The sequence below is a fragment of the Streptomyces sp. CA-106110 genome (assembly GCF_050936285.1).
Taxonomy (GTDB): Bacteria; Actinomycetota; Actinomycetes; order Streptomycetales; family Streptomycetaceae; genus Streptomyces.
The window spans coordinates 624577-682247 of the sequence record NZ_JBNJNB010000001.1 but is presented as its reverse complement, the minus strand read 5'-3'; the positions used below and the strand labels follow the sequence as shown (position 1 = coordinate 682247).

Sequence of the window (57671 nt, the reverse complement as noted above, 5' to 3'; positions counted from 1 at the left end):
GACCGAGGTCGAGCACCTCGTCGACCAGCTCGGCGACGAACCGTGCCAGGTGGTCCTCGGGCAGCCACTCGTCCAGCGACGGCGGCAGCAGCAGGACCTGGTGCGGATCGAACGCCCGGAACGTCTTGTCCACCGCCGCCGGACGGCCCTGCGGCCGCTTCTTCTCGACCGGATCAACCTCGAACAGCCCATCGCCACCACCCATACCAACATCACGAACGGCAGGCGGGTTGCCGGTTACTGAGCCCGGATCCACCGGCTTGATTTCGGTGTGATCGTTTCGGGGTCGTGCAGGCCGTGTCGGGGTTGAGTTGCGGATTCGGGCGTGAGGTGGCCGCTGGTCTGTCCAGCTCTTCCACTTTTCCGCAGGTCTCGGGCTCTTTCGGGCAGGTCGGTCAGGGAGTGTCAGGGGCTGGTGGCGCGTGCACGATGTTGAAGAGCTGGGTGAAGTTGGTGCTCCAGGGCCAGCGTTCGGGCAGGTGCAGGGTGAGGCGGCGGGCCGAGCGGGCCAGGCGGGCGGGCACGTTGATCAGGTGGTCACGGATGGTGGCGGTGGTCGCTCTGGCATGGAACGTGCCGGCCAGTGCGCCGGCGGCGCGGGCCAGGTTGTGTGCCAGGGCTGCCAGGGCGAGCCAGGCGGCATTGGCCTGGAAATGCCCGGAGGGCGCGTGGGCGAAGGCGCTGTTCTTGACATCCGCGATCACCTGCTCGACGACAGCGTGCCGTCGATGGTCACGCTCGGCATCGTTCAAGGAGAGCGGGGAGTCGGTGAACGCGGCGTGGTAGCGCCAGGTGTCAAACAGCGTGCCCTGTCCGGCGGGGACGGCTTGCGCTCAGGCGTTTGACGCGGCGCACGATCAGACGGGCGGTGACCTGCTGCTTCTTCGGCTTGGAAGTGAAGGCGGTGTAGGTGGTCTCGGCTATCTCGGCGTCGGAGATCCAGCACTGGCCCTCCTCGTCCCAGACCGCCTCGGGGTACTTGATCGGCGTCCAGGCGTCCTCATCGATGCGGGCGATGGCGGTCTTGACGGAAGCGTTCATCCGCACGGTGATGGAGAACCGCGCGCCCAGCGCCCGGCAGGAGTTGACGACATCGGCGCCGTAGAACGCCGAGTCCGCGCGCATCACCAGCAGGCCGCTGGCGCCGCAGGCGCGGGCGGTGTGGATGGTCTCGGCGACGAACGCCGCCGCTCCGCGCGCGGAGTTCGAGGGTCCCTTGCGTAGCCTGGTGGCGGCGATGACCGGGGCGGCCAGGGGTGTGGAGACGATGCCGAGCAGCGCGTTCAGGCCCTTGACCTTGCTGTATCCGTAACCGGCGCCCTGCTTGGCGTAGCCGTAGGTGCGGCGGATGGTGTCATCGATGTCCACGTAGGCGACCTGGTCCGCGCCGGGCAGCAGCGGGGCGTGACGGGCCAGTTCGGGAAGGAACCGGCGGGCCACAGCGTGCAGTTGCTTCACATGCCCGTGCGTGAAGGAACGCAGGAACGACCCCAGCGTGGACGGGGCCCGCGCACCGGAGAACAGGCGGCCCATCGCGCCGTGCCGCACCCGGTGCATGTCGTCGATGCTGTCGGCGCCCGCGACCATGCCACCCACCAGCGACATCACCTTCGCCGCGGGGAAGGCACCGGTGCCGTCCTTCGAGGCCGGCAGACGGATGTACTCCCCGACCAGTGCGGGCAGACCGCACCGCTCGGCCAACCGCACCACCGGCTCCAGGCCGCCGTACGCGATCAGGTTCGGGTCGTCGAACGCGGATGAGACCGCCGCCGCGGCATGGGAAGATTGCATCTCGGAAGTGCCTTGCTGATCGTGCCTGATGTGGTCCTAGAGAAACCCCATCATCGCAGGTCACAAGGCACTTCTTCGTTCCCCGAGAAACCGTCCACAGGCATCAAGCCGGTGGATCCGGGCTGAGACACGCTCCTAGTGATCAGCGAGAACCTTCCACAGCACCACTGACCAGTCCCCGACTGTACGGACGGATACGGCGTACGAGGAAGACGGCGAGCGCCGGTCCATCAGATCGAGCGACGAGGAGGCAGATCCGTCGCGGGAACGATCTATCCGCAGGTCGCTATCCGCGCAGGCCAAGGCATTCCGTCGGTAGCCCTTCCCGTCGGGCGCGTGGTTATGGGTTCGCCGGCCCGGGCAGGGAGGCGCGGGTCCGTCAGGCGGGCCGGACCGTGCGGCGGGGCGGGTTTCTCCCGTCCTGAAGACCGTGGTGGCAGATTGTGTCCCACCCCAGGGGATTAGCCCGTTATGCCCCGCTTCGCCTCTGGTGGTGGGGGGTTGGTTTTGCTGAGATCTGCTCTGTCCGACCGACATGTCTCGACTCTTCAGGAGTTCTCGATGATCGCTTCCGTCCGCTCCGTCCGTTCGGTCCGCTCCGTGCGCCAGTCCGTGCGCTGCGTGCGGTAACAGCAGCGGCTCTCCAGTGCCCGCCCGGGCCTATAGGCCCGGGCGGGCACTGCCGTTTACGGCTGGACCGTGGGGCGGAGTCCGGGCGCAGCTTTCCTCCCGCCGGGCGGGAAGGCCGCGTGGGTGGCCTGCCGTGGGAGGTGGGCGCGCGGCAGCGTGGAAGGCACCGCATGCCCGGGCGGCGTACCGCCCTCGAGGAGGGGGAGACCGCGCGTGGACACCGACCGCCTGTACATCCTGTCCAGCACCTACACCGACTACCGGCTGGACGGTGAGCCGGGACCCTCGCTGCTGATCAATGATCCGGTCCTGGCGATGCGCTGGTACTTCTCCCATGAACGGGAGGAGGGCATGGCGGTCGCCGGGCAGGTCAGCGACGACGGCGGGGTCAGCTGGCGGCCGTTGCCCGTCGGTGAGCTGTTCGCGGATGCCGAGCGTGCCGCGCCGGCCTCCGTGCACGCGGATCTGCTGCAGGTCGCGCTGGCCGATGAGGCCGCCGACTGGCTGGATACGCGGATCCGGTTCGTCGCGCCCGACGATCCCGCCCAGTGGAGGCCTGCTGCCTCGGATCTCGATGCCTGGCGGCGCGGCGGACAGGTCTGGGCGCTTGTGATGAACGCGGTCCCCGACGAGGCGGTGCTCACCCATCTGACCGCCCTGTACACCAGCCCCGAGGACACCCACCCGGCGAAGGACGGGGAAGCGGAAGGGGGAGAAGGGGAGGCTGCCGATACGGCTGCCGCGGTGGAGGATCCCGGCCTTCAGGAGGGCCCCGAGGTGGCGCGCGAGGCCGCCCGCCGCATGCTTGCTACCCTCGCCCTGGCCCAGGCCCCGCAGCCGCGTCGGTGCCGGAGCTGTTCGAGGCCTTCCGGCTGGTGGAGGAGCTTTCCTTCGTCTCTGCGATCGGCCAGTTCCGTGACCGCGTCGAGCAGGCTCAGGACCGGCTGCTGGACCACGTGGCCTCCCGCATGCCGGAGACCGCCGACGCGGTGGCCGCGCATCCCCTCCCCGGGCATCCCGTGCACCGGGCCGCCCGCACCCTGCTGGGGTGGCTGGCCCACTACGCCGACGGCTCGGGCCCCGGGCAGGAGCTGGTGGCCCGCGCCCGCCGGGACTTTGCCGACGCGGCCGCCGTCCCGGACGCGACCGTGGCTGGCGGTGAGGAGGCGGCCGCCGCGGCCGAGTCGCTCGCGCTGCCGGGCTTTCCCCGGCAGATCACGGATCTTGAGGCCGCTGCGGCATGGCGTGCGATGTCCCCGCTCGCTCGCCAGGAGGCCGAGACGGCCATGGATGACCTGGCGCGGGCGGAGGGCTGGCTTGTCAAAGCCGCCGTCGAGGCAGCCAGTTGGGTCGAGGGCCGGCCGCGCGATGCGGAGCGCGCGACGGCCTTCGGCACGCTCACCCCCGCTCAGCAGCGGCAGGAAGCCAGGCACGCCCGGAACGCCGAAACGGATGCGCGCGACAACGTCAGCTACTTCCGGCAGCGCCTGGAGGAGCTGAACTGCCGGCACGCGGTGCTGATGCACGCATCGATCCTGGCCGACGCCGAGGCGGCCGCCACCACAGCCAAACGCCAGGCCGTCATCGCCGCCTCCGACGCCTTTGAGACCACCGGGGAGACTGCGCCCCAGCCCCGCACGGCGGGCGAGCGGATCGCGCTGGAGGAGGGGTTCATGGCGCGGGTGACCGCGGCGGAGGAGGGCATCGACCAGGTGCTCGACGTCCAGCGGCAGTGGACCAGCGACGCGCGGCACCGCCTGTACCCCCAGACCGCCGGCACCTGGACCATGCGCAACCTGCGCACCCTCCTGGTCGACAACGGGCCGATCGGCGAGAGGGGCACCGAGGAGGCCTACCAGGCCGCACGGAGGGCGGAGCGCACCCTCAGGGATCGGGAGGAACGGCTGAACAGCGGGTACGTCGACTTCGGCTCCCCGGCGGTGACCAAAGAGCAGGTCGACCAGGCCCGCAAGGAGCTTCAGCGCACCCAGCAGTACCTCCAGGACATCATGTCCAGCAGCCCCCTCACCCTGCGGGCGCTCAAGGCCCTGGATTCGGTTGCCGGCCTGCGCCCGTCCCAGAGCGCCAATGGCATCGCCGGTGTCGCCGAGCGCGCCGCCCAGGTCGCGGCCGACTCCCGGTCGCGCACCCGGTCCGCGGACGCAGAGCCGCGCAGTGCCGGGGCCGCCACCCAGCAACTGCAACATGCCCTGTACGCGCCGCAGCAGCCGGGCTCCGGGATCCGGCGCGCCTGACCGTGGGCCGCCTCGTCTGCCGTACAGCCTGTCAGGCGGGCACCGCTGCCTTCTCGGCTTCCTCGGCGCCAGCGCCCGCCTTGTCGTCTGCGGAAGCGGCAGGCTTGGCCAGCGTGTACATCACCGATCCCTGCTGGGTGGCCCGCTCGACGCGGCCCTTTGCGACGCCGGCCTCGAGGGCGTTGCGCACCAACTGAGGGGAGGGGGACCGGTCGGGGTGGGCCGCTATCAGCTCCTCGCGGACCTCGCTGACCATGCGGGGCTCACCGGTGTGGTGACGCAGGATGTCTTCGACGAGCTCGCGCAGCGGGGGCTCGTTGTTCTTGGCCGTGGTTCTCTTGGCCGTGGTCTTCTTCGCGGCGGCCTTCTTCGCCGCGGGCTGCGCCTGCTCGCTCGGCGCGTCGCCGGTCTCTTCCTGCCGTGGTTGCGGGACAGGGGCCTCCCCTTCGGCCGCATCAGGCGTGTCGGCTGCTTGGTGAGGCGTGGGCAGCGACTTCTGCATGCGAAGAAGCCACTCCTCGTCCCTCTTGAGTTGCTCCAGTCGCTTCTGTTGGGACGCGATGAGCGTGATGGTCTCTTCCTGCGCCGCGCGGTTTGTCTCGAGGTCGGCGGCAAACTGCCGCGCGTAGAGGGTTTCGATGCGGGGGCTGTCTGGGTTTGCGGCCACGGCCGTGCACACTCCTTTGCCCCGGGTGAGTTGCTGCCGGATGCTACCTGTTGGCGCAGCTGGGACGGGGTGCGTTCGGCCAGGCCGAACCCGCAATAGGGCCTCACGCGCACTGGGCTGGGCCATGCGGGAGGAGTTGGTGATGGGTACCGGCCCAGGCGTTTGCTAGTGGTGCCGGCTGCGGGCCGGGCGCCCGCGCGGGCGGGTCACATGGTGTGGAGGCCTTCGCTCTCCCAGGCGCGGAGGGTGGTGTAGTCCTGCTCGATGTCCTGGTGGTGGTGGGCGGCGAGGTAGGTGTAGCCGGGGGAGTTGAGCAGGTCGGATGTCGGTTCGAGGAGTGTGCCGGGGTCGGTGGCGTAGGCGACGTGCACGACGGTGGGCAGTGACGCGACCTTGGTGAGGGCGTCTGCGCTGGCCGGGCCGCGGAAGGGGTTGATGAACTCGACGTTGCGCAGGGCGCCCACGTGCCGGTCGTGGGTGTCGTTGAAGCCCGTCAGGGATGCGGGATCGATGAGTGCGGCGGCGGCCAGCGACGTCTGCGAGGTGCCGCAGTATTTCTCCACGATGCCGGGTGCGGTGGCTCCGCCCAGGCGGGCGCCGGTCTCGATGAGGACGGGCCCGTCGGCCGTGAGCATGACCTCGGTGTGGGCCGGTGTCTCGGTGATACCGAGAGCGTTAAGGACACTGACGGTGAAGGACCGCAGGATCTGTCCCACCGTGCTGGAGACGGACACCGGTTCCTCGTAATCGTAGATCGGCGTGGAGGCGGGGCCCCGCCGCTTGGTGTAGCGCCAGATCTCGGCGACCCGGTGCACGCCGCGGGCGGAGACCGTGTTGATGTAGTACTCGGTGCCCTCAAGGCGCTGCTGCACCAGGACCGTGGTGTTCGGCTCGCCGAAGATGTTGCGATCGCCGAGGACGCGTGCGGCGGCCTTGGCCACCTCCTCGGGCGTGCTGCAGAACCGCACGTGGTCGCTGCCCCCGCTGGCGCGCGGTTTGACGACCGCGTCTGGCAGTCCGGAGGCCGCGAACCACTCCGCAGCCTCGGCGGCGGAGCGGGCGGTGGTTGCGTACGGCGTCGCCAGGCCCGCTGCCCGCACCACCTTGGCCATCAGGGCCTTGTCCCGGCGTGCGGCGGGCTGGGCGGGGGAGTTGGTGGGCAGGCCCAGCGCCATGGACACGGACTCCGCCAGCATGACCCCGGACTCGGTGCCGGCGATGACGCGGGAGACCCGGGCGTTGTTCAGCCACGCGACCAACGCCCCGGTGTCGGGGGCGTAACCGAGGTCGCGGGTGTAGTCGCCGGGCCGGTACGACCGCAGCAGGTATGGGGTGAAGTCGCCGGCCGGGCGGCTTTGGACGTGTAGGCACTCGATACCTGCCGCGTGCAGGCGCTGGGCCAGGGCGGCTCCGGTGGAGTATCCGTCCACGACGGCGATTCTCATGGCGATGTCCTTCCACACAGCAGGGGTGGTCAGGGGCGAGACGGGGTGTCACCGACCGGCACGGCGGTGATGGGGCGGGGCCGGGTGCGCAGGATGCGGGCCAGCGGCACACAGGCCCAGGCCGCCAGCACGGCAGTGCCCATCAGCAGGGCGGCCACCAGCAGTCGTCCGCCCGCGTTCAGAGCGAGGGCGATGCCGAGCGGGGTCAGGGAGGCCAGGGCCGAGGCGCCGCTGAGGACCGCCTGGTAGCGGCCGATGGCACCGGCGGGGGCGGCCGTGGCGAGGAAACCGCCAAGGGCCACGCTGAAACACACCTCACCCGGGACCATCAGCACGGCCGCGACCGCATAGCCGAGGACGGTGTGCTGCAGCGCCGCGAGTCCCATCGAGGCCCCCAGGATCAGGCTGCCTGCCGCCAGGATCGGCGCGAGGGGGTAGCGGATGCTCTCGTTGCGGCCGACCAGGAGCCGGGTGAGTGGCGGGCTGAGGACGAGGACCGCCACCGTGTTCGCGATCATCGCGGTGCCCAGGGCGGTCGGCGGCAGGCCGTCGGCACTCATGACCAGTGGCAGGACGCTGACCAGACCGTAGGCGCTGATCATCGCCCCGACCGCGGCGACCGCGATCCATCGCAGCGCCGGATCGGACAGGACCTGCCGGTAGGCAACCGACGCCGCACCGGAGGACATGTGAGTGGGGCGGGGGGACAGGACCCGGCGGGCGATCACCGCGGCGGCCAGGCAGGCCACGCCGTTGAGGAGGAACAGGATCCGGTAGCCGTGCTCGTGCGCCACATAGCCGCCCACGGCGCCGGACAGGGCCACACCGACGTTCGCCATCCAGTACATCCAGCTCTGGACGCGGGTGCGGCCGGCCTCGCTGGTGATCCTCTCGTTGATCTCGGCGGACACCGCCGGGCGCTGGACTTCCATGGTGCAGCCGAGGCAGAAGGCGATCGCGATGACGGCGGGCAGCACATTCACCACGGCCAGGCTGACGCACGCCGCGGCCGATGCCACCAGCCACAGGGGCAGGACGGTGCGCTGGCCCATGCGGTCGGTCATCGCCCCGCAGACGGCCTGCCCGATGCACCAGCCGATCCCGAAAGCGGTCAGGCAGATGCCCGCCGCCGTGGTGCCGTGCGCCGTGCCGACGTAGTAGCCGAGGTAGTCGAAGGCGAACCCGGCGCCCTTGAGGACGAGTGTGGTGCCCAGGAGCGTCGCGATGACGGTGCGGGACGACGGCGCAGGACGCGCGTGGCGGGGGAGTGCAACCGGCGGAGTGGTGACGGTCATGTCAGAGTGCCTGCCTGGTCAAGGAGTACGGGGGGCGTCATCGCCCCGCCCGCGGTACCGGAGTTACGCCGCCCGCGCCTGACACCGACCTGCGAGCGGAGACAACCGGGCCCGTGACGGGACTACTCGGCGACACGACCATCGCTGGCCCGTCGACGCGCCGGCCCGGCTCCGCGCCTGGCTCCCACACCCTGAGGCGGCGATCCCGGCCGCCGATCCGCACCACGGGATCGGCCCCCACCATCCCCACGGCGTGGCCCGGGCCTGGTGAGACGGCCCCTCCCGCCCCCCGGGACGGCGGACGACTTCACCGACTCGGCAGGTGGGAGCGGCACGCCCGGGCACGGCTGGCCCCCCAAGGCGCCCTGAAGGATCAGTCGCGGCCGACCCGATCCCTCCACACTCCGTCGAAAGGTCCCCGTTATGCGCCGTGTTGCGCTCCGTTCGGTTGCTCCCGCCGTCCTGGCGATGGCGGCCGCCGCCGCTCTGACTCTCACCACCGCCCCGGCCGCGCACGCCGTCGGCGAGAACTCCCGCTGCACCATCAACTGGAGCCCCAACTTCGGCGCCACGGTGGGCAAGAACGGCTGGAACTTCCGCACGGGCCCGTCGACGGGCTACGCGAGCCGCGGGCTGCTGTACCGGGGCGACCGGCTCACCGTCCTGTGCAGCCGCGGGAGTTGGGATTACGGCCAGCTCTCCCAGCGGTCGCGGTCGGGGATGGCCAAGGGCCTCCGCGGCTGGGTACGGGAGGACGGCCTCGTGAGCCTGGCGGGCTGAGCACCCCCGACCGCGCCCTGCCTGCAGGCCAGGGCGCACGGCCGGAGCGCCGCACGCGATGCCCGGGGCGACTGATGGTGACCGGGCAGGCGCCCGCTCCGACATGAGACCGGGCGCCTGCACCCTGGCGTGCGGGGCTGACACCGCCGTGCGCGGGCGATCCGAGGCGGCAGCACCGCACAGCGGCGGCCCCCACCTGACAGGGGGCCGCCGCTCTCTCATGCCCGGCTCACCGCGCGCCGCGTTCCGCCCGTGCAGGCCCATGAGACCAGGACACACACGCGCGACTCGCGGCCCCATGTGGCGGTCTGGGCGTACGGGTTGGGGCGCCAGACGCTGGGATGCACGGCGCCGGCGGTCCGCGTGCGGGGATCCGCCGTTGCCGCCCGGCCGCCGCCTGGGCTGAACTTCCACCCGAGTGGCCAACCCCTCGGCCGCTGCCGCCGCCCGTACGGCATCATGCCCGCCAGGCCCCGTGTGCGGGCGGCGGCCACCCGATACGACGCTCTCCAACCTCGGCTGCTCCCAGCGCGGCCCGCCGCCATAGCAGCCGCAGGCCTCTAAGAACCCGCCCGCCCCACGACCGCGCCGGGAATGGAGCGGCCCACGAATCCGCCTTCCGGCGCTTGAGGCGGCGGCCGACAGGTTCGTACGCGCTCTACGGCGCCTGGCGCAGGTTTCTCCGCTGCTGCTCGTGAGCGGCCTGATGGTGCTGCTGATCGTGGACGAGGGGGCGGGAGGGCGCTGGTTTGCGGCTGCGTTCGGCGATGGCCGCAGTGAGGCTCCGTGCGAAGGAGGCGACGGCACTGGCCGCCACCTTCATGCTCGTAGGGGGGATCGTCGCGGCGGCGACCTGTGATGGTCTGCGTGTGATTGTCAGTTGCTGATAGTCACCGTGATGTCAGTGGAGGACTCGGCTTGACCAGGGACAAGTCGCTGACCTCCTCCGCCGGTTACTTGTGACACGAGTGGCGAAAGCCGATGTCAACGTCGTGCAGACCGGCACCGTCTGGGACCGTATCACCGGCTGCATCGCCCTGCCCGCCGCGACCTGACCGAGGACCGTCACCCGGCCCCACTACGACCTGACACATCCTCAACCAACCACCAGCCAAACAACTTGACAGCGCCCTCGTGCACGGCGTCCTCCCGAGTCTGCTCGATTTCGTGCGCTGCCCCTGCGGTGTGCCTGGCACGACGCTGTGCCGTTCGGCCGTGTCCGGCATGTGGGCTGGGCCAGGCGAGCGGCGAGCAGGCCGAGCGGGCATCGTGTAGATAGCCCGCTCGGCAAGGTTGACGGCCGGGGCTGTCAGGCGACTGGAGCCGCCGTGGGGTCCGGGGTGTGCGGCCCGGTCGGGACGTCGGGGCTGCGGAACCAGGAGCCCTGGGCCACGCGCTGGATCGCCATCAGCAGCAGCCCCAGGAGGAGCGAGGCGATGCCGATCACGGTGACGCCGCCGACCCGGCCGAGTCCCGGGAGGCTGATCGCGGTGTAGCCGTATCCGGGGTCGGCGTAGACGTCGAAGGCGGCGTAGCAGAAGAAGTAGAGAAGCATCACGCTGCCCAGGCCTGGCAGGACGCCCTTCAGCCACAGATCGCGGGCGCTGCGGCCGAGCACCTTGCGGAAGTACCAGGCGCAGGCCAGGCCGGTGAGCCCGTAGTAGAAGGCGATGGCCAGGCCGACCGAGGAGATCGAGTCGGTGAGCACGTTGGTGCTGATCCGGGTCAGCAGCACGTAGAAGGCGATGGAGGCCAGCCCCATGCCGACGGTGGCCCAGGTAGGAGTCTGGAAGCGCTTGTGGACCCGGCCGAAGTGGGACGGGATGGCCTTGTGGGCGGCCATGGAGAAGGCGGTGCGGGCGGTCGGCAGGATGGTGGTCTGGGTGGAGGCGGCCGCCGAGGTGAGCACGGTGAGGATGAAGAGCTTGGCCAGCAGCCAGCCGATGCCGCTGGTGCCGAAGACGGCGCCGCCCAGAACGGAGAGCACATCTGCGGAGTTGCCCGGGTTGGCGAGCCCGTTGCCCTTGTCGCCCACGCCGGCGAAGGCCTGGGCCGAGGTGGAGACCAGCGCGTAGATCAGCAGCAGCAGGCCGGTGGAGATGACGGCTGCGCGGCCGGGGGTGCGGGTCTTGTCGGCGGTCTCCTCGTTGACGGAGACGGCGGTGTCCCAGCCCCAGTAGATGAAGATCGCCGACAGGATCCCGGCGGTGAACGCGGAGGCGGAGGCCACGTCGAAGGGGTTGAACCAGGACAGCGACAGGTGGATCGAACCCTTGGCATCGGTGTAGGCGCGCACGAGCGCGGTCCCCGAGAAGAGCACCAGCATGACCACTTCGCCGACGAGCATCACCCGCTGCAGCGCGGCGGAGACCTCGATGCCGATGTAGCAGATCAGCGTCATCAGAGCGATCCAGACCACGCCTGCCACCGTGGTCCACAGCGTGCTGGCGGCCAGGCTGTCCAGGCCGAGGAGCTGGAAGGTGTAGCCGCCGGCGATCTGGGCCAGGTTCGCCATGACGATCACGTCGGCGACGATGATGCCCCAGCCGCCCATCCATCCGGTGCGCGGCCCGAAGGCGCGGGCAGCCCAGGTGAAGGTGGTGCCGCAGTCGGGATCGACCGCGTTCATCTCCTTGTAGGCGTAGGCGATGAGCAGCATCGGGATGAACGCCAGGATCGTGATGATCGGCGCCTGGAGCCCGACGCCGGCCACGATCAGGCCCAGCGTCGCCGCGAGGCTGTAGGCGGGTGCGGCGGAGGCGAGGCCGATGGACACCGAGGAGAAGAGGCCGAGCGCGCCGATGCGAAGACCCTTCTCGCCGGAACCACTGCCGTGGCCCTCGAGGGCAGGACGATCCGGCGCATCGGATCTGGTGGCGGGAGTACTCATGGTGGTTCCCCATCGCGGAATGAACAACACTGGTGGGGGTCCGTTATAGAAGCGCTAAGAAACAGTGTCAATATTATTGCTTGAGCAATTTTGATGGCTGTAGATTGCTGATCCAGCATCCGGAGCCGCAGCTACCGCCCATGGTGTGACGCCAGCGGCGGCCGGGCGAACCAAGCCCCCGGATGCGAACACCGCCGCGCCGACCGCAGCGCGGTGACGGGCGAGAGAACCGGAGAGCGACCATGGCCACCGCCCACCAGCTGGACGAGCTCGACCGGCGGATCATCGCCATCCTGCAGGCGGACGGCAGACGCCCCTACAGCCAGATGGCAGAGGCGTTGAACCTCCCGGCGTCCTCGGTGCGCTTCCGCGTCCAGCGGCTGGAGGAGAGCGGCATCCTGCAGATCGTCGGCATCGCCGACCCGCTCACCATCGGGTTCGACCACTTCGTCATGATCGGCATCAAGGTGCGCGCCGGGGAGGCGCAGAACGTCTGCCGGGCCCTGAGCGAGCTGCCGGAGACCTCCTACGTGATCCTCACGGCGGGCCGCTTCGACGTGATGGCCGAGGTGATCTGCCGGGACACCGCGCACTTCACCGAAGTGGTCACCACCCGGGTGCAGCAGGTGGACGGAGTGCTGTCCACGGAGTCCTTCTTCATCCTCGAGATGCACAAGCTGGCCTACGGCTGGGGCGCGGGCGAGGTCGAGCCGGCACCTGCCTCGGAGGCCTGAGCGGGTCGTAGTGCCGCAGTCGGCCGGCACGTTCATCGCCCAGTCGGACGGGCGCGAGGGGCTCCGACGCCGTATGCCGGAGACTCGCGGGGCCCATGGCGCGCTCCGCTGCTGTGCCCATGTTCCCGGCCCCAACATCGAACCAGGAGCGACATGACGACATTGTGGATTGCCGGCCGGCCGGTGTCGGGAGCCGGAACCTCGGACCTCGTGATCAACCCGGCGACCGAGGAGACCGTGGCCAGCGTGGGTTCCGCGAGCCTGGAACAGGTCGACGGCGCGGTCCGCGCCGCTCGCGACGCTACGGACCGATGGCGGCGCACGCCGGCCGCGGAACGGGCAGACCTTCTCCACGGCATCGCGAACTGGCTGCGCGAGCACGCCGACAAGCTGGCCTGGCAGATGTCCGTCGAGGGCGGCAAGCCCTTGGTGGAGAACACCGACGAGGTCGGCTGGGCGGCGGCGTGTTTCGACTACTACGCCGAACTCGGCCGACATGAGCGCGGGCGCGTACTGCCGCCGGTGGAGGACCGGCAGTTGGCCCTCGTCATCAAGGAACCGCTCGGGGTCGTCGCCGCGATCGTGCCCTGGAACTACCCACTGCTGCTGCTCGCCTGGAAGCTCGCGCCCGCACTCGCGGCGGGGAACACGGTCGTGGCCAAGCCCTCCCCCTACACGCCACTATCGACACTGATGCTCGCCGAAGCCTTCACCCAACTTCCGCCCGGCGTCGTCAACCTGATCGCGGGCGGGGCCGCAGTCGGCGAGGCGCTGGTCGTCCACCCCGGTACCGACCTCGTCGCCTTCACCGGCTCCACCGCTGCCGGGCTGCGCATCGGCGAACTCTGCGCGCGCCAAGTCAAGCGCACCCACCTGGAGCTGGGCGGCAAGGACGCCTTCATCGTGTGCGAGGACGCCGACCTCTCGGTGGCCGCGGCCGGAGCCGCCTGGGCCGCGTATCTCAACGCCGGCCAGGTCTGCACCTCCGCCGAACGGTTCTACGTCGCGGACGCCGTCTACGACGAGTTCGTGGACCGCATGGTCGCCGAGGCGGCCGCGGTCCGGCTGGGTAGCCCGCTCGCGCCGGGAACGGACATGGGCCCCGTGATCGCTGAGGTCCAGCGGGCCGCCGTGGAACGGCAACTCGCCTCGGCCCGCGGAGCGGGGGCCCGCATCCTCGTCGGCGGCGACCACGGCGGTTTCGACCGGGGCTGGTACCTCTCCCCGTCGGTGGTCGTCGACGTCACCGACGACATGCCGCTCATGCGGGACGAGACGTTCGGCCCGGTCGCTCCGATCGCCCGGGTCTCCTCGCTCGACGAGGCCATCGCTCGGGCCAACGCGCTGCCTTACGGTCTGGGTGCCAACGTCTACACCAACCGCGCCGACTACGCGTACCGGTGTCTGGACGAGCTCAAGGCCGGCACCGTCTGGATCAACGACCCGCTGACCGACAACGACGCCGGCCCGTTCGGCGGCATGAAAGCCTCCGGCAACTCGCGCGAGCTCGGACCGGAGGGCCTGGAGTCGTTCCGGGAGACCAAGCACGTGCACTGGAGCATCTCCGCCGAGCGCAAGCCCTGGTGGTACCCCTACCAGTAGACCGAACTACCGTCCCAGGCGCGGACTGCCATCCCCTGCCGTCCGCGCGGAGGCCGGACCGCGTCCCGGGTCACCGCAGATCAGGCCAGCGCGTGCCGGTTTGCACAGCTGTTCTAACGCACTGGGCCACTTTGTCCGTTCCCGCACCTCACCGCCGCGGGACGACGTGCCCGCACCCCGTACTTCTCCAACCGCACGAAAGCAGGTCTGTTGTGGGCACGTCCGCCACCGCCAACGGCGGTGTCTCCTTCTGGTACTCCGCACTGGGGACACCCGCCCCGCGCCCCGCCCTCGACGGACCGCTCGATGTGGACGTCGCCATCGTCGGCGGCGGATACACCGGCCTGTGGGCCGCCTACTACCTCAAGGCCGCCGAGCCCTCGCTCCGCGTGGCTGTGCTGGAGCAGCGTTTCTGCGGCTACGGCGCGTCCGGGCGCAACGGCGGATGGCTCTACAACGGCTTCGCCGGGCGGGGGGCCTTCGCCAGGAAATACGGCAAGCCGGCCGCCCAGGCCATGCAACGGGCGATGAACGAGGCCGTCGACGAGGTGATCCAGGTCTGCGACACCGAGGGGATCGACGCAGACGTGGTCAAGGGCGGAGTGTTGGAGGTGGCCCGCACACCCGCTCAGTTGAAGCGGCTGGACGCCTTCGTCGCCGCGGAACACTCCTACGGCCTGACCGAAGTGGTACGCCTGGACGCAGAACAAGCCGCCGCACAGCGGGCCGTGGACGGCACACTCGGCGCCAGCTGGACACCGCACGGAGCCCGGATCCAACCCGCCAAGCTCGTGCTGGGGCTGGCGGAGGTCGTTGCCCGGATGGGTGTACAGATCTACGAGCAGACGCCGGTCACCGAGATCCTTCCCGCTGCCGGAACCGGGCGTGCGCGCGCCGTCACCGCGCACGGCACGGTCACCGCGCACCAGGTACTGCGGTGCACCGAAGGATTCACCGCCAACCTGCCCGGTGAGCAGCGGTCCTGGCTGCCCATGAACTCCTCGATGATCGTCACCGCCCCGCTGCCCGCGTCCTTCTGGGCTTCAGTGGGCTGGGAAGGCCACGCGACGCTGGGCGACTTCGCGCACGCGTACATGTACGCACAGCGGACCGCCGACGACCGGATCGCACTCGGCGGGCGCGGCGTGCCGTACCGCTTCGGTTCGCGCACCGACAACGACGGCTCGACCGCCCAGCGGACCGTCGACGAGCTGTACGCAATCCTGACCCGGTTCTTCCCGGCCGCGCGCGGCATCGGCGTGGACCACGCGTGGTCGGGCGTGCTGGGCGTACCGCGGGACTGGTGCTGCACGGTGGCCCTGGACCGCGCCTCTGGCCTGGGGTGGGCGGGCGGTTATGTCGGCAGCGGCGTCACCACCACCAACTTGGCAGGGCGCACCCTGCGGGACCTGGTACTTGAGCGGGACACCGAACTCACCGTCCTGCCCTGGGTGGGTCACAAGGTGCGCCGATGGGAGCCGGAGCCCCTGCGCTGGCTCGGCGTCCACGGCATGTACGCCGCGTACCACTGGGCCGATCGCCAAGAGAGGGACGGGCGAGCGACAACGTCCCCCGTCGCTCGGGTGGCCGACCTGGTCTCCAGACGCCACTGATCTTCACTCGCCAACCTGATGCCCCTGGGCGGGGCGGTCAGACGATCCACTGGTCAAGGGCTGCCGTGGTGGGTCGTCTCCTGCTCGGGGCACTGTCAAGTTGATTGGTGGGCCTCGGGGCTGGGATGATCGTCGGGTTTGTCGATCGTCGGGGAGGGGCCTGGTTGTGGAGACCGAGACGACAGTGTCGTACAAGGGCTTCCGGTTTCCGGCGGAGATCATCTCCGAGGCGGTGTGGCCTGGGCCTCCTCGGTGGTGGCGGCCCCGCCGGGACGACGGTCCGCAGGTTCGACGGTAGCGGGCAGTGGGCGGCTGGTGGAGCGGTCCTGATCACGCAGCACCTCGCGCGGGGGCCGGCTGCGACTTGGTGCGCAGCGGGACGGCGTGGCCGCCGGAACGGCGAGAGCGGTGACTCTCGCCGTTCCGGCGGGCGCAGGCGGCCTGGGCCATGGCTTGCTGGTCCTCGACCGCCGGGCGGTGGGCGCCTTCCGGCTCGCGGATCTTGTTGTAGTGCCGGCGCTGGACCCGCGGCGATCGGCCCGGCCCGAACCCGGAGCCCCCGCCCTGCCAGTGAGCTCGCCGAGCCTGGCGGCCAGGACGGTCCTACTGCCATTAGCTCGCCTTTTCGGTCTCGGCCTTGAGTAGCAGAATCTCCCCGCACAGGATGTAGGTGTTCAAAGCGCAGAGGTTGCCTGCTCGCAGTGCCATGGAGGCGTGCACGCCCTTGTTGGTGAGTTCGTCGACGCTCTCGAATCGCTCGTGGAGTCCCTTGCTCAGCGCAACGGTCATCTTGCCGACGCTCTTGCTGTCGTTAGCGCGCTTGATGAACTCGAATAGCCGGTTTCTGTAAGAGGGTTGGTCCAGCTTGTGGCCGCTGTCACTCGGCTGGTCTTGAGGGGGAAGCACGTGGTCAACCACGGCCTCAAGGATGCGTCGGCACGTGGTGATCGCCTGGGAGAGTTCCTCGCTGGCTGGCCTTTCCGGGTCAGCGGTCGCAGCCTCGTTGAGCCGTCGGTATACGGCGTTGAACTGCTCGATCAGGGTGGGAACTCCTTCGGCGAGAAGCTTGTCGACTATCGTCTTGTAATCGCCGAAGATCGACTCGTTGATGGAGGCGTAACCGAAGCGGCGCTCCCAGGCGCATAGGTAGCTGAACGTCCGGTAGCGTGTCCGGTCCTGGATCTCCCGGTGCTTGCGTGAGAAATCCAGCTCCTGGGGCGACCCATAGTCTGGGAGCTGCGGTGCACGCTCCGACCAGAACTGGATCATGTCCAGGGAATGCGTGTAGATCTGGGAAGTGTTCGGGTCGAGAGGCTTCTTGGGGTCGTCCGCCCGAGCCCGGTCGCGGAAGTATTCGCGCAGGGCGTCCTCAGCCGGCCCATCAGGGTTGCCCCAGGTCGAGGAGTCGGCCATTAGCTGTTTGAACGAAGACGCGTTCGCTTGGGGATCGCCACCTGAAGGCATCAACTCGTGCGCCAGGCGTACCGCCGCACGAGAGTCGCCGATCAGACCGGCGATCCTCACCGCACGGCGGACCGACACTTGCAGGGGGCGGTCGTCGAACTCGTCGAGTGCGGTACGGATCAGCGCCAGGATATCGTCGGTAAAGGCCACCGAAGGAATGTAGCCCGGGCGCTGACAGTCTCACTCCGCGCCCGTACGGGGGACGGCGCCCCGAGTGCAACACAAGGTGCAACGCGCTCGCTCGCAGCGTCTGCGTTGTGGCCCTGACCTGCGAAGACGTGCTGATTTTTGCATGCGTTGCACCTCGCGTTGCCGCGAAGAATCGCTCGCGTTCATCAGCACTCTGGGGACAGGGCCCCGGCGTTTGCCCGGCTCGTCCGACCTTGGGTCGGTTGACGTCGGCGGCGGGCCCCGGAAGCAGGCGAACACGGCCCCTGTGGATCATGGAGTTCTCTACGCTTCAAGATCCACGAAGGTGCCGTGTTCGTCCCACCATCATCCCCCATCCCTGCTCCTGTCTGCCCCGCACCCCGCCTGCCAGATCTGCGTGAGGGTGCCGCCCGGGATCAAGTCCGCAGCCTGGTCGCGGAGTTCGAGTCACTCACCGATCCGCGCGGAGCCAGCGGTGTGCGTTACCGGCTTTCCTCCCTGCTGGCCCTGGTGGTCTGCGCGATGACGCCCGCGGGCCACGACTCGATCACTGCGGCAGCGGAGTGGTGCCGGCGTGCGGCACCCGAGGAACTGGCCGCCTTCGGCCTGCCCTACCACCCGCTCCTGGGCCGTTACCGGGTGCCGAGCGAGAAGACCCTGCGCAGCGTGCTGGGGCGCCTTGATCCGGCCGAGCTCAGCGCGGCCGGGTTCGCCTACCTGACGTCCCTGCTCTCCGACGAGCGCGCGCATCCCGCGCTGCTGATGCCGGACGGCGGCCCGGAACGCGAGCAGCGCCGGGCCCACCAGGCTGCCGCCCAGACCGATCCGGGACCCTGTTGCCCATTCGGCTACGCGGCGAGGCTGAGTTCGAGTCGGGCGAGGTGGCTGGTGTGGCGGCGGTCGAGTGGCTTGCCGTTCCACCAGGCGTTCAGGCGGATGAGCCCCATTAGGTTGAGGGCGACGGCGCTGTGGACGTGTTCGAGGTGGGTCTTGGCCAGGCCGCGGTAGCGGGCCCGGCGACTGTCGGTGACGGTGAGGGCCTGGTGGATGGTTCCCTCGACGCCGGCGCGTAGGGCGTACGCGTCTTGCCAGTCCCGGTCGGCCTGCTCGGCACGGGCGGTGCGCAGGGCCTCGGTCAGCGGGCGCGGGTTCAAGGTGAGCTGGCGGAAGCCCCGGCGGCTGGTGGTGCACAACTCCCGGACCGGGCAGGGGCCGCAGGTCGGCTTGGTGAAAGCGACCACGATCATCGGATAGCCGTGTTGGGTGCACGGGCTCCAGGAGGAGCTGGCCCGGCCCTGGGGACAGGTGACCTGCTGGTACTTGAAGTCGATGGTGAACGCGTCGGCCTGGAAGCCCGCGTTCTCGCGGGCTTGGCGGGACTGGTCGAGCAGGACCGGGGTGATCAGTGCGATGCCGTAGGCCTGGCGGGACTTCACGATCAGGTCGGCGCTGGGGTAGCCGGAGTCGAGGTAGTGCTCGCCCGGGAGCAGGCCGCGGCGCTGCAACTGCTGGTGGATGCCGTCCAGGGCCTTGGTGTCGGGGACGGTGGAGGCAGTGGTGGCCACGTTCGTGATCAGGTTCGGGGCGGTGCGCTCCTTCTCGGGCGCGTCCGTGCAGCTCTCGCTCACGTGCAGCTTGAACCCGTTCCAGAAGGTGTCGCGCTTGGCGGACCAGCGGGTGTCGAGATCGTAGGGGGAAGCGATGCGCAGATGGCCGGGCGGCAGCCCGTCACCGCCCTCCTCGGTCCTGGCGCGGCGGGCCACGACCTCGCGTCCGCCCCGCGCTGTGGTACGGGTGTAGTTCTGCAGCAGCACAGTGCGCAGGGTCTGCACCGCGGGCAGCTCGCGCAGCCAGGGTTCGGAGCGCGGATCGTAGACGGCGCTGAGCAGGGCGAAGCCGTCGCGGGCGTAGGTCAGCGCGAGCTGGTCGCGCTTGGTGGCGGAGGAGGGCATGCGCCAGGTGTCGATGCGGGTGTCGTAGCGGCGCGACCAGCCGGGCACGTCCAGCACGTCGGCGACCCAGTGCGGCGCGGCCACTGTCAACGCCTCCACCGCCGCCCGCACGCTCTCCCCGGCCAGCTCCAGGCGGTTCAGACATCCCATGGCGTAGGGATGTCAAGCAGCTGCGGTGAGGGTTGCGTGGTGTGACCACGCGGTGGCCTCGTCGTAGAGGGTGCGGGTCTTGAGGCAACCGTGGAGGATGCCGACGAGCCGGTTGCCGAGCTGGCGCAGGGCGGGGTTGTAGCCGGCGTCGCGGGCGCGCTGCTTGTCGTAGTAGCGCCGCGCGCCGGGCGAGACGCTGATGGCGGAGAACGCTTGCTTGTGGAGGGCGTCGGCGAGGTGGTCGTTGCGCGCGTAGCGGGCCTGGACGCTGTGTGTCCTGCCGGAGGCGCGGGTGATCGGGCTGGTCCCGGCGTAGTTCTTGCGCGCCTTCGCGCTGGTGTAACGGGTGGGGTCGTCCCCGAACTCGGCCAACACCCGGGCACCGGTGACTTCGCCGATGCCGGGCATCGACAGGTAGATCTCAGCGTCCGGGTGCGCGAGAAAATGCGCACTCACCTGCTCTTCCAGCTCCGCTATCTGCTCGTTCATGGCGATCAGCAGTCTCGCGTGTGCGACCGCCGCCGCGGCGTAGGCGGAGACCACCAGTGCCGGGACGCCGAGCTGGGGCTCGCGCAGTGCGGCCCGGATCGCGGCGGCCTTCTGATCCCGGTGGTGTCGGCGTTGCCGGGCCAACACCGCCGTGATCTGCTGTTTCGTCAGCTTCGTCGCCCGCTCCGGGGTGGGCGCCTTGATCAGTAGCTCCAGCGCGTCGGTGCTGGTCAGCTCCAGCCCCGCGTAAGCGGCCAGCGCGCCGGGGAAGTACTCGCGCAGCGTGCTTCGCAACCGCTGGAAGGTGCGGGTGCGCTCCCAGATCAGGGTCTGGTGAGCACGGGCGACGACGCGGACGGCCTGGGCCTGCTCGCTGTCCCCAGCCACTGGCCGCAGCTGGGCGCCGTCAATGCGGACCATGTCCGCCAGAGCGTGCGCGTCGCCCTTGTCGCTCTTGGCCCCGGAAGTGCCGTACCGCTCCTTGAACCGGGCCGCCTGGCGGGGGTTTACCGCGTAGACCGTGTAGCCGGCTGCGATCAGCGCCTGGACCCACGGACCGCGCTCGGTCTCGATCCCGACCACCACCTGCCCCGGTTCCAGGTCATCGCCGCCATGCCGGGCGACCAGGGCGTGCAGCTTCGCGATGCCCGCAACGCCCTCCGGCAGCCGCGCTGAGGCCAGTCTGCGGCCCGTCGCATCCTGCAGCTCGACGTCGTGGTGGTCTTCGGCCCAGTCATCGCCGATGAACAGCACCAGCACCCAACCCTTCACTCTCGTACGGACCTTGCACAGCCGACGGAAGGCACGGCTCGCGCCCTAATGGATCAAGTGCTCACGCCCAACCACCCGGCGGGCACGCCATCCCATCAGCAGTCAGGCCTCCCGGCCGACCAGTAGGGGCACGGTCTGAACCCAGAGCTCCAAGGGCTCCGGTCCCGGTAGTGCTCACCTACTGGCGGCTACGGACCGTAGTCTCTCCTACCGCCCGACGAGCCCCATTAGGTCCCGCACCGCGGAGACGATGTAGGTGGAGTCGGTGCGCTGTTTGCCCCCGGCTGCGACCAGACCCTGCTCCGTCAGCCTCTTCAGCAGCAGGTCCAGGACCTTCTCCTCCAGATGGTGCTCGACCACCCGGGTACGGAACTGCGACAGCACGGTGAAGTCGAAGCCGGTGTCGGTCAGCTCCAACCCGAGCGCGTAGGCCCACGAGAGCCGGTCACGCACCGCCTCCGCAGCCTGGCGGTCCGTCAGGTTCTCCGCCATCTGGAACACCGTCACCAACGCCAGCCGACCCGGGGACCAGCCCGCCGGCCCCGTCGCGCCGAAAGCCTGCGCGAACTCCTCGTCCGGGAACAGTTCCCCCAGCCGGTCGCGCACCGCCACCGGCAGCGGCACCTGCCGCCCGTAGTTCTTCGCCCGCACCGCCCGCGCCACCACGGGATCCGGCTCCGGCCACGACTGCGGCTCCATCGACACGCCCATCCCACCCCACGACCGAGGATCAGAAAGGAACCGGCCGCACCACCAACCCTGCCAGCACCACCAAGCCACTGTCAGCTCTCAACTGCCAATGGGCAACAGGGTCGGCGCGGCGCCAAAGACGCCGGGCGATCGCGGTGGACGGCAAATGCCTGCGCGGTGCCAGGCGCCCTGACGGCAGCCGGGTCTTCGTGCTCTCCGCGGTCCGCCACGGCGACGGCATCACCCTGGCCTCCCGCGAGATCGGCGCGAAGACGAACGAAATCCCCGAGTTCGCACCCCTGCTCGACCAGATCGACGACGTGGACCTCGCCGGCGCGGTCATCACCGCCGACGCTCTCCACGCCCAGCACGCCCACGCCGCCTACCTGCACGAGCGCGGCGCCCATTACCTCCTCACGATCAAGAACAACCAGCGCGGTCAGGCCCGCCAACTCCACCGGTTGCCCTGGAAAGAGGTCCCCGTGATCCACCGTGACGACACCCGCGGCCACGGCCGCCACGAGCAGCGCCACGTACAGGTCGTCACCGTCGACGGCCTGCTCTTCCCCAACGCCCGTCAAGTCCTGCGCATCCAGCGCAGACGCCGCCTCTACGGGGCGAAGAAGTGGTCCAGCGAGACCGTCTACGCCATCACCGATCTGCCCGCTGAGCAGGCATCTGCCGCCGAGATCGCCGCCTGGGCTCGCGGGCACTGGACCGTGGAGAACACCGTCCACTGGGTGCGTGATGTCGTCTTCGGTGAGGACAAGTCCCAGGTCAGGACCCGCAATACGCCAGCCGTGCTCGCCGCCGTCCGCGACCTGATCCGCAGTGCACTCAAACTCGCCGGGTACGTCAACACCGCCGCCGGACGCCGAGCCCACACCGAACGCCACCGCGTCCTCGCCCTCTACGGCATCACATGACCAACCAGACATCCGAGGCAAACGCCGGGGCCCTGGGTTCCAGGGTGTGGACCCCGGCCTGATATGACGGGTTCGCTTCGACTCCCAGAGGGACACCGATGCCGGCACCTGCTGGGACGTAAGCACCGTCCACGGTGCGCATCAGAACACGGTCAAACTGCCGTACTTCCGCTCCCCGGCCGTCAGCGGTGCGGCAATCACGGTATGCGGAGGGCCCCCAAAAGCACCGAGACTCGGATGCATTTCGCCTATGTCGTAGGAGAGCCTGGTACACATCCGACCCGTGACATAGGCCCGCACCGACGGAAAGATCAGATCGTTGAGCGACATACGCTCGAGTGCAAGCCCCCCCAACGGTGACACGACGATCACCACAGCCGCGAGCACGGGCTCCCCAGGTACCCGCAGATACACCGCGACGGCCGACGCGTTCAGATCAAGCATGCAGCGACGCACCACGGACGTGCACAGATTGTCACGTTCCGCCATCCCAAATGCTTTGGACGGCCGCTGAGAGTGGAGTGCTGGAGACGGCATGTCACTCGCCCCAGTGCCTCAAAGATCACCTTTGTTCACCATACTGCGGGCACTACGCCTCGCGCACATCAACAGGGCGGGTTGATCGTGCGGCCAGGGTCATGATCCGGCTCGACAACGATGCGTCGACGCCCCGTGACGCCCCGCTGTGTACCCTGGCGTCCGTTGCCGTTGCCGTCAGACTGCCGGCAGGGGTGTCGGCCAAGGATGGTGTGGGGCACGGGCACCTTCTGAGCCGTAGCTCTATGTGGATCAGTCAGCTGCGGCCCTAGCGGTCGCGTCTAGGTCTCCAAGGGACGCTACGGGCCACGGGGCATTGCTGGGGCTGCTGGGTCACGTCCCGAAGTGGTGTATCGACGGCCACTCGGTGATCTTTTTTGTGGCTATGCGGTGAGTTCAGCGGGCAGGACGGTGTCGTCGGTTGCGGAGGACAGCAACCACGGCAGCCGGATCCGACCATCAATGGCTCTTGAGGACCTCACGATCAGTGGCCTGGACCGTAATGGCAATGCGATGTGCTCAGGGACGCCGCCGAGCGCACGCCGGCTTCACTCACCTCGTTCGACCTTCCGATGAAGACCGTGATGCGGATGAACCCCGGAATCGAGAAGGTGGCCGCGGGCCACGGTGGTGGGTCCGTCGTTATCTGGGAGACGCCCACCACTGCAACTATCGAGAGGAGTGGCGGCGATGGCCACTGAGCGCGTACTCGTCCGTCTCTTGCTGTTGTTCGGAGACCAGATCGAGGTGGTCGCGGTTGCGCCGCCAGGAGAGTGCGCCAACCTGGAGCGTTACCCGGCTTCTGAGATCGCCGATGCCCTCGGTGTCCGGGTGCATGATCTGTCGGGTGCCCGGCTGACCGCCGAGGTCGGCGAGGACAGTCGGCTGTCCGGCTGGCGGTTGGCCCGACCAGCTGACAAGCACATCACCCGAAACGGGGTCGGCGTAGCCGCACCTACCTTGCCAGGCGCGCCTTGCGTGCCACCGTGGGCGTCGTTGCTTGAACTCGACATCTGTCGGGTCCTTCAGGCGGCCCGCCTCGCCCGCACCCTCATCGGGCGGGGCGGGCCACGTGCCGCAGAAGGCCATCTCTGCAGGCGCGCCGGCGCGGGACTAGTGACGCTGATGGCATGGCCGAACGTCGCGTGATCGTGTCCCGCCCGACGAGACCGGCGGTCGGCATGTCCGGGTGGATGGCGAGACGCTCGGGAGGGCGTACGGAGTGCACAACCTGAGCGTGTTCTTGGAGCGGGTCGGCATGGAGGGCCTGGATGAGGTCGATGTGGCCGACTCGCCTCTGATCGAGTGGCACGGCGGAGGGCCCGAAGTCTGGCCGGCGATGCCGTGAGAACCGCCCGTCGCGGGGCGAGTCACCGTGGGCTGAGATCCCATCCCGACCGAGCAGTTGAACGGGCCCCTGAACACGCGCCACAGGCAGGGGCCGTCGCCCTGAGCGGTGGCCGCTTGGCACCGTGGTTTTCCGCAGGACCGGACACGGATGGGGCACGGACGCATTCTGATCCAAGACTCTCACAGCGACGACGTCGCCCTCCTCCTCCGTCCCATGCACTCCTTGGGCGGCCGTGATCGACGGTGGTAGAGGCCGCGCTGTGGCCAGGCTGACACCTTGCTGACACAGACGATGACGCCGCCTGAACGCCGGGTGTGCGAGTCTGACGGTGAGCACAGGCGCGAGCGGAGTCAGAAGAGGGCGGGGAGGCGCACGATGCGGGAGACGTATCACGGGGAGCTGGCCTCCATCGGGGATGGCCTGGTGGAGATGACACGACTGGCCGGCTCGGCGATGGGCCGGGCCACCAGCGCCCTGCTCGACGCCGACGTGCAACTGGCAGAGAACGTGATCTCGGCGGACGAGCGGGTTGATGACCTGCAACGAGATCTGGAGAACAAGGCGATCGCTCTGCTGGCGCGACAGCAGCCGGTCGCCACCGAATTGCGGATCGTCGTCACCTCGCTGCGAATGAGCGCGGATCTGGAGCGCGCCGGCGACCTGGCGCAGCACGTGGCCAAGCTGGCCCGGCGGCGCTCCCCTGATTGCGCGATACCTGGTGACCTGCACAGCACGATTCTCGAAATGGGTCAGCTGGCACAACGGCTGATGGCCAAGGTGGCCGACGTCATCGGCTCCAAGGATGTTGAGAAGGCCCTGCAATTGGAGCACGACGACGACCGTATGGATGAGCTGCATCGCACGCTTTATCAGCACCTGCTGGACCAGCGCTGGACGCACGGGGTCGAGACGGCAGTCGACGTGACCCTGGTGGGCCGCTACTACGAACGTTTCGCCGACCACGCGGTGTCAGTGGCCAGGCGTGTGGTCTACCTGGTCACCGGCGAATACACGGATGAGCTCACCCCGCCTCCCATCGTGGCCCCGGACGGCCTCGCATAACCTGCGCAAGCAGCGCACGCCCCTTCATCGCTGTGAGGCAAGAGCGGTCTGTATGAGGGGGCTCGGCAGTGGCCTGTCGTCTGTGTCCGTCGAGCGGTCAGATGCGCCAGGAGCGGATCCTGTTGGCGGCGCCGAACACGTTGTCCTTACCGGCGATGAGGTCCTTGCACAGTTCGACGAGTTCGCCGTAGGGGGCGTCGAGGCCCTCGCCGCCGGCGTGCATGTAGGCGAGGGTGACGGCGCACGCGTAGCGGACGTTGAGGGAGGGCAGCGGCCGCAGCAGGAGCAGGGTGTGCAGCAGCGCGGCCGCGCGCCAGGACGCGTCCGGGTCGACGCCGAGGCGGGGCGGGTCGACACGGTGGCGTGCCACGGCCGCGACGAGCGCCGAGAAGTCGCTGATGTGGGGCTGGTCGGGGAGGGCCACTTCATGCTGCTGCAGGAGCCAGCGGACATCGATGTGGATGGCGGGTGCCATTGCTCAGACAGCCCTGCCCGCCATGCCCGTATCCGGACCGTCGTCGATGCCCGCGGCGGCGATGGCATCGGCCAGCGCGGGGTCGGCGAAGACCCGCTGGAAGACTTCGGCGCCGTCCTTGAGGGCCCGGTGGTGGGCGATCGCATCGGCGGTGGACGCCCTCACGAACGTCTTCATCGGCACGCCCTGCTCCTTTGCGATCGCCCGGAGGTCCTCGAGCTCCGCATCGGAGAATTCCACGTTGAGTGCTGCCATGCGGGTAAGGCTACCGCTCGGGTACCCGGGATTCAATCACCGCAGGTCAGAGTGACCATCCTGGGTACCTGAGGGGTACGTCGCGGAGCCGGGTCCAGGAGATGGGGACCCCTTGAACGCGCTGGAGAGGCGGCGCCAGACACTTTCCGCGCCAACGCGACGAGCGGGAGCGATCACGTGGGCAGGCCCCCAACGTCCGCCCCGGGCTGGTTCCACAATGGTTCCGGGAAGGCTGGGACGTTCTGGATCTGCTCGCTGCCTGGATGGCCGGTGGGCAACTTCCCAACCATGAGGAGAAGTTCGGCGCCATGCGATGAGCGGCCGCCCTTCCGGTAGCTCTGTGCCAGCCCCCCCCGCGACCCTCACTTCACATCAGCTACGTCGGGAGCGTGTTGCGGCCATGGCCCGAGCCAGGTCGAACGCCGCTGCTGGATGGCGATGCTTCGTCCCGAGCTCTGCACCGCACCACGGGCCGATCCGCTGGAACTGGTCCAGCGCGGCGTTGTAGCACTGCGCCTCGACCAGGCCCTCTCTGCCAAAGTAGACCGAGTCAGGCATACTGGATGATTCATTGAGTCGAGGGCGGAGAAGGAGTAGTGCCCAGGTGGCCAGCACCAACGACCACGGGACCCCTGATCCGCAGGTAGCAGCCCGTTCCGCCGGCCCGCGCCGGTACACAGCGGAGTACAAGGCGAGGATCCTCGCGGAGTACGAGACGCTGGACAAGAAGGGCAAGGGTGCTCTGCTGCGGCGAGAAGGCCTGTACTCGTCGCTGATCACGACGTGGCGGCAGCAGCGGGACAAGGGTGCCCTGGACGCGCTCGCCGCCCCGGCCGGGAGGCCGAAGGCGGACCCGAGGGACAAGGAGATCGAGAAGCTCAAGGCGGAGAAGGCCCGGCTGGAGGCCGATCTGGCCAAGGCCCGCACCGTCATCGAGGTGCAGGGAAAACTCTCCGCGCTGCTCGACCAGTTCGCCACGGACAGCGCCCCGACCCGGCACGGCGAGAAGAACCAGTGAGCGAAGCCCAGGTCGCGGCCGTGGTGTTCGACACCGCCCGCGACCAGGCCCTCGAAGAGCTCACTTTGCTGGTCGGACGGGTCCAGGCGTGCGCGGCGCTCGGCGTGAGCCGGGCCACTTACTACCGCCACCACCGCCAGAGCCCCGCGCCCCAGCGGCCGCGGCGCGAACGGCGGCGGCATCCCCGGGCGCTCTCGCCCGAGGAGGAGATACGGGTCCTCGACGTGCTGCACTCCCCGGAGTTCGCCGACATGGCCCCCGCCGAGATCTACGCCGTCCTCCTCGACCGTGGCGTCTACCTGTGTTCGGAATCGACGATGTACCGGCTCCTGCGCCGGCGCGGCGAGGTCCGTGAACGCCGCCGCCAGGCCGTCCACCCGCCCCGGATAGTCCCCGAGTTGGTCGCCGAGGCTCCGAACCGCGTCTGGTCGTGGGACATCACGAAGCTGAAGGGGCCGGTGACGGGCGTCTACTACTGCCTCTACACAATCATCGACATCTTCAGCCGCTACACCGTGGGCTGGATGATCGCCGCCCACGAGAACAAGGATCTCGCGGAGCGTTTCCTGTCCGAGACGATCGCCAAGTACGGTATCGGACCAGGTCAGTTGACGATCCACTCCGACCGCGGGTCCCCGATGGTCGCGCAGAACGTTGCCCAGATGATGGCGGGTCTCGGCGTCACCAAGTCGCACTCCCGGCCAAAGACGTCCAACGACAACCCCTACAGCGAGAGCCAGTACAAGACCCTCAAATACCGGCACGACTTCCCCGACCGATTCGGCTCCCTCGAGGACGCCCGCGCGTGGTGCACCCGCTTCTTCACCTGGTACAACCAGGAGCACCGGCACTCCGGGATCGGCCTGCACACCCCCGACGACGTGCACTTCGGCCTCGCCGGACAACTCCGTGAGATGCGAGCCGACGTCCTGGAGACGGTCTACGCGAAGCACCCCGAACGCTTCGGCCGCAAACCCCCCGAGCCTCCAAAGCTCCCCGCAGCGGCCTGGATCAACAAGCCGACACCAGCAGGCCCACTGATACCGGCGCAACATTAGAACGACATGCCTGCCTTGATCGCTTTGACAGGTTCCGAGGTGGTGAGCCAGCAGATGGCGCAGCCGTGGCAGGCGCTCGTCGTGGTCGGGGACTTGGTTGAGTGACCGGGCGACGCTCTCCAATGAATCCTTGGCCACACGTGAGGACGGCAGCGGGGCATGGCCGGACCGGTGGGCGAGCTCGTCCAGGGCGAGCAGGCAGATACGGGCAAGGGGACTGCCGGTAGGCGCCCGGTGCGCCGCGCGTTCGGTGAAATCCATCGTCAGCTTGTTGGTCCCGGCCCATTTGTCACACCAGTACTGCAGTGCCTGCCAGTGCCCCATGTAGTAGTGGGGAGCGTGCGAAGAGCTCCAACCAGAGCTGCTGGAACTTGTCGTGCTCGAAACGCAGTCCACGAGCGACGGTGACCATCACGACCCACGACCCAGGGTCGTGGGATGCGAGCGGGGCCGCCTTCTCGGCCGCGTCCAACGCCTCCCTGAGCAGGAGTATGAATCGGGCCATGCGGTTGGCGGAGATGGTGTGTGCATATCCGCTGCCCCGCACCGCCCAGGCGCAGGATCCCGGGGCCGCCCGTACGCAGCCGCATGCGCAATCGGACCCCCTGGCTGCACAGCGGCGATGTTGCGCACCCGTCTGTTGCACAGGGCTGAACACATGTGGTCGGCTCGCCCCTGAGCCCGATCAAACAGCCGTCACCCTGCCTCCCCGCTGACGTGGGGGTGACTTCGTGACGACTCTGGCTAGACCAGCGGTTCGCTCAGGTCGATGGAGCGCAGTGCTGCCGACAGTGCGCGTTCGTCCCCGACATCGAGGGCTGTGTCGGTCAATTTGATGACGTGTTCGTCGCCGTGCGCCAGGGCCCGTTCGAAGACCTCTTCGGGGGTGTGGGTGCCTGGTGGGGTGTAGGCGACGGGGGTGTCGGGTGCGTACATCGCGGTCACCGCTGCGGATGCCGTCCAGGCGGCCCGCAGGCTTGGTACCCATAGGGCATGCGGGAGGGCAGGCAGGGAGCGCAGCACGGCATTGGGAGCTGTGGCCGCGTGGACCAGCATGGTCTCCTCGCCGTGGCCGTGGGTGGCATACCGGTGCGTGGCCGCCCGCACCAGTTCGGTGAGGCGGCGTCGCGCCTCGTGCGGGTCCGTGACCGCGGTCGCCCATACCGGCAGGCCCGTGACGCGGCCGAGCCGGGAGGGGAGGTTCCCCTCCCGCGTCGTGATGGGTGGCACCGTGTCCAGGGCGGCGGCTGCGCTGTCGGCGCCGGGCAGCGAGTCGAGGTCTGCGACAGGGTGGTAGCGGGCGGCCCAGTAGCCAAGGCCATGGGCGAGCTCGGTCAGACGTGGTTCGGTGCCGTCGTCCGTCAGCAGAGTGCGCACGGCATGGCCCACCCGGATCACGGGGTGGGTGGAGCCGCCATACATGCCGGGCAGGAGACGGGGCCACCATTCGGCGAGTACGTCGCGCCAGGGGCGCTCGGCGATCTCTCGGCCGAAGTAGCCGATCCAGTCCGCAGCGCGACGTGAGTCGCCCAGCGCGAAGCGCCAGTTGGCGGCTGTGACCGGCTCGACGCCGAGCGGGAACTCCTCGAGCTTGCGACTGTACGCATCGAGCCAGTGGTGCACCGAGCGGGCCTGGCCGTGCGTGGCGAGTGCCTCGACGGCCATCGGCGCGTGATTGGTGAGCCGCCCGAGCCTTTCCGGCCCTGAACTGTGCAGTCGCTGGAGTGCCTCGTCGAGGATTCCTGTCGTATCCATGCCGAGGACGGTAGGCGAGACGCCACGGTGGCGTAACAGGCTGAAGGCCTAAGCGGATGACCTGAAGTTCTGCGCGGAATCTGGAGCGGCAGCGGCGGCCTGGCGCGATGGCCTCGATGACGAGAAGACCTCGCCGGGTGTTGTATCGAGGTTGACCAAACTACGACAAAACCGGCGAGGTCAAGGCCAGTATGCGTCCGGCATCCGTGTTCGCCAACCGCCCCGGTCCGGCGTACCAGCACCTGTATCACCTGCTGCATCACCGGTGGCGAGAGGCCTCCCGCGCGGTGATCGTGCTGCTGTCCGCGGCCGGCATGACCGCAGGAGAGATCGGCGAGCTGCTCGGCTACCACCCGGCCACGGTGCGCCGCTGGATCCATCGCTACAACACCGCCGGCCTGGCGGGCCTGGCCGATCGCCCCCGCGCGGGGCGGCCCCGGCTCGGCGGGCCGAGGCTGGGCGAGCGCATCCGCCGCCTGCTGACCCGCCCCGGGCCGTGGACCATCCGCCGGATCTGGCGCCGCCTGGGCCGGCCGAAGATGAGCCTGCGCACCGTGTACCGGCACACTCGCGAACAGGCGGCCTGGCGGCGGCCCCGCCTGGTGGCCAGGGGTGACCCCGAGCGCAGGCGCACCCTCGCCGCCCTGCGCCGCCAACTCGCCGCCCTGCCCCACGGGTCGGTGGTCTGGGCCGAGGACGAGACCCACCTGCACCTACTGCCGCACGTGCGGGCGAGCTGGATCCTGCGCGGGACGCGGCAGCAGGTGGCCACCCCAGGCAAGAACCGGCAGGCCACCGTCTTCGGGGCCCTGGAAGTGGCCACCGGCGCCTGGGTCTACACCCTGGGCCGCCGCAATGCCGCCGCCTTCGTCGCCTTCCTCCAGCTACTGCTGGCCGCCTACCCCGCCGCCCCGGTCGTCGCGGTGGTCTGCGACAACGACAGCATTCATCACGCGAAGGCGGTGACCGCCTACCTGGCCGACCAGCCCCGCCTGCGCCTGCTGTTCGGCGCCCGCTACAGCCCGCACGACAACCCGGTCGAGCGCATCTGGGCCGCGCTGAAGGCCCACATTGCCAACACCGCCGTCACCTGGCCGGGCCGCCTGCGCCAGGTCCACGCCTTCTTCCGGCAGCGCTCACCCACCCAGATGCTGACCACCGCCGCACCCTGGGCCTCGCCCTGGCTGCCGAAGAGTTACGCGCAGAACTTCAGGCAAGCCGCTTAGGACCGGACCTAGGTCCGTCGAACCCGCGCATGGCACGCCTGAGCTTCGGAAGATGCGGCGTTGGGCTGGTAATCTACCAGGTAGTCCGCGAGCTACAGACACCCCGCGCCCCGCCCCCGCCCGCCGAAGGCTCTTCAGCGTGGACCCATGGGTCGACCGCCATACGTCAGGCCGATGCATCCGTGACTTCGGGTAAGACACGAAGATGCTGAACGACCCGAAGAGCTTCGGCGGTCATCTCGGCGGACATCCTCGGCTATGACGGGCGGCCGCCGAACTGCCAGTTGTGTACCTCGATGTCGGCGTACCGGTCCGGGGTCAGGATGGCGCGTGCTGTGTCCGGGTCCGGTGCCCGGACCAATACCCCCGTGCCCAGCCAGGTGGCACCGTCGTCGGACAGCAACGGCCCGTATGCGATCAACTCGTCCCGGTCGGGCGGCACCGCGAGATCGGCGGCCTGCCCCGTGCCGAGGCCGAGCACCAGATACCGGTTGCCGCCGGTCCGACCGCCGGGGAAGTCCCACATGGTGCGCCCCAGCGTGTTGCGCCATCGTCGTAGCAGCACGTCCCGGTAGACGCCGGCCTGGTAGTTCGGCTCGTCGAAGGCGAACGCGCGGGCAGCGGCAGGATCGGGCAGGTCGACGATATGCACGCTTCCGGTGGGTGTGTCGCCGTCCTCGGCGAGGGTCGGGCCCCGGGCGATCATCTCCTTCGCGTACTGGTCCATGTAGGACCAATGCTCTTCCAGCAGGTCGTCGCGTAGCGGAAGGGAGCCGGGCCGGTCGCGGTGGTAGCAGAGGAACTCCATGCCCATAGGGTCTCTTCAGGGGGTCACGAGGGCGAGCGAGTTTCGGAAAGTGGATCTTGCTCGCGAGATGATCTTGGGTCGTGGCCCCTGGGTATCTGACGCACGAGCAATGGGCCGTGTTGGAGGGGTTGTTGCCTATGGGCAAGAAGCCCTGCCGGCCCTCGACAAGGGTGGCCTGCCCGCGGCATTCCGCCCGCAGTTGAGTCCGTAGTCGTCCAATGAGGGGGCGTGGATCTGACCCACGCGATCGCTGCGCCCGACCACAACTCGCAAGACTTTGGAGACTTTGTACCGGACGGGCACTCGGCAATCGCCGCTGCCCGCATCCCAAAGAAGTACCCAGAGCCCGCCCGACGCCCCTGAGCAGAGTTCACGCGGTGGATCGAGGTTGACAGGTGGAGCCCCGTGCGGGTGTCCTGTCCCGCGCGGTTGGGGTGATTCAGCCCAGATCCACCGGCTTGATTTCGGTGTGATCGTTTCGGGGTCGTGCAGGCCGTGTCGGGGTTGAGTTGCGGATTCGGGCGTGAGGTGGCCGCTGGTCTACCCAGCTCTTCCACTTTTCCGCAGGTCTCGGGCTCTTTCGGGCAGGTCGGTCAGGGAGTGTCAGGGGGCTGGTGGCGCGTGCACGATGTTGAAGAGCTGGGTGAAGTTGGTGCTCCAGGGCCAGCGTGCGGGCAGGTGCAGGGTGAGGCGGCGGGCCGAGCGGGCCAGGCGGGCGGGCACGTTGATCAGGTGGTCCCGGATGGTGGCGGTGGTCGCTCTGGCATGGAACGTGCCGGCCAGTGCGCCGGCGGCGCGGGCCAGGTTGTGTGCCAGGGCTGCCAGGGCGAGCCAGGCGGCATTGGCCTGGAAATGCCCGGAGGGCGCGTGGGCGAAGGCGCTGTTCTTGACATCCGCGATCACCTGCTCGACGACAGCGTGCCGTCGATGGTCACGCTCGGCATCGTTCAAGGAGAGCGGGGAGTCGGTGAACGCGGCGTGGTAGCGCCAGGTGTCAAACAGCGTGCCCTGTCCGGCGGGGACGGCTTGCGCTCAGGCGTTTGACGCGGCGCACGATCAGACGGGCGGTGACCTGCTGCTTCTTCGGCTTGGAAGTGAAGGCGGTGTAGGTGGTCTCGGCTATCTCGGCGTCGGAGATCCAGCACTGGCCCTCCTCGTCCCAGACCGCCTCGGGGTACTTGATCGGCGTCCAGGCGTCCTCATCGATGCGGGCGATGGCGGTCTTGACGGAAGCGTTCATCCGCACGGTGATGGAGAACCGCGCGCCCAGCGCCCGGCAGGAGTTGACGACATCGGCGCCGTAGAACGCCGAGTCCGCGCGCATCACCAGCAGGCCGCTGGCGCCGCAGGCGCGGGCGGTGTGGATGGTCTCGGCGACGAACGCCGCCGCTCCGCGCGCGGAGTTCGAGGGTCCCTTGCGTAGCCTGGTGGCGGCGATGACCGGGGCGGCCAGGGGTGTGGAGACGATGCCGAGCAGCGCGTTCAGGCCCTTGACCTTGCTGTATCCGTAACCGGCGCCCTGCTTGGCGTAGCCGTAGGTGCGGCGGATGGTGTCATCGATGTCCACGTAGGCGACCTGGTCCGCGCCGGGCAGCAGCGGGGCGTGACGGGCCAGTTCGGGAAGGAACCGGCGGGCCACAGCGTGCAGTTGCTTCACATGCCCGTGCGTGAAGGAACGCAGGAACGACCCCAGCGTGGACGGGGCCCGCGCACCGGAGAACAGGCGGCCCATCGCGCCGTGCCGCACCCGGTGCATGTCGTCGATGCTGTCGGCGCCCGCGACCATGCCACCCACCAGCGACATCACCTTCGCCGCGGGGAAGGCACCGGTGCCGTCCTTCGAGGCCGGCAGACGGATGTACTCCCCGACCAGTGCGGGCAGACCGCACCGCTCGGCCAACCGCACCACCGGCTCCAGGCCGCCGTACGCGATCAGGTTCGGGTCGTCGAACGCGGATGAGACCGCCGCCGCGGCATGGGAAGATTGCATCTCGGAAGTGCCTTGCTGATCGTGCCTGATGTGGTCCTAGAGAAACCCCATCATCGCAGGTCACAAGGCACTTCTTCGTTCCCCGAGAAACCGTCCACAGGCATCAAGCCGGTGGATCCGGGTTCAGCAGGTCGTAGGCCGTACGAGATGACACGCGGGGCATGGGACTTGGCCCGCTCGACTCGACTCGACTCGACTGGCTCGACGTTCCTTTTCGAAGGGCTTCCGCCCGCCTCCGGTTCCGGCATAGCTCGAGGATTGTAATTCCCGTACATGCGTGGAGATTTGGATGTTCCCCTCCTCGAGTGCGGTTTCCGCGAAAACCGGATGGATTGCCGTCGGATTTTCTTGTGTCGTCCGGCTCCTTCTGCCCTTCCGGCGTGCACAGACATGCATTTTGAACTTGATTCAATTCTCGCGAGATGGATACGCGGCCGCTCGGCGGCTCCTGCGCGACTCGATGGGGTGTCGACCCCCGTGCGGACGAGGTGCCGACCTGACGTCGGCGGCGAGTGGCGGGTGCCTGCCACTGACGTCAGCCAAGGCCGACATATCGGAACAATAGGGCGAAGAGCTTCAATGGGGTAAATCTATGGGGGCGCTTGACTTAACGGAAGGTGGCGTTAAAGGTGGGACCCGCCATTTAAACCGGTTCAAATCCCGGCCGACTTCTGCCACCTGTGGCGCTGTGGCTGGGACAACTCGTTCCTGGTATCGGGGCCGCGCTGTCCAGACGGCCGTGAGGCCTGCGTGCGGGGAACGTGAACCGGTCAGACATTGCAGCCCCCGACCGGCAGAAACTGGGTAAGCATTCACAAGGAATGCCTGTCGACATTTGACGCTGTGTGATATCTGCTGGTCAGGTGGCCAGGGCGATGGGTGGCATCCAGAGGTTGCCGGTGAAGGCGCGGCGGATGGCGTCGAAGGGGTTCAGGCCGTGCTTGCGGGCGGAGTCGAGGTATGAGCGCACGGCGAGCCAGGCCGCGGCACCGTGTTCGGACTGGTGGCAACCGGAGATCTTGACCTGGGTCTTGACCGGTCGCAGTGCTCTCTCGCCGGTGTTGTTGGTGAAGGGCACGTGTCGGGGGTGGTCGGCGAAGCGGAGCACGTTGTTCGCCTGGTCGCGGAGCCGTTCCAGCAGGTTGCGGGCCGGGGACTGCTTGCGGCCGGGGGCTCTGGGGTGGAGCGCGAGTCCGGCGGTGACGCCTCGGTGGTAGTGCTGCTGGTAGAACAGCAGCGAGGTGGGGCCGATCTCGGCTCTCTCGCCGTCCCTGACGCGCCGGGCCTGGCGGTTCAGGCCCGCCAGGGCCCAGTGGATCTGCTGGTGCCACTTCTGCTTGGGATGGTCTTGCTCGGCGGCGGTCAGCTCGCGGATCAGGTGCGCGCCGCACAACTGGTGGTCCGCGTCCGGGTAGCCGGCGTAGAGTGAGAGCGAGTCGTGGACCAGCGTGCCGCGGAAACCCGGCAGGATGCCCAGGGAGTTGGCGCCCTCACGCGAGCGCGGCGCCAGGGCCAGGTGGGTCAGTTGCTCGGTACAGGCCACATGCAGCCAGCGGCGCTTGGCGCCGATCCGGGTGGTGGTCTCGTCCGCGTGCAAGATGTGGCCGAGCATCAGCAGGGTTTTGATGAGGTTCAGCGAGTCGCCGGTCAGTTCGGCGGCCTCGGCGACCATACCGCTGACCCAGCCGGTGGACACCGCGGCGCCGGTCAGGTCGGCTATCAGCCGGGCGGTCCGCTCGACGGGGACGTGGTGAAAGACGACCAGGTAGACCGCCAGTGCGCGCAGGTTCGGGCCGTAGGACGCGGGCGAGCCCGCCAGGTGGTCGGGTGCCTCGGCTGTGGTGGTGTGCCCGCAGCCGCAGCGGACCTTGTGCAGCCGGTACTCGGTGACCTTCACCGTGACCAGGGGGATGTCGCTGACCTGACGGCGAGCGAAGCCGACTGAGGGCGCGCCGCGCAAGTGGCTGCCGCAGTCCGCGCAGGCACGCGGGCGATGGTTCTCGACCTGGTCCGGATTCTCGACCATGCCCAACCCCGCACCGGGCGCGCCCTTGCGCCTGCCCCGCCGGGCCTGGCCCTTCGGCTGCGCCTCGGGCTTGTCGTCCTTCGGCAGACCGAACACGTCCTGCGAGGGCGGGAAGTTGGAGTTGCCCGAGTTGCGGTTCAACCGCCGTTCCAACTCCACGACCCGCTTCGTCAGGCGCTCGTTGGCGGCAGCGAGCTGCGCGTTCTGGTCCTCCAGCAGTGCGGCCCGCGTCTCCAGCACAGTGTTCCGCTCTTCGAGTAGTGCACACCGCTCGGCCAGCGCCACGTTCTGCTCGCGCAGCAGCGCAATCAGCGCGAGGAGGTCCTCACGCGACGCGGCGGACTCGGCAGCAACAGACACGATCCCGCAGCGTGCCAGAGACCACGACGGCCTGTCACATCGTCAACTCGCCACCAGCGGACAGACCACGTGAATGCTTACGAAACTGGAGTGCGCAGATGGCCCGTCGTCCCACGATCGCGGATGTGGCGCAGTTGGCCGGGGTGTCCCGTGCGACGGTTTCCTTCGTCCTCAACAACCGCCCCGGTGTGGCGCTCGCCACGCAGCAGCGCGTCCAGTCGGCGGCAGAGGAACTGGGGTGGACCCCGAGCCGTAGCGCGCGGGCGCTGTCCACGGGGCGGGCACGTGCCGTCGGCCTCGTACTGACCCGCGAACCCGATCTGATCGGCACCGATCCGTTCTACCCGGCGTTCATGGCGGGCATCGAGGCGGTGATCTCCGAGACCGGCGACGGTCTGATGCTGCAGATGAGCCGGCCCGGCGACGAGATAGAGACCTACCGCAGGCTCGCAGCCGACCGGAGGGTCGACGGCGTCTTCCTCACCGACCTGCGCCTGGACGATCCAAGGCCGGCACTGGTCACAGAGCTCGGCCTGCCCGCAGTCGCTGTGGGCGCAGTGGAAGCAGACACCGACCTGCCGACGGTGAACCTTGACGATCGTCCCGCCGTCAGCAGCGCCGTGCACCACTTGATCGAACAGGGACACCGCGACATCGCCTACGTGGCCGGTCCCGAGGAGTTCGTGCACGCACGGCGCCGCCGCCAGGCATGGGCTGAGGCGCTTGCCGACGCGGGCCTGCCCTCCGGCACGTCACTGCCCGGAGGATTCACCGCCGAGGGTGGGGCACAGGCGACTCATGCGCTGCTGGCCCGGCCTACTCCTCCCACCGCCATCATCTACGGCAACGACCTGTCGGCCACGGCCGGTATGGCGGTCGCCCAGGATGCGGGCCTGCGGCTACCCGACGACCTCTCGATCGTCGGCTTCGACGACGTCTCCTTGGCGTCCTGGACCAGCCCTACGCTGACGACGTGCCGCGCCAACCCGGCCTCCTGGGGGTGGGCGGCCGCCAAGGCGCTGGTGGAGTTCATCGAGCGAGGCACCACAGCTGACGTGGAGCTGGACCCGGCCACGCTGGTGATTCGCGGGTCGACCGGCCCCGCCCCCGTCCGCGGGGGTCGATGACTGCCGGCGGCGGTCCCCAGTCCTTCCTTCCCTTCCTTCAGCAAGGTGGCCGGCGGAAGCCCAACGACGTCGTGCCCGCCGACTGATTACCCCTCTAAGAAACGGAACCTCCAATGAAGAAGGCCCTCCTCGTCATGCTGCCGGTGGCCGCTGTGGCGCTGACCGCGTGCGGCAGCGGATCGGACTCCGGTAGCGCCGGCAACAACGCCCGTGGCCCGATCACGGTCTGGTACTCCAACAACGCTCAGGAAGTCGCATGGGGCAAGAGCATGGTGGCGGCCTGGAACGCCGCTCACCCCAAGGAGAAGGTGAGCGCGCAGGAGATTCCCGCCGGCAAGAGCTCCGAGGAGGTCATCGGCGCGGCTATCACCGCAGGTAACGCGCCGTGCCTGGTTCTCAACACCGCTCCGGCGGCCGTGCCCGGCTTCCAGAAGCAGGGCGGTCTGGTCGCGTTGGACGACTTCCCCGACGGCAAGCAGTACCTGCAGTCCCGTGTCGGCGACCGCCTCGCGCAGTACGCGTCGCCGGACGGGAAGTACTACCAGATGCCGTGGAAGAGCAACCCGGTGATGATCTTCTACAACAAGGAGCTCTTCAAGAAGGCCGGGCTGGACGCAGAGCACCCCAAGCTGGCCAGTTACCAGGACTTCCTGAACACCTCGCGCAAGCTGGTCAAGAGCGGGGTGGCCAAGTCCGCCATCTGGCCCGCGCCGACGTCGGAGTTCTATCAGTCCTGGTTCGACTACTACCCGCTGCTTGCGGCACAGACCGGCAAGCAGCTCGTCCAGGACAACAAGGCCCAGTTCGACTCGCCCGAGGGCATCAAGGCCGCCGAGCTGTGGAAGACCATGTACTCCGAGGGCCTGGCTCCCAAGGAGAGTTACAACGGCGACGCCTTCGCTGAGGGCAAGTCCGCGATGGCCACCGTCGGTCCCTGGGCCGTCTCCGTATACGGCGACAAGGTCAAGTGGGGCGCCGTGCCCGTGCCGACCGCCGACGGTTCGCCCGGCAAGGGCACCTTCAGCGACGAGAAGTCCATCGGCATGTACACCTCCTGCAAGAACCGGGCGACCGCCTGGGACGTCATGAAGTTCGCCACCAGTAAGGAGCAGGACGGCAAGCTCCTGGACGCCACCGGCCAGATGCCGATGCGCCAGGACCTGACGTCCGCCTACCCGTCCTACTTCGCCTCCCACAAGGACTACGAGGCCTTCGCGCAGCAGGCTGAGCACACCATCGAAGCGCCGAACGTGCCGAACTCGGTCGAGATCTGGCAGACCTTCCGCGACGCCTACACCAAGGCTGTCATCTTCGGTAAGGGCGACCTCACCGCCACCTTGAAGGACGCCGCCGGCAAGGTCGACAAGCTGGCCGAGAACCAGTGACCCGCCATGTCCTCCACCACCCATGACTCCCACGGCCCCAGGCATGCCCAGCCCGGGTCCGGAACGACACCAGCGGGGCGGATGCGGCAGTGGCGGTTGCGGCTCGGCGGGCATCAGCCCATCGGCATGCTGTTCGTCTCGCCGTACCTGCTCTACCTGGCCGCGATCTTCGTGTATCCACTCGGCTTCGCCGTGTGGATGTCCTTCCACGACTACTTCTTCGCCGCCCCCGGTGTACAGGTCGACCGGCCCTTCGTGGGGCTGGACAACTACACCGCGGTACTCACCGACCCGGACGTGTGGCGCTCGTTCTCGAACATCGCGGTCTTCCTCGTCATCAACGTGCCGCTGACTACCGTCGCCTCACTGGTCCTCGCCAGCGCACTGAACAAGAAGATCCGGTTTCGATCCTTCTTCCGGACCGCGTACTACATCCCCTACATCACGGCCAGTGTCGCGGTCGTGGGCGTGTGGCTGTTCCTGTTCAACACCAACGGTCTGGTGAACCGGGCACTCGGGCCGCTGGCTCCGGATCCCTCGTGGCTGGTGAACTCCCATCTGGCGATGCCGGTCGTCGCGGTCTTCGTCGCCTGGAAGCAGCTGGGCTTCTTCGTGGTGCTGTACCTCTCGGCTCTGCAGAACGTGCCCAACGAGCTGTATGAGTCGGCGGCCCTCGACGGTGCCGGACGGTTGCGCACGTTCCGTTCCATCACGGTCCCCGCGGTACGACCCGCCACGCTTCTGGTGCTGATTCTGGCGACTGTCACAGGAGCCAACCTGTTCACCGAGCCCTACCTGCTCACCAGCGGTGGCGGGCCGGACGGCGCCACCACCTCTCCCGTCCTGCTGATGTATCAGCGGGGTCTCCAACAGGGGCATCCCGATCAGGCCGCCGCCATCGGCGTGATCCTCGTCGTGCTGATCACCGGCATTTCGCTCGTCTACCGCCGCTTCTTGGAGAGGGACTGAGATGGCCACCAACGTCGCAGCTCCCTCCCGCGAGAAGCGTCGGCGGAAAGCGAACGCCACGGGAACCCGCCCCAGGTCGATCGGGTCGAAGATCGCACTGCTCATCGGTGCGTTCGCCTTCCTCTTCCCCTTCTACTACATGATCATCGGGTCCCTGCAGAAGCAGCCCGACTCCAGTCCGGCCGGGGCCTTCCCCGACCCAGGGAACCTGAGCCTGCACAACTACACCGCGATCAACTCAGCCATCTCGCTGGGACGGTCGCTGGTGAACTCCGGGATCTTCACCGGTGGAGTGATCATCTGCACCACCGTCTTCGGGCTCCTCGCCGGCTACGCACTGGCCCGCCTGCAGTTCCGGGGCCGGGGTTCGACCTTCGCCCTTGTCCTGCTCGTCCAGGTCGTCCCGTTCCAGCTGCTGATGATCCCTCTGTACGTACTGATCGTCCGCGACTACGGCCTGGCCGACTCGTACCTGGGCATGATTCTGCCGTTCGCGATCAACACCAGCGCCGTCTTCATCTTCCGCCAGTTCTTCCTGCAACTGCCCGCAGCCATGTTCGAGGCGGCCCGCATGGACGGTGCCAGCGAACTGCAGATCCTGTTCCGCATCGCGGTGCCCCTCTGCAAACCGGCCCTGTTCTCGGTGGTGCTCCTCAGCTTCACCGGCCCGTGGAACGAGTTCCTCTGGCCGTTCTTGGTCACCAAACGGCAGGACATGCAGCCGCTGGCCGTCTCCCTTGCCAACTACATCAGCACCGTCTCCTCGGCCGCCGCCAACCCGTTCGGCGCCATCCTCGCCGGGGCCTGCGTACTGGCGGCACCCGCGGTGGCGCTCTACATCGTCTTCCAGCACCGCTTCACCTCCACCGACATCGACTCAGCAACGAAGGGTTGAACCCCCGTGACCCACAGCACCACCACCCCCATCCCCTACCGCCTCACCCGGGTCGGCGTCGTGATGTCCCCGCTTCCCGGCGAGGCCAACGAGGTCGAGGGTGTGCTCAACCCCGCCTCCGGCCGCACCCCCGACGGCAGGCTCCACCTGCTGCCGCGGCTGGTCGCGCAGGGCAACGTCTCCCACGTCGGGCTCGCCGAGGTGATCGTCGAGAACGGCGTGCCCACCGGCGTCGAGCGCCGCGGCGTGGTCCTCGCACCCGATGCGGGATGGGAGCGCGGCAAGAACAACGCCGGTGTGGAGGACCCGCGCACCACCTGGATCGAGGCCCTGGGCCGGCACGTCATGTCCTATGTGGCCTACGGGCCGCTCGGCCCCAAGCCGGCCCTGGCCGTCTCCGAGGACCTGGTGAACTGGGAGCGCCTCGGCCCGATCCAGTTCGAGTACCAGCCCGATCTGGACACCGACCTCAACCTCTTCCCCAACAAGGACGTCGTGCACTTCCCCGAGCCCGTTCCGGGCCCGGACGGTGAGATGTACTTCGCCATGCTGCACCGCCCCATGTGGGACCTGGGCTGGTTCCGCCCGGGTGAGGGGGTGCACCTGCCCGCCGGCGTGAGCGACGAGCGGCCCGGCATCTGGATCTCCTACGTCCCCGTCGACGAGGTCAAGCAGGACATCCGCGCGCTGACCCGGCCGCGTCACCACCGCCTGGTCGCCCTGTCCGAGTACCCCTGGGAGGCGCTCAAGATCGGTGCCGGCCCGGCTCCGATCCGGGTCGAAGAGGGCTGGCTGCTCATCCACCACGGTGTCTCCGGCAGCATCGAGGACCCGTTCGCCCAGGTGCAGACGGTCCACTACGCGGCCGGTGCGATGATCCTCGACCCCGCGGACCCGGCCACGGTGCTCTCGCGTACCACCGAGCCGCTGATGGCTCCGGAGACCGAGGAGGAGCGCTCAGGCACCGTGCCGAACGTGGTCTTCCCGACCGCCATCGAGGAGATCGACGGCGTGCGGTATGTCTTCTACGGCATGGCCGACGCGCACATCGGCGTGGCCCGCCTGGACCGGGCCGAGTGATCGCCATACCCGAGGCGGGCTTCGGGCTGGCGCTGGTCGGCTGCGGCGGCTTCGGCGCGTATGTCCTGGACGCGGTGCACGACATCCCCGGCCTGCGGGTCGTCGTGTGCGCCGACCCCGACCGTGACCGGGCGCGAGCGCTCGCCGAACGGCACGGCGCGGACGTCTGCACGAGCGTCGAGGAGGCGGTGGCGCGTCCGGGGGTCGACGTGGTGGCCCTGGCCACCCCGCCGGCCGCCCACGCGGATGCGGCCGTAATAGCCCTGCGCGCGGGCAGGCACGTCTTCTGCGAGAAGCCGGTCGCCGTCAGTCTCGCGGCCGCCGCCCGCGTCGCCGAGGAGGCGGACCGCGCATCCGGCGTGTTCGTCGTCGATCACGTGTTGCGCTACAACCCGATCCTGCGGCTGCTCCAACGGCTCGGCGGGGAGGGGCTGCTGGATCCGCTGCGGCGGTTCGCCTTCGAGAACGATGCCTCCGACGAGGACCTGGGCCCGGACCACTGGTTCTGGGACCCGGCGCGCAGCGGCGGCATCCACATCGAGCACGGCGTGCACTTCTTCGACGCGGCGAGCGCCCTGATGGGCAGTGATCCGGTCGAAGTGCAGGGCATGGCGGTGCGGCGACCCGGCGGCCCGGTGGACATCGTGGTGGCCACCGCCACCCACCCCCGCGGGAGCGTGGCGACCCACACGCACTCCTTCACCCACGCCCACCGCGCCGAGCGGCAGTTGATGCGCTTGGACTACGGCTTCGCCGAAGCCCGGGTCACCGGCTGGATCCCCACTTTCGCGACGGTCACCGCCTGGACCGACGAGGCGGGCGCCGCCCGCTGGGAGCGGCTGCCCGAGCGGGCGGGCGACCTCCTTGCGGTACCCGGGCTGCGTCCGCACGGGCAGGAGCGGATCACGGTGTCGGTGGCCCGCGGGGCCGGTTCGGACCGTCCGGCCTCCGGCCGCGGGATCAGGCGCGTCGTCCCGCATCGGGTCGACTGCGTGATCGACCTGGGCGGCGAGACGCGCAAGCCGTACATCTATACCGAGAGCGTGCGGGCGGCCATGACCGACCTGCTGCACTGCGCGGCGCACGGCGGTACCCCCCTGGCCGGCGTCGGCGCCGGACTGGCCGCCGTCGCGGTGGCGGAGGCAGCGACCCGGTCGGCGCAGACCGGGCGCACGCTGCCCGTGACCATCCCGTCCCCCTCGACCGCTGGAGGATCCGGATGACCACGCGCGCAACCCCCGATGCGGGCAATCCCGTCCCGAACCCGGCCGTCGCCGGGCCCGCCACGGGTGGATCAGGCGGAGCGGACGGTGCCGTCCCGTGGTGGCGGGACGCCGTCTGCTATGAGATCTACCCCCGCGCCTTCGCCGACAGCGACGGCGATGGCGTCGGGGACCTGGCCGGTGCCACAGCGCGGCTGGAGTACCTGCGGACACTGGGTGTCGACGCAGTGTGGATCACCCCGTTCTACCCCTCGCCATTGGCGGACGGCGGATACGACATCGCCGACCACACCGGGGTTGCACCCGACCTCGGTGGCCCGGCCGACTTCGTCGCCCTGGTGGAGCGGGCCCACGCGCTGGGCATCAAGGTCCTGGTGGACCTGGTCCCCAATCACACCTCCGACCTGCACCCCTGGTTCCGCGAGGCAGTCGCCGCCGAGCCGGGATCGCGGGCCAGGGAGCGCTACGTCTTCCGGCCTGGCCGCGGCGAGCACGGTGAACTGCCCCCGAACGACTGGCAGTCGGCGTTCGGCGGTCCTGCCTGGACCAGGGTCGACGAACCGGACGGCAGCCCGGGCGAGTGGTACCTGCACTTGCACGCGCCGCAGCAGCCCGACCTGAACTGGCGAAACGGCGAGGTCGTCGCCGACTTCGAGCGGATCCTGAAGCACTGGCTGGACCGCGGCGTCGACGGCTTCCGGGTCGATGTCGCCCACACCCTGTTCAAGGCGGACGGCCTGCCCGACGCCGGCCCCGGCCAGCACCAGGACATCCACCGCAACCACCTGATGCCCTACTACGACCAGGAGGAACTGCACCCGTTGTTCCGCGACTGGCGCGCCCTGCTGGACAGCCATCCGGCGCCCGCCGGTGCGGTGGCCCCTGGGGAACGAGTGATGGTGGCCGAGGCCGGGATCTTCGCCCCCGAGCGGCTGGCACGCTACGTGAGCCCCGGCGAGATGCAGCAGACCTTCAACTTCGCCTTCCTCGAGGCGCCGTGGGACGGGGCGGCGATGCGGGATGTGGTCGAGGAGTCCGTCGCCGCCATGCAGGCGGTGGGGGCCCCGGTCACCTGGGTGCTCTCCAGCCACGACGCGGTCCGGCCGGTCACTCGCTACGGCGGCGGCCAGGCCGGTGAGCGGCGTGCCCGGGCCGCGGCGCTGCTGATGCTTGCGCTGCCCGGTGCAGCCTACGTCTACCAGGGCGAAGAGCTCGGCCTTCCGCAGGTTGAACTCCCCGACGACCGGCTGCGCGACCCGCTGTGGGAGCGCTCGGGACACCGGGAGCGCGGCCGGGACGGCTGCCGGGTGCCGCTGCCCTGGGAGGGCGATGCCGCCCCGTACGGCTTCAGCACTGCCGCCCCCGAGGACTGCTGGTTCCCTCAGCCCACCGACTGGGCCGGGCTGACCGCCCGGGCCCAGGAGGACGACGGCGACTCCATGTTCGCGCTGTACCGAAGAGCGCTGCGACTGCGGCGCGACCACCCGGCCTCGGATGCCGCGCTGAAGCTGGACGGTCCCGACAGCGGCGAGTGGTTCGGCTTCGAACGCGGTGCGGGGCTGCGGTGCGTGGTCAACTTCGGCTCCGAACCGCTGCCGCTGGAGAACGATGCCGAAGTGCTGCTGTCCAGCGCGCCACTGGAAGGACGGACGATCCCACAGGACACGACCGTTTGGATGATCTTCAAGGAGTACCACCAGTGAACGACAGGCCCAGTCTTGACCTTTCCGGCCTGGTGAAGGCCTACGACGTCCGTGGCACCGTCCCCGACCAGCTCGACGAGGACCTCGCCCGGCTGTTCGGCGCGGCCTTTGTCGAGACGACCGGCGCGGACGCGATCGTCATCGGGCACGACATGCGCCCCAGCTCCCCGGGCCTGGCGCGCGCCTTCGCGGACGGCGCTGCCGAGCGGGGCGCCGATGTGACCGAGATCGGTCTGTGCTCCACCGACGGGCTGTACTTCGCCAGCGGAAAGCTGCAGCGGCCCGGCGCGATGTTCACCGCCAGCCACAACCCCGCCCGGTACAACGGCATCAAGATGTGCCGAGCCGGCGCCACACCGGTCGGCCAGGACACCGGGCTGCGGGAGATACGCGCATTCGTGGAGCGCTGGTCCACCGGGCGGGCACTGCCCGCGACCAGCCGCGCGCCGGGCGCCCTCACCCAGCGGGACATGCTCGGCGACTACGCCGCCCATCTCTTGGGGCTGGTGGACCTCTCCGCCATCCGCCCGCTGAAGATCGTGGTGGACGCGGGCAACGGCATGGGCGGTCTCACCACCCCTGCGGTCTTCCGCGACCTGCCGGTGGAGGTCGTCCCGATGTACTTCGAGCTGGACGGCACCTTCCCCAACCACGAGGCCAACCCGCTGGACCCGAAGAACATCGTCGATCTTCAGCACAAGGTGCGGGAGACCAAGGCCGATCTGGGCCTGGCCTTCGACGGTGACGCCGACCGCTGCTTCGTGGTCGACGAGCGGGGCGAAGCCGTCTCGCCATCCACCGTCACCGCCCTCATCGCGGCCCGGCTGCTGGCCGACCACCCGGGAAGCACCGTCATCCACAACCTGATCACCTCCCGGGCGGTGCCCGACGTGGTGCGCGAACACGGGGGCATCCCAGTCCGCACCCGAGTGGGACACTCCTTCATCAAGGCCGAAATGGCGCGCACCGACGCGGTGTTCGGCGGCGAGCACTCGGCGCACTACTACTTCCGCGACTTCTGGTTCGCCGACAGCGGCATGCTGGCGGCCTTGCATGTGATCGCCGCTCTCGGCGGTCAGCAGGGACCGCTGTCCGCGCTGGTCGGACAGTACGGGCGATACGCGGCGTCTGGCGAGATCAACAGCGTTGTCCCCGATCAGCAGCGCACGCTGGCCAAAGTTCGCGACACCTTCGCCGGACGGGACGGAGCGGTCGCCGACGAGCTCGACGGACTGACGATCAGCGCCACCGGCTGGTGGTTCAATCTCCGCCCCTCCAACACCGAGCCACTGCTTCGGCTCAATGTGGAGGCGTCGGACGCAGACACCATGACCCGGCTGCGCGACGAGGTGCTGGCGATCGTCCGCATCTGAGACACGCGGCGGCGAGGCATGTCCGGTCGGGCAGCATTTGGGCGTCGATGGACGGTCAACCGAAGTGCACGGCAAGGAGCTTGAGGCGGCTGCTGCGAGGGTGGTGGCGACCGCCTCGGGCGTCCCTGACAACGCGGCCCGGCGGAAGCTCCCCGTGTCCTTGCGGTCAAGTGCACTCCAAGTCCTAGGCTGAGGCTCCCAAACTGCCCCCGCCTGAGACGGAGCACCGGTATGCGCTATCGAGTCCTCGGCAAGACGGGTATCGAGGTCAGCACCCACTGCTTGGGCACGATGATGTTCGGTGCCGTCGGCAACGCCGACCACGAGGACAGCGTTCGCATCATCCACACTGCGCTCGATGCCGGCATCAACTTCGTGGACACCGCCGACATGTACTCGGCCGGCGAATGCGAGGAGATCGTCGGAAAGGCGCTCAAGGGCCGACGCGACGACGTCGTGCTTGCCACGAAGGTGCATTTTCCCCTGGGGGAGGGACGCAACCGCAGCGGAAACTCGCGCCGCTGGATCCTCAAGGCCGTCGAGGACAGTCTGCGGCGCCTGGACACGGACTGGATCGACCTCTACCAGGTGCACCGTCCTGACCACACCACGGACATCGAGGAGACGCTGTCCGTCCTCAGTGACCTGGTGAGGGCGGGCAAGATCCGGACGTTCGGCTGCTCCACGTTCCCCGCCGAGGACCTCGTCGAGGCTCACCACGTGGCGGAGCGGCGCGGACTGATGCGGCTGCGCACGGAGCAGCCGCCGTACTCGATTCTCGCGCGCGGCATCGAACGGTCTGTGCTGCCTGCCGCGCAGCGCCTGGACATGGGAGTGCTGACTTGGTCACCGCTCGCCTCGGGATTCCTGTCCGGCGCCTACCGCGAGGGCCGGCCCGTAGACCTCACCACCGGCCGCGCCAAGCTCACTCCGCACCGCTTCGACCCCGCACTCCCGGGCAACGCCGCGAAGCTCGCGGCCGTCGAGCAACTCGTCACCCTCGCCGAGGAGGTGGGCTGCACCCTGCCGGAACTGGCCGTCGCCTTCCCGCTGGTGCACCCGGCCGTCACGTCGGTGATCATCGGTCCGCGCACCATGGATCAGCTCACCTCGCTGCTCAAGGGAGCTGACCTGCTGCTCGACGACGCGGTGCTCGACCGTATCGATGAGATCGTGGCGCCTGGCACCGATCTCTATCGGGCCGACGGTGTCTGGCAGCCGCAGTCGCTCACCGAGCCCGCGGCGCGCAGGCGCCCGGCGGGGGAGAGGGCGGCCGCGGTCTGAGCCTGTCGTACGAGGGTTCGGGGACGGGCAGGTCCACAAGCCTGCCCGATCCCTGTTCCGGCGCTGCCGGCGGAACAGCACCCGGAAGCGGATCTTCGAGCGGTAGCAGGCTGAGGCTGACGCGAAGGGCCTGATCACGTGGGATATGAGCGTCGATGCCACGATCGCCCGCGCTCACCAGCACGCCGCCGGGGGCCCGGAAAGGCGTACGGATCCCGCGCGAACCGCGTCTATCTGCCGAGACGTGGCATCCGCTGCATGATCCCGGAGAAGGCCTACGAGGTTCGCAACCGCAAGAAGCTCAGCTCCTGCGGAGGGCCCTAACAGGCTTACAGAGTGATCCAGTAGCGGCGCTTGATGCCCACGTCAGTTGTACGGACATCTTCCAGGACACCACCGTTGCGTTCGATGCTGCGTGCCGACCCGATGTTGTCGTCGTCGCAAGTGACGAGGACTCGGTCCAGGCCGAGCGCACGGGCCTCAGGTAGAACCGCCCCGAGAGCCCACGTTGCCAGGCCGCGTCTCCGGAAGGAGGGTCGGATGCTGTAGCCGATGTGCCCGCCGATGTTGAGCAGAAGGGCGTTCAGGTAGTGCCGCAGATCAATGGCTCCCAGGTAGCTGTCTGCCTCGGCGATCCACCAATGGGTGGCATGGACGCGCTCGTCTCCCACGGCAACCGACCTGTCCGACTGCTGTCGCAGTCGTTCGACCCACTGCGAGAAAACCTCGGGGATGGTTAGGTCGGCATCAGGCGCGAGACGCAGGCCTGCCCCGTCCTGGTGGGCACCTGGAGGCCACTCGTCACGCGCTGCGAGCCATGAGGATTGCAGCCGGCTTGTGGGCGCGATCAGTTCAGGCATGCGGCCGACGCTAGCACTCGTTCGTCGTCCGTGATCACATTTTGCGCTGGTCCGGAGCCACGGCTGCTCGCCGTCATACCGCGTGGGACGTGATCATCAATGACCTTGATCCCTTTGCACGGGGCAGCAGGATGTGCCCCAGGAGCGAATGCGAGCGGAGGTGGGGCTCCCAACTCCGTCTGTGGACGTCGCGTGCCGTGGGACGTCTCGGTGACAGCATGGATATATGGTTGCAAAGCGGAATGGGTAGCAGGTCGCTCGGCCGTGCACGCGAGCCACGCACTCCTCGTGATCCCGCTCAGCCTGATCGTTGTGATCGTGACTGCCGATGTCCTGACCGACCAGCAGCCCCAGCTGGGCCCATTGTTGGTCGTCGCTCCTGCCGTCACCGCGTCCTGCGCCGGCCCCCGACTCACGGGGCTCATGGGTGTCCTGGCCGTGGCGGGCCAGGTCATCGGGCCTCTCATCGAGGGCCCCGGCATCACTCCGGGGCTCCAGATTCAGCTGATCGGCATTGCGGTGGTCTCCGGGTTCCTGGTCGCTCTCCGCACCGTGGGCGATCTGCGCGAACAGCAGCTCGCACAGACACGCTCCGTCGCAGCCGCTGCACAGGAAGTCCTGATACAACCGCTTCCCCGGCGCTGTGGACGGCTGCACATGGCCACCGACTACATCGCCGCGGAGCTGGAGGCGCAGATCGGCGGCGACCTGTACGCGGCCACCCGTGCCGACGGCGCGACCCGGGTGATCATCGGCGATGTCCGGGGCAAGGGGCTGCCCGCGATCAAGGACACCTCCCTCATGCTCGGTGCCTTCCACGGCTCCGCCTATTGCAACTACTCGCTGCTGGATCTGGTGATGCACCTGGGGAAGGCCATGCACTGGAGTTGGGACGCGGCCGCCGAAGACGACCCCGAGATCGGCGAGTCCTTCGTGACCGCGCTGCTCCTGGACTTCCCCGACGACCTCGACCAGGTGAAGACGATCAGCTGCGGCCATCCCCCGCCCCTGCTGCTCCACAACGGCCACGTCAGCCCCCTGGAGGCGAGCAGTCCAGGACTCCCGCTGGGTGTCACCGCGCCCTCAGAAGACCAGTACACGGTCGACACCTTCGGCTTAGAAATCGGCGACGTCCTGCTCCTCTACACCGACGGCGTCATTGAGGCTCCCGACCCGAACGGCGAGCGTATCTGAAAGATCGTGTAAGTCTGTGATGTGACAGGCTGGCCGAGGCCCAGTCCTGGGGCCTTGACCAGCCGGGACGGACGGACATGGCAGACAAGGAAAGCCCACCCGCCGAGGTGGTCGAGCGCAAACTGGTGGATGAGGTCGTCGAGCGGCTGTTGGATCGCGCCGACGCTTCGGGTACTGCCCTGCTGGGTGAGCGCGGGCTGCTCACCGAGGTGACCCGTGCGGTGCTGGAGCGTGCTCTGGAAGCCGAGATGACCGAGCACTTGGGCTACGAGAGGCACGATCCGGCCGGCCGCGGCTCGGGCAACAGCCGCAATGGCACCTCGCCGAAGACGGTGCTGACCGACGCGGGTGCGGTGACGGTGGCGGTCCCGCGGGACCGTGAGGGGTCCTTCGAGCCGCAGTTGGTGCCCAAGCATGCCCGGCGGCTGGCGGGGTTCAACGAGCGGATCCTGTCGCTGTACGCCCGCGGCATGAGTGTGCGCGACATCCGCTCGCACCTGGCCGGCATCTATGGCGTGGAAGTCTCACCGGACCTGATCAGCAAGGTCACCGATGCCGTCGCCGACGAGATCGCAGCCTGGCAGAACCGGCCGCTGGACGCGATCTGGCCGATCATCTACATCGACGCCCTATGGATCAAGATCCGCTCTGGATCAGTGGTTTCCAAGCCGGTCTACCTCGCCGTCGGCGTCGACATGGACGGCCGCAAGGACGTCCTCGGTCTGTGGGTGGGTGACGGAGGCGAAGGCGCCACGACCTGGATGACGGTGCTCACCGAGCTGCGCAACCGCGGGGTCGAGGACGTGTGCATCGTGGCCTGCGACGGTCTGAAGGGCCTGCCGGACGCGGTCACCGCGACCTGGCCCAAGGCCACGGTCCAAACATGTGTTATCCACTTGATTCGGGCCTCGCTGCGGCTCACCTCCAGCCGCGACCATCCCAAGCTCGTTCCGGCGCTGAAGGCGATCTACACGGCGCCGACCGAACAGGCCGCCGAGCAGGCACTGCAGGAGTTCAGCGCCTCGGAGCTGGGCCAACGCTACCCGGCGGTCGTGCGGACCTGGCAGGCCGCTTGGAGCGAGTTCATCCCCTACCTGGCTTTCCCGCCGGAGATAAGGAAGGTCGTCTATTCGACAAACCTGATCGAGTCGATCAACGCTCGTCTGCGGAAGAGCACTCGTAACCGGGGGCATTTCCCCTCCGAGCAGGCCGCGCTGAAGGTGCTCTACCTCGCGGTGCGCGAGCTGATCACCCCCAAGGCCAGCGATGTTAACCACGTCGCGGCACACTGGAAGAAGGCGCTGAACCAGTTCTCACTGTTCTTCGAGGACCGGCTCAACACCAGGTGACCCCCACGGACTTACACAAAGTCACTGACACGTCCCGAACGGCACCTACTACCCGCTTACCCAGCGGATCTCAGCCTGGGAACGGCGCAGGTGGCCCCGAACGCCTCGTCCGATACATGCACGAAGGCTGAACCACGTCCACGGACCGTTCCTTAGGGGGTCTTCAAAGTTGAGCGGTGCGGAGGTGTCCGCGGGCTCGGCGGGTGGTGACGCAGCGTGTGCGTAGGCGTTGGTCCTCTGCGTTGCGGAAGCCGAAGGCGTTGCGTGCGACGAGCTTGATCACACGGTTGATGCCCTCGCTCTTGGCGTTGCTGTGACCGGTGTCGAGGAACGCGGCGATCTCCGCCCACCACCGGTCCACGGTCACGGCCAGCCGGACGACCTCGGGGATGTCCGAGTCCGCGCACCAGGTTAGGAACTTCCATCGGGCTTGGCCGACATGGTGCCGGTCGGCGCCGGTGCTGGCCAGGGCGAGGAGATTGCGCAGGCTCTCCTTCGCGATCCACGCGGTCAGCAGCGTCCGCCCGATCTGCCCCTCCTCCAGCAGCGGGTTCCACATCTTCGCGAACTGCTCGTCGGTGAGGTCCTCGCGATTGCGCAGGAGACGTCGTCTGGCCTTCCACTCCGGGTCACTGGCGCGTCCGCGCCGTCCGCGGGCCTCGGCGGTGGTGCGGCGCCGGAGTGTGGAGAGCATCTTGTTGGCGAGCTGGACGACGTGGAAGTGGTCGACCACGACGATGGCGTCGGGCAGGCCGGTGCGGATCGCGGCGCGGTAAGTGGCCGACATGTCGATGGCGACGTGAGTGATGTTCTTGCGCCAGGTCAGCGGTGTGGTGGACAGCCAGGCCAGGACGTCGGCGACGGTGCGGCCCTCGACCTGGCCGAGCAGCCCACCGTGGCCCAGCGCGTCGACGAACCCGGTGTGCCACCGATCCCTCATCAGGCGCCACTTGCCGGACTCGGGGTCCTGCTCCCACTTCGTCTTGCCCCGCCGGGTCTCGTCGACTCCCAGCACCTTCACCTCGGGCAGCGGGGCGTGGACGACCTCGCGCGCCGATATACGGAAGGCGCCCATCACCGTCGGCCAGGACAGATGCAGGTCGCGGGCGGCCTGGATGACCGTGGAGCCAGCATCGCGTACCCGGCGCCCGGCCGCCTGGCGCAGCCGGGCAGTGATCCGCGCCCCGGGCGGTATCTGGGCGACGCTCTCGGTAAACGACTTCCGCGGACACTTCGGCTCGCGGCACCACCAGCGGCGCTTGTGCCACAACAGCACCAGCCCGCGCTCCCCGTAGGGAAGATCCCGAGGACGGGTCCGGGCTGTGCCCTTCACCTTCCAGGCGAAGGCCCCGCACTCCGGGCAGGCGCGAGCCGCTTCCTCCGCCGTGGCCAGATGCACCCGGCGGGTGCCGTCCTCAAGCCGCTCGACCCGTATGACGGACACCCCGTCGAGGTCGAGCAGCAACGTCGTATCGTTGACCACGCCCGTGGCTCCCACATGATCGTTCTGCCTAGAGAACAGAAATGATCACTCAGGACCACGGGCTCCTTGCATCAGTGGGCACCAACACCCCATGTAGGTCACCGACTGTGACGAAAAGTCAGGGTGTCAGGCAAGGCGCACCGCTCAAGATCGAAGACCCTCCTTAGGACTGAGCTTGAGTTGCACGGGCTCAGTCGGACGCTCCGAACGGTGTTGAGTGTCCTGGTCTCCCGCGTTCGCGCCGCGTCCGGCGACACGGATCGTGTCCGTGGTCCGGGGATGCGGGGGCGGGTTTCCTCACGCCCTGGGGTGCCGTGTCCGGCCTGGGCGGTCCGATGCCCCGCACGATCGCTCTGGTCGTGTGGGGGCGGTGCCGTCCGTCGCCGGATGCGGTGCCCGAGGGCGCGCCTGCCGATCGCGATGCTCGCGGCATCGTGACGGGTGGTTTTCCTGGTCGTGTGGGTGAGGGGTTTTTGCCAGTGCTGGGCGCCCCATCTGCTGGTGTAGGCGGGGTCGACGGCGATGATGGTGATGCCGAGTTCGGCCGCCATGCTGACGAGCCGGGCCCGCAGCTTGGATACGGGCATGCCGGAGATCACTTGTCTGAACCGCTTCTGGCGGCCGTGTTTCTCCCGTGTCTTGTCCGCGGTGAAGTCGAGGTTTTCGATCGCGATCGACAGGCCGTGGCGTTGGGCCCAGTGCAGGAGCCGGATCAGTGCATGCCGTACCTGGGCGTCACGATGGTTCGCGGTGCCGGACAGGTCGTAGGAGAACTGGCGCGGTTGGCCGCACGGGTTGCCGTGCTGGTCGAGGCGCCAGGCAGCCAGATGGTCGGCGTTGGTGTCCACGCCGATCAGTCCGCGGGCGCGGGCTACGTCGAGGGGGACGGTTTTGACTGGTGGGATGGTCCAGGAGGCGGTGAGGTACCAGCGGGCGCGGTCTGTGTCGTAGTGGATGCGGTAGGCCACGGACCGGTTCGTGGTGATGTGGTCGGCCCACTCGTCGCTGCGGTGGTGGAAGAGGGCAGCGCCGGTGAGCGTATACCGGCCGTGCGGGGCGTTGGCCAGGTGGGCGAGCGGCGCAGGCAGTTTCAGTGACACTTCGCCCTCGGGTGTGACGCGGATGGTCTCATTGCCGTACCGCTTGCCCGATTCCCCGTCAGCTTGCAGGAACCAGCGTGATGCTTCCCAGTGTTGCCGCCACTGGGCCTGCGTGAGCTGGGCGGCTTGCAGGTGGTGCCGGTTGCGCGCGAGCCGCTTCCCGCCGCGCACCACCCGGACGCGGCCCACGGCGTGGTCGGCCTGCTCGGCACTGAGCCGGTCTCGAAGGACCCGCAGACGCCGGGACTTGGCGAACCACTCCTTGGCGCTGCGGTAGCCGCCCGGTGCCCGCCTGCTTCCTGTCTCGCCGATCGGCAGGGACAGGCGGTGCGCGATCGTCCGCACGCCCGCCTGAAGGCTGTGAATGTGCGCGAGTTGGGCACGCCGGGACAGCGCCCACTGATCGTGGGTGGCCTTGGTGATCAACACCGTTGCGTTTGGCCCCTGCGCTGTACGTCAAGTCCTGCTGAACAGCGCAACGGGACCACCTGATAGATCAACGATCGGCGAAGAAAGTCGATCAAGGTCAGGGGTCCCGTTGCAGGAGAAGTCTGTCATCACGTCCACGATCGAGACAGCCCGGGGTGTATTCGCGCCGGGTCATCTGGGGGAGTTGACCCAGGTCGTGGACTTCGCGCTGGTGGACGCGGTGCTGGAGGAGACCGGCCGGCGCGAGAAGCGCCTGCGACTGCTGCCTTCGCGGGTGGCGGTGTATTTCGTGCTCGCTCTCGCGTTGTTCGAGCACTGCTCTTACCGCACGGTGTGGTCCAAGCTGACCGCGGCCCTGACCCCGCTGGCCCTGGTGCGTCCTGCGGTCTCCTCCCTGACGCGGGCCAGGCGCAGGGTGGGAGCTGCACCTGTGCGGCGTCTGTTCGAGACGCTTGCCGGGCCCGTCGCCCGCCGCGGGCAGGCCGGGTCCTTCTACCGGGGCCTGCGCACCGTGGCCGTCGACGGGACCCTGCTGCACACTCCCGACGACGAGACGCTCACCTGGCGCTTCCCCAAGCGGGCCGGGGAGGGGCTGGAGTTCGGCTATCCGCTCCTGCGGCTGCTGGCCCTGGTCGAGTGCGGCACCCGCGCGCTCATAGCAGCCGCCTTCGGACCAGAGTCCGAGGGTGAACTCCCCTATGCCAAGCGGCTTCTGACCGCCCTGGACACGACGATGCTCCTGCTGGCCGACGCGGCCTTCGACGGCAACGAGTTCCTTGACGCCGTCCATCAGAGCGGGGCGCGGTTCCTGGTCCGCTCCGGGGCCCGCCGCGTCCCCACCCCCGCCGAGCACCTGGGCGACGGCTCCTACATCGCCCGCATCGGCTACGGCGTCCTGCGGGTACTGCTGCCGGTACGTGTGATCGAGGCGACCCTCACCGTCACCTTGGCCGATGGCACCGTCCGCACCGAGCAATGGCGGCTGATCACAAACCTGCTGGACCCCGTCCGCTATCGGGGGTTCCCCCCGAGAAGTAGACACCGGTTTGTATGCTTATGCGGCAAGTGTGAGTGTAGCTGAGTGTCGGGCCTCGTAGGCGACGGGGCTGAGCTGGCCGTTCTTCTTGTGTCTGCGGCGGGTGTTGTAGCGCGTGAGCCAGCGGAACACGGACAGCCGGCAGGCGCGGGCGCCGTCCCAGCGGCGGGCGCCTTGCAGTGTTTCGCGTTTCAGGGATGCGTGGAAGCTCTCGCAGGCGGCGTTGTCCGCGCTGGTGCCGACGGCGCCCATGGACTGGGTGATGCCCAACTCCTTGCACAGGTCGGCGAATTCCTTCGACGTGTACTGGGCTCCGTGATCGCTGTGGAAGATCGCCCCGTCCAGGCTGCCGCGGGTCGTGGCGGCCATCCGCAGCGCGTCGGCGACCAGTTCGGTGCGCATGTGGTCGGCGATGGAGTAGCCGACCACCCGGCGGCTGAAGCAATCCAGCACGGTGGCGAGATAGAGGAACTCGCCGTCGCCGACGGGCAGATAGGTTATGTCGCCCATGTATTTCGCACCCGGCTCGGCGGCGGTGAAGTCCCGGCCGAACAGGTCCGGCACCACCTGGTTCGCCGGCTCGGGCACGGTGGTGCGGACTTTCTTGCGCAGGTGCACCCCGACGATGTTGAACTTGCGCATGACGCGGGCCACCTTCTTCTCGTTGATCTCCATGCCGTGCGTGTCCCGCAGCTCGGCGGTGACGCGCGGGGAGCCGTAGGTGCCGTCGGAGTCGTCGTGCACGGCCTTGATCTTCGTCGCCAGGGCCGCCTCGGTCCGCTCCCGCGCGGCGCGGGCCTCGCGACCCGCCCGCCACTTGTAGAAGCTGGAGCGGTGCACGTCGAGCACCTGGCACAGCCGCTTGACCGGGTAGGTCTCGCAGTGGTCCTCGATGAACTGGCAGCGGCCTACCAGGTCATCTCCGAGGCGAAAAACTTCGTCGCCTTGCGCAGAATGTCCCGCTCGGTGGCGAGCGTGGCGTTCTCCTTGCGGGCGGCCTTCAGCTCGGCCTCCAGGGCCTGGATGCGGGCTGCGAGCTCCTCGCGGGTGGCCTCGACGGCCGGGGTGGTGCTGGTCACGTTCTTCCTGGTCAAGCCGGTGGTGCTGCCGCCGCGGGCGCGGTCGGCGCGGATCCAGTTCCGCAGGGTCTCCGCGTTGAGTCCCAGGTCACGCGCGGCTTGCGCGATCGTGAGATCAGCATCCGAGTGGAACAGGGCCACGGCGTCGGCCTTGAACTCGGGCGAATAGACCTTCATCACCATAATCGGTCACCCTCTCCCGACCCCCACCGGGGTCGAGGTCAGGGTGTCCACCACTCAGGGGGAGGCTCCATCCGGCCATCGAGCTCGTTGAGCTCTATCACCGCAGGTGGCAGGCGGAAACCACGTATTTTTCGATCAAGGCCACGATGCTCGACGGCCGCGTCCTACGCTCCCGCAGCATCGATGGCCTCGATCAGGAGGTCTACGCCCTGCTCACCGTCTACCAGGCTCTGATCCGCGCCGGCGACGACGCCCTGACCGGACGGCCGGAAGTACCCATGGAACGGATCAGTTTCACCGTCCTGCTGGCCGCCGCAACCGACACCGTCACCGCCGGCCATGGAATCTTCCCCGGCACCCTCGTCGACCTGGTCGGCACGATCGGCCACGCCGCCCTGGGCAATCTCCTGCCCGCCCATAGACGGCAACGAGTGAAGGCCCGTACCCGGAAGAACCCCACCAGCAAGTACGGACCGAACGCCGGACAGCACCCTCAGAAGGCCCAGAACTACACCGTCCGCACCACAATCGCGTTCTTCGACCACGGCCTCAATAGCCGCTCACAGCGCTAACGCAACAGTGTTGAGTGCGAGGTCAACCTGTGATCTTGATCGGTGTCGATCCCCACAAGTCGTCCCACACCGCCATCGCGGTCGACCCTGCCGGCCACCAGGTGGCCCAGCACCGGTTCGCCGTCAATGCCGGCACCTTCCGGCAGCTGATGCGCTGGTGCGAGCAGTGGCCCGAACGCCGCTTCGCCGTCGAAGGCGCCCGCGGCTTGGGCCGCACGCTTGCCCAGCAGCTGGCCGCCGCAGACGAGGACGTGGTGGACGCGCCCTCCACGCTGTCGGCCCGGGCCCGGCTGCTGGCCACCGGCGGAGACCGCAAGACCGACGCTGCGGATGCCCTTCACATTGCTCAAGTGGCCCTGTTCCGAAGCGACTTGCGGATCGTCGTGCCCGAAGACCAGACCACGATCCTTCGGCTGCTGACCGAACGCCACGACGACCTGGTCCACGAACGCACCCGCGTCCTGAACCGGCTCCACGCCATCCTGCGCGACCTGCTGCCCGGCGGCGCCCCCACCGGCCTGTCGGCCGACAAAGCAGCCGCCGCCATGAAGAACATCCGGCCCGTGACCGCCACCGATGCCTGCCGCCGGGACATAGCCCGCGAGCTGCTGACCGACCTGCGCCGCCTGGACCGACAGGTCAAGGACAACGAGGCCAAGATGCGCGACGCTCTCGCCGCGACCCACACCACGCTCACGACCCTGCCGGGCCTGGGCACCGTGCTGGCCGCCAAGCTCATAGGCCATGTCGGCGACGTCGGCCGCTTCCCCACCGAACACCACTTCGCCAGCTACACCGGCAGCGCGCCTCTGGACGCCTCCAGCGGCAACAACGTCCGCCACCGGCTCACCACTGGCGGCAACCGCGCTCTGAACTCGGTGCTGCACATCATCGCCATCTGCCAAATCCGCACCAGCGGACGCGGACATGACTACTACCTACGCAAGATCGCCGAAGGGAAGACACCCGCCGAAGCCCGCAGAGCCCTCAAACGCCGACTGTCCAACGTGGTTTACCGGATCATGAAACGCGACCAACGGAACCACCTCGCTCAGGCCGCTTGACACACAGAGGCGCTAAGGACTGAGCATGAGGTGCACAGGCTCGGTCGGACGCTCAAGCGCTGCTCTGC

The 57671-nt window shown here is 68.7% G+C and carries 45 protein-coding genes and 3 pseudogenes (1 of these 48 running past the window's edge); 26 read left to right on the top strand and 22 right to left on the bottom strand.

Features of this window, described 5'->3' with window-relative positions; genetic code table 11:
* Together ACQEXA_RS03340 and ACQEXA_RS03335 are read right to left on the bottom strand one after the other, a co-directional pair.
* Positions 1–133: the 5' end (the start) of a transposase gene (locus ACQEXA_RS03340; RefSeq protein ID WP_433134440.1), read on the bottom strand. It extends 488 nt beyond the left edge of the window; the window shows 133 of its 621 coding nt (coding positions 1–133); it begins with the start codon at positions 131–133; its stop codon lies off the left edge, out of view.
* Between the two features lie 262 nt (positions 134–395).
* A pseudogene (locus tag ACQEXA_RS03335) lies at positions 396–1791 on the bottom strand (IS1380 family transposase).
* A gap of 1475 nt (positions 1792–3266) precedes the next feature.
* On the opposite strand from ACQEXA_RS03335, the gene ACQEXA_RS03330 reads away from it, so the two are divergent.
* Positions 3267–4676, top strand: a complete 1410-nt coding sequence (locus ACQEXA_RS03330) for a hypothetical protein (protein WP_433128548.1) — start codon at positions 3267–3269, stop codon at positions 4674–4676.
* Between the two features lie 31 nt (positions 4677–4707).
* Here the strand turns inward: ACQEXA_RS03330 and ACQEXA_RS03325 are convergent, their stop codons facing one another.
* From ACQEXA_RS03325 to ACQEXA_RS03315, 3 genes are all read right to left on the bottom strand, one after another.
* Positions 4708–5343 (bottom strand): hypothetical protein, encoded by a 636-nt coding sequence (locus tag ACQEXA_RS03325; RefSeq protein ID WP_433128546.1) that lies wholly within the window; start codon positions 5341–5343, stop codon positions 4708–4710.
* Between the two features lie 206 nt (positions 5344–5549).
* On the bottom strand, positions 5550–6788 hold the full coding sequence (locus tag ACQEXA_RS03320; RefSeq protein ID WP_433128545.1) for an ATP-grasp domain-containing protein: 1239 nt from the start codon (positions 6786–6788) through the stop codon (positions 5550–5552).
* Positions 6789–6817: 29 nt separating this feature from the next.
* Complete coding sequence (locus tag ACQEXA_RS03315) at positions 6818–8083, bottom strand: MFS transporter (protein WP_433128543.1); 1266 nt, start codon at positions 8081–8083, stop codon at positions 6818–6820.
* A gap of 423 nt (positions 8084–8506) precedes the next feature.
* On the opposite strand from ACQEXA_RS03315, the gene ACQEXA_RS03310 reads away from it, so the two are divergent.
* Positions 8507–8863, top strand: a complete 357-nt coding sequence (locus ACQEXA_RS03310) for an SH3 domain-containing protein (RefSeq protein ID WP_433128541.1) — start codon at positions 8507–8509, stop codon at positions 8861–8863.
* A 1309-nt stretch (positions 8864–10172) separates the two neighbouring features.
* Here the strand turns inward: ACQEXA_RS03310 and ACQEXA_RS03305 are convergent.
* Positions 10173–11753, bottom strand: coding sequence for an APC family permease (locus ACQEXA_RS03305; protein WP_433128539.1), 1581 nt, complete (start codon positions 11751–11753; stop codon positions 10173–10175).
* A 242-nt stretch (positions 11754–11995) separates the two neighbouring features.
* Between ACQEXA_RS03305 and ACQEXA_RS03300 the strand changes: the two genes are divergently transcribed.
* The 3 genes from ACQEXA_RS03300 (at position 11996) to ACQEXA_RS03290 (ending at position 15702) form a co-directional block, all read left to right on the top strand.
* Positions 11996–12487 (top strand): Lrp/AsnC family transcriptional regulator, encoded by a 492-nt coding sequence (locus tag ACQEXA_RS03300; RefSeq protein WP_433128537.1) that lies wholly within the window; start codon positions 11996–11998, stop codon positions 12485–12487.
* 153 nt (positions 12488–12640) lie between these two features.
* Entirely contained in the window at positions 12641–14089 is a 1449-nt protein-coding gene (locus ACQEXA_RS03295; RefSeq protein WP_433128535.1) for an aldehyde dehydrogenase family protein, read from the top strand.
* A gap of 212 nt (positions 14090–14301) precedes the next feature.
* Entirely contained in the window at positions 14302–15702 is a 1401-nt protein-coding gene (locus ACQEXA_RS03290; protein WP_433128533.1) for an NAD(P)/FAD-dependent oxidoreductase, read from the top strand.
* Between the two features lie 612 nt (positions 15703–16314).
* Here ACQEXA_RS03290 and ACQEXA_RS03285 read toward each other — a convergent pair.
* Positions 16315–17316 (bottom strand): hypothetical protein, encoded by a 1002-nt coding sequence (locus ACQEXA_RS03285; RefSeq protein WP_433128531.1) that lies wholly within the window; start codon positions 17314–17316, stop codon positions 16315–16317.
* Between the two features lie 330 nt (positions 17317–17646).
* On the opposite strand from ACQEXA_RS03285, the pseudogene ACQEXA_RS03280 reads away from it, so the two are divergent.
* A pseudogene (locus ACQEXA_RS03280) lies at positions 17647–18144 on the top strand (transposase family protein); the annotation flags it as partial.
* Positions 18145–18164: 20 nt separating this feature from the next.
* Here the strand turns inward: ACQEXA_RS03280 and ACQEXA_RS03275 are convergent.
* The 3 genes from ACQEXA_RS03275 to ACQEXA_RS03265 all read right to left on the bottom strand — a co-directional run bounded on the left by ACQEXA_RS03275 (position 18165) and on the right by ACQEXA_RS03265 (position 21377).
* Positions 18165–19418: a transposase gene (locus ACQEXA_RS03275; RefSeq protein ID WP_433128529.1), complete on the bottom strand. Its 1254-nt coding sequence runs from the start codon at positions 19416–19418 to the stop codon at positions 18165–18167.
* A gap of 12 nt (positions 19419–19430) precedes the next feature.
* Positions 19431–20660: an IS110 family transposase gene (locus tag ACQEXA_RS03270; RefSeq protein WP_432938746.1), complete on the bottom strand. Its 1230-nt coding sequence runs from the start codon at positions 20658–20660 to the stop codon at positions 19431–19433.
* 225 nt (positions 20661–20885) lie between these two features.
* Complete coding sequence (locus ACQEXA_RS03265) at positions 20886–21377, bottom strand: transposase (RefSeq protein WP_433128527.1); 492 nt, start codon at positions 21375–21377, stop codon at positions 20886–20888.
* Between the two features lie 80 nt (positions 21378–21457).
* On the opposite strand from ACQEXA_RS03265, the gene ACQEXA_RS03260 reads away from it, so the two are divergent.
* Complete coding sequence (locus ACQEXA_RS03260) at positions 21458–22294, top strand: ISAs1 family transposase (protein ID WP_433134438.1); 837 nt, start codon at positions 21458–21460, stop codon at positions 22292–22294.
* Between the two features lie 141 nt (positions 22295–22435).
* Here ACQEXA_RS03260 and ACQEXA_RS03255 read toward each other — a convergent pair whose 3' ends face one another.
* Entirely contained in the window at positions 22436–22738 is a 303-nt protein-coding gene (locus tag ACQEXA_RS03255; protein ID WP_432937318.1) for a hypothetical protein, read from the bottom strand.
* A 783-nt stretch (positions 22739–23521) separates the two neighbouring features.
* Between ACQEXA_RS03255 and ACQEXA_RS03250 the strand changes: the two genes are divergently transcribed.
* The 3 genes from ACQEXA_RS03250 (at position 23522) to phoU (ending at position 25244) form a co-directional block, all read left to right on the top strand.
* Positions 23522–23980: a hypothetical protein gene (locus tag ACQEXA_RS03250; protein WP_432937320.1), complete on the top strand. Its 459-nt coding sequence runs from the start codon at positions 23522–23524 to the stop codon at positions 23978–23980.
* A gap of 73 nt (positions 23981–24053) precedes the next feature.
* A complete protein-coding gene (locus tag ACQEXA_RS03245) occupies positions 24054–24179 on the top strand; it encodes a hypothetical protein (protein WP_432937323.1) in 126 nt (41 codons plus the stop codon).
* 378 nt (positions 24180–24557) lie between these two features.
* Positions 24558–25244, top strand: coding sequence for a phosphate signaling complex protein PhoU (gene phoU / locus ACQEXA_RS03240; protein ID WP_432939927.1), 687 nt, complete (start codon positions 24558–24560; stop codon positions 25242–25244).
* 97 nt (positions 25245–25341) lie between these two features.
* On the opposite strand, the gene ACQEXA_RS03235 is transcribed toward phoU, so the two are convergent.
* Together ACQEXA_RS03235 and ACQEXA_RS03230 are read right to left on the bottom strand one after the other, a co-directional pair.
* Positions 25342–25719: a toxin Doc gene (locus tag ACQEXA_RS03235; protein ID WP_433128525.1), complete on the bottom strand. Its 378-nt coding sequence runs from the start codon at positions 25717–25719 to the stop codon at positions 25342–25344.
* Between the two features lie 3 nt (positions 25720–25722).
* Positions 25723–25974, bottom strand: coding sequence for a hypothetical protein (locus ACQEXA_RS03230; RefSeq protein WP_433128523.1), 252 nt, complete (start codon positions 25972–25974; stop codon positions 25723–25725).
* 604 nt (positions 25975–26578) lie between these two features.
* Between ACQEXA_RS03230 and ACQEXA_RS03225 the strand changes: the two genes are divergently transcribed.
* A protein-coding gene (locus tag ACQEXA_RS03225; protein WP_433128521.1) for an IS3 family transposase occupies positions 26579–28050 on the top strand; the annotation gives its coding sequence in 2 pieces (ribosomal slippage) (positions 26579–26918 and positions 26918–28050; 1473 coding nt in all).
* A gap of 289 nt (positions 28051–28339) precedes the next feature.
* Here the strand turns inward: ACQEXA_RS03225 and ACQEXA_RS03220 are convergent.
* Together ACQEXA_RS03220 and ACQEXA_RS03215 are read right to left on the bottom strand one after the other, a co-directional pair.
* Positions 28340–28555, bottom strand: a complete 216-nt coding sequence (locus tag ACQEXA_RS03220) for a hypothetical protein (RefSeq protein ID WP_432937332.1) — start codon at positions 28553–28555, stop codon at positions 28340–28342.
* Positions 28556–28794: 239 nt separating this feature from the next.
* Positions 28795–29805 carry a questin oxidase family protein gene (locus ACQEXA_RS03215; protein WP_433128519.1) on the bottom strand — a complete coding sequence of 337 codons (1011 nt, stop codon included), beginning with the start codon at positions 29803–29805 and terminating at the stop codon, positions 28795–28797.
* A gap of 191 nt (positions 29806–29996) precedes the next feature.
* On the opposite strand from ACQEXA_RS03215, the gene ACQEXA_RS03210 reads away from it, so the two are divergent.
* Complete coding sequence (locus tag ACQEXA_RS03210) at positions 29997–31031, top strand: IS630 family transposase (protein ID WP_432923211.1); 1035 nt, start codon at positions 29997–29999, stop codon at positions 31029–31031.
* 256 nt (positions 31032–31287) lie between these two features.
* Here ACQEXA_RS03210 and ACQEXA_RS03205 read toward each other — a convergent pair whose 3' ends face one another.
* The 3 genes and pseudogenes from ACQEXA_RS03205 to tnpC all read right to left on the bottom strand — a co-directional run bounded on the left by ACQEXA_RS03205 (position 31288) and on the right by tnpC (position 36215).
* Positions 31288–31839 (bottom strand): YciI family protein, encoded by a 552-nt coding sequence (locus ACQEXA_RS03205; protein ID WP_432937336.1) that lies wholly within the window; start codon positions 31837–31839, stop codon positions 31288–31290.
* 603 nt (positions 31840–32442) lie between these two features.
* Positions 32443–33829 (bottom strand): annotated as a pseudogene (locus tag ACQEXA_RS03200) (IS1380 family transposase).
* Positions 33830–34688: 859 nt separating this feature from the next.
* Positions 34689–36215: an IS66 family transposase gene (gene tnpC, locus ACQEXA_RS03195; protein WP_432926078.1), complete on the bottom strand. Its 1527-nt coding sequence runs from the start codon at positions 36213–36215 to the stop codon at positions 34689–34691.
* 98 nt (positions 36216–36313) lie between these two features.
* Here tnpC and ACQEXA_RS03190 point away from each other — a divergent pair, with 98 nt between their 5' ends.
* The 9 genes from ACQEXA_RS03190 (at position 36314) to ACQEXA_RS03150 (ending at position 47254) form a co-directional block, all read left to right on the top strand.
* A complete protein-coding gene (locus ACQEXA_RS03190) occupies positions 36314–37342 on the top strand; it encodes a LacI family DNA-binding transcriptional regulator (RefSeq protein ID WP_432937339.1) in 1029 nt (342 codons plus the stop codon).
* A 113-nt stretch (positions 37343–37455) separates the two neighbouring features.
* The gene (locus tag ACQEXA_RS03185; RefSeq protein WP_433128517.1) at positions 37456–38727 is read left to right on the top strand and encodes an extracellular solute-binding protein; all 1272 of its coding nucleotides are present in this window, start codon (positions 37456–37458) and stop codon (positions 38725–38727) included.
* A 6-nt stretch (positions 38728–38733) separates the two neighbouring features.
* The gene (locus ACQEXA_RS03180) at positions 38734–39696 is read left to right on the top strand and encodes a carbohydrate ABC transporter permease (RefSeq protein ID WP_432937344.1); all 963 of its coding nucleotides are present in this window, start codon (positions 38734–38736) and stop codon (positions 39694–39696) included.
* 1 nt (position 39697) lies between these two features.
* The gene (locus ACQEXA_RS03175) at positions 39698–40591 is read left to right on the top strand and encodes a carbohydrate ABC transporter permease (protein WP_433128515.1); all 894 of its coding nucleotides are present in this window, start codon (positions 39698–39700) and stop codon (positions 40589–40591) included.
* A 63-nt stretch (positions 40592–40654) separates the two neighbouring features.
* Positions 40655–41671, top strand: coding sequence for a glycoside hydrolase family 130 protein (locus ACQEXA_RS03170; protein ID WP_433134436.1), 1017 nt, complete (start codon positions 40655–40657; stop codon positions 41669–41671).
* Positions 41668–42894 (top strand): Gfo/Idh/MocA family protein, encoded by a 1227-nt coding sequence (locus ACQEXA_RS03165; RefSeq protein WP_433128514.1) that lies wholly within the window; start codon positions 41668–41670, stop codon positions 42892–42894. The genes ACQEXA_RS03170 and ACQEXA_RS03165 overlap by 4 nt, the downstream gene beginning before the upstream one ends.
* Complete coding sequence (locus ACQEXA_RS03160; RefSeq protein WP_433128512.1) at positions 42891–44597, top strand: glycoside hydrolase family 13 protein; 1707 nt, start codon at positions 42891–42893, stop codon at positions 44595–44597. Before ACQEXA_RS03165 ends, ACQEXA_RS03160 begins: the two co-directional genes overlap by 4 nt.
* Positions 44594–45970, top strand: coding sequence for a phosphomannomutase/phosphoglucomutase (locus ACQEXA_RS03155; RefSeq protein WP_433128510.1), 1377 nt, complete (start codon positions 44594–44596; stop codon positions 45968–45970). Before ACQEXA_RS03160 ends, ACQEXA_RS03155 begins: the two co-directional genes overlap by 4 nt.
* 231 nt (positions 45971–46201) lie before the next feature.
* Entirely contained in the window at positions 46202–47254 is a 1053-nt protein-coding gene (locus tag ACQEXA_RS03150; protein WP_432937358.1) for an aldo/keto reductase, read from the top strand.
* Between the two features lie 329 nt (positions 47255–47583).
* Here ACQEXA_RS03150 and ACQEXA_RS03145 read toward each other — a convergent pair whose 3' ends face one another.
* Positions 47584–47925: a GNAT family N-acetyltransferase gene (locus ACQEXA_RS03145; protein WP_433128508.1), complete on the bottom strand. Its 342-nt coding sequence runs from the start codon at positions 47923–47925 to the stop codon at positions 47584–47586.
* Between the two features lie 507 nt (positions 47926–48432).
* Between ACQEXA_RS03145 and ACQEXA_RS03140 the strand changes: the two genes are divergently transcribed.
* Together ACQEXA_RS03140 and ACQEXA_RS03135 are read left to right on the top strand one after the other, a co-directional pair.
* Entirely contained in the window at positions 48433–49308 is an 876-nt protein-coding gene (locus tag ACQEXA_RS03140) for a PP2C family protein-serine/threonine phosphatase (RefSeq protein ID WP_433128506.1), read from the top strand.
* 77 nt (positions 49309–49385) lie between these two features.
* Entirely contained in the window at positions 49386–50657 is a 1272-nt protein-coding gene (locus ACQEXA_RS03135) for an IS256 family transposase (RefSeq protein ID WP_432937367.1), read from the top strand.
* A gap of 163 nt (positions 50658–50820) precedes the next feature.
* On the opposite strand, the gene ACQEXA_RS03130 is transcribed toward ACQEXA_RS03135, so the two are convergent.
* Both ACQEXA_RS03130 and ACQEXA_RS03125 read right to left on the bottom strand, forming a co-directional pair.
* Positions 50821–52140, bottom strand: a complete 1320-nt coding sequence (locus tag ACQEXA_RS03130) for an ISL3 family transposase (protein ID WP_432922882.1) — start codon at positions 52138–52140, stop codon at positions 50821–50823.
* Positions 52141–52238: 98 nt separating this feature from the next.
* Positions 52239–53669 (bottom strand): IS200/IS605 family accessory protein TnpB-related protein, encoded by a 1431-nt coding sequence (locus ACQEXA_RS03125; protein ID WP_433128504.1) that lies wholly within the window; start codon positions 53667–53669, stop codon positions 52239–52241.
* Between the two features lie 109 nt (positions 53670–53778).
* Between ACQEXA_RS03125 and ACQEXA_RS03120 the strand changes: the two genes are divergently transcribed.
* The gene (locus tag ACQEXA_RS03120; RefSeq protein ID WP_433128502.1) at positions 53779–54750 is read left to right on the top strand and encodes an IS4 family transposase; all 972 of its coding nucleotides are present in this window, start codon (positions 53779–53781) and stop codon (positions 54748–54750) included.
* On the opposite strand, the gene ACQEXA_RS03115 is transcribed toward ACQEXA_RS03120, so the two are convergent.
* Positions 54724–55967 (bottom strand): IS3 family transposase gene (locus ACQEXA_RS03115; protein ID WP_432920220.1). Its coding sequence is split into 2 segments (ribosomal slippage): positions 54724–55628 and positions 55628–55967, totalling 1245 coding nucleotides; the frame shifts between segments, so codons are not numbered across the junction. The two genes, ACQEXA_RS03120 and ACQEXA_RS03115, sit on opposite strands and share 27 nt — an antisense overlap.
* A 77-nt stretch (positions 55968–56044) precedes the next feature.
* On the opposite strand from ACQEXA_RS03115, the gene ACQEXA_RS03110 reads away from it, so the two are divergent.
* Both ACQEXA_RS03110 and ACQEXA_RS03105 read left to right on the top strand, forming a co-directional pair.
* Positions 56045–56539 (top strand): hypothetical protein, encoded by a 495-nt coding sequence (locus ACQEXA_RS03110; protein ID WP_433134434.1) that lies wholly within the window; start codon positions 56045–56047, stop codon positions 56537–56539.
* A gap of 29 nt (positions 56540–56568) precedes the next feature.
* Entirely contained in the window at positions 56569–57603 is a 1035-nt protein-coding gene (locus tag ACQEXA_RS03105) for an IS110 family transposase (protein WP_433128500.1), read from the top strand.
* Positions 57604–57671 lie beyond the last annotated feature (68 nt).

Excerpts from the sequence above, each read along its gene's own strand:
- ACQEXA_RS03315 (WP_433128543.1), bottom strand. The coding sequence starts at position 8,083 with ATGACCGTCACCACTCCGCCGGTTGCACTCCCCCGCCACGCGCGTCCT.
- ACQEXA_RS03205 (WP_432937336.1), bottom strand. The coding sequence starts at position 31,839 with ATGGAGTTCCTCTGCTACCACCGCGACCGGCCCGGCTCCCTTCCGCTA.
- ACQEXA_RS03215 (WP_433128519.1), bottom strand. The coding sequence starts at position 29,805 with ATGGATACGACAGGAATCCTCGACGAGGCACTCCAGCGACTGCACAGT.
- ACQEXA_RS03160 (WP_433128512.1), top strand. The coding sequence starts at position 42,891 with ATGACCACGCGCGCAACCCCCGATGCGGGCAATCCCGTCCCGAACCCG.
- ACQEXA_RS03150 (WP_432937358.1), top strand. The coding sequence starts at position 46,202 with ATGCGCTATCGAGTCCTCGGCAAGACGGGTATCGAGGTCAGCACCCAC.
- ACQEXA_RS03170 (WP_433134436.1), top strand. The coding sequence starts at position 40,655 with ATGTCCCCGCTTCCCGGCGAGGCCAACGAGGTCGAGGGTGTGCTCAAC.
- ACQEXA_RS03320 (WP_433128545.1), bottom strand. The coding sequence starts at position 6,788 with ATGAGAATCGCCGTCGTGGACGGATACTCCACCGGAGCCGCCCTGGCC.
- ACQEXA_RS03310 (WP_433128541.1), top strand. The coding sequence starts at position 8,507 with ATGCGCCGTGTTGCGCTCCGTTCGGTTGCTCCCGCCGTCCTGGCGATG.
- ACQEXA_RS03230 (WP_433128523.1), bottom strand. The coding sequence starts at position 25,974 with ATGGCAGCACTCAACGTGGAATTCTCCGATGCGGAGCTCGAGGACCTC.
- ACQEXA_RS03175 (WP_433128515.1), top strand. The coding sequence starts at position 39,698 with ATGGCCACCAACGTCGCAGCTCCCTCCCGCGAGAAGCGTCGGCGGAAA.
- ACQEXA_RS03210 (WP_432923211.1), top strand. The coding sequence starts at position 29,997 with ATGCGTCCGGCATCCGTGTTCGCCAACCGCCCCGGTCCGGCGTACCAG.
- ACQEXA_RS03185 (WP_433128517.1), top strand. The coding sequence starts at position 37,456 with ATGAAGAAGGCCCTCCTCGTCATGCTGCCGGTGGCCGCTGTGGCGCTG.
- ACQEXA_RS03180 (WP_432937344.1), top strand. The coding sequence starts at position 38,734 with ATGTCCTCCACCACCCATGACTCCCACGGCCCCAGGCATGCCCAGCCC.
- ACQEXA_RS03305 (WP_433128539.1), bottom strand. The coding sequence starts at position 11,753 with ATGAGTACTCCCGCCACCAGATCCGATGCGCCGGATCGTCCTGCCCTC.
- ACQEXA_RS03300 (WP_433128537.1), top strand. The coding sequence starts at position 11,996 with ATGGCCACCGCCCACCAGCTGGACGAGCTCGACCGGCGGATCATCGCC.
- ACQEXA_RS03255 (WP_432937318.1), bottom strand. The coding sequence starts at position 22,738 with ATGCTTGATCTGAACGCGTCGGCCGTCGCGGTGTATCTGCGGGTACCT.
- ACQEXA_RS03190 (WP_432937339.1), top strand. The coding sequence starts at position 36,314 with ATGGCCCGTCGTCCCACGATCGCGGATGTGGCGCAGTTGGCCGGGGTG.
- ACQEXA_RS03135 (WP_432937367.1), top strand. The coding sequence starts at position 49,386 with ATGGCAGACAAGGAAAGCCCACCCGCCGAGGTGGTCGAGCGCAAACTG.
- ACQEXA_RS03220 (WP_432937332.1), bottom strand. The coding sequence starts at position 28,555 with ATGGCCCGATTCATACTCCTGCTCAGGGAGGCGTTGGACGCGGCCGAG.
- ACQEXA_RS03265 (WP_433128527.1), bottom strand. The coding sequence starts at position 21,377 with ATGGAGCCGCAGTCGTGGCCGGAGCCGGATCCCGTGGTGGCGCGGGCG.
- ACQEXA_RS03295 (WP_433128535.1), top strand. The coding sequence starts at position 12,641 with ATGACGACATTGTGGATTGCCGGCCGGCCGGTGTCGGGAGCCGGAACC.
- ACQEXA_RS03275 (WP_433128529.1), bottom strand. The coding sequence starts at position 19,418 with ATGGGATGTCTGAACCGCCTGGAGCTGGCCGGGGAGAGCGTGCGGGCG.
- ACQEXA_RS03235 (WP_433128525.1), bottom strand. The coding sequence starts at position 25,719 with ATGGCACCCGCCATCCACATCGATGTCCGCTGGCTCCTGCAGCAGCAT.
- ACQEXA_RS03250 (WP_432937320.1), top strand. The coding sequence starts at position 23,522 with ATGGCCACTGAGCGCGTACTCGTCCGTCTCTTGCTGTTGTTCGGAGAC.
- phoU (WP_432939927.1), top strand. The coding sequence starts at position 24,558 with ATGCGGGAGACGTATCACGGGGAGCTGGCCTCCATCGGGGATGGCCTG.